This is a genomic window from Mycobacterium intermedium (genome assembly GCF_002086275.1).
GTDB classification, from domain to species: domain Bacteria; phylum Actinomycetota; class Actinomycetes; order Mycobacteriales; family Mycobacteriaceae; genus Mycobacterium; species Mycobacterium intermedium.
In genome coordinates, this window is record NZ_MVHT01000057.1 from 1 (window position 1) to 43,554 (window position 43,554).

The 43,554-nt window shown below is 64.2% G+C and carries 44 protein-coding genes; 24 read left to right on the forward strand and 20 right to left on the reverse strand.

The window, feature by feature from the left end; genetic code table 11:
- Positions 1 to 5: 5 nt before the first annotated feature.
- The 3 genes from BST27_RS33850 to BST27_RS19075 all read right to left on the reverse strand — a co-directional run bounded on the left by BST27_RS33850 (position 6) and on the right by BST27_RS19075 (position 4,491).
- Positions 6 to 344, reverse strand: coding sequence for a transposase (locus BST27_RS33850; protein ID WP_249025707.1), 339 nt, complete (start codon positions 342 to 344; stop codon positions 6 to 8).
- 463 nt (positions 345 to 807) lie between these two features.
- On the reverse strand, positions 808 to 2,514 hold the full coding sequence (locus BST27_RS19070; RefSeq protein WP_069421631.1) for a PPE family protein: 1,707 nt from the start codon (positions 2,512 to 2,514) through the stop codon (positions 808 to 810).
- Between the two features lie 303 nt (positions 2,515 to 2,817).
- Positions 2,818 to 4,491, reverse strand: coding sequence for a PPE family protein (locus BST27_RS19075; protein ID WP_069421637.1), 1,674 nt, complete (start codon positions 4,489 to 4,491; stop codon positions 2,818 to 2,820).
- A 170-nt stretch (positions 4,492 to 4,661) separates the two neighbouring features.
- Between BST27_RS19075 and kstR2 the strand changes: the two genes are divergently transcribed.
- Genes kstR2 through BST27_RS19090 form a run of 3 tightly spaced genes read left to right on the forward strand, consistent with a single transcriptional unit; the run spans position 4,662 to position 6,699 of the window.
- A complete protein-coding gene (gene kstR2, locus BST27_RS19080; RefSeq protein ID WP_139805242.1) occupies positions 4,662 to 5,264 on the forward strand; it encodes a TetR family transcriptional regulator KstR2 in 603 nt (200 codons plus the stop codon).
- A gap of 2 nt (positions 5,265 to 5,266) precedes the next feature.
- Complete coding sequence (fadA6, locus tag BST27_RS19085) at positions 5,267 to 6,427, forward strand: steroid 3-ketoacyl-CoA thiolase FadA6 (RefSeq protein ID WP_069421630.1); 1,161 nt, start codon at positions 5,267 to 5,269, stop codon at positions 6,425 to 6,427.
- 50 nt (positions 6,428 to 6,477) lie between these two features.
- Positions 6,478 to 6,699, forward strand: a complete 222-nt coding sequence (locus BST27_RS19090; protein ID WP_069421629.1) for an MbtH family protein — start codon at positions 6,478 to 6,480, stop codon at positions 6,697 to 6,699.
- On the opposite strand, the gene BST27_RS19095 is transcribed toward BST27_RS19090, so the two are convergent.
- A complete protein-coding gene (locus BST27_RS19095; protein WP_069421628.1) occupies positions 6,691 to 7,347 on the reverse strand; it encodes a TetR/AcrR family transcriptional regulator in 657 nt (218 codons plus the stop codon). The two genes, BST27_RS19090 and BST27_RS19095, sit on opposite strands and share 9 nt — an antisense overlap.
- Before the next feature lie 87 nt (positions 7,348 to 7,434).
- Between BST27_RS19095 and BST27_RS19100 the strand changes: the two genes are divergently transcribed.
- Positions 7,435 to 8,655 carry an oxygenase MpaB family protein gene (locus tag BST27_RS19100; RefSeq protein ID WP_069421627.1) on the forward strand — a complete coding sequence of 407 codons (1,221 nt, stop codon included), beginning with the start codon at positions 7,435 to 7,437 and terminating at the stop codon, positions 8,653 to 8,655.
- 36 nt (positions 8,656 to 8,691) lie between these two features.
- On the opposite strand, the gene BST27_RS19105 is transcribed toward BST27_RS19100, so the two are convergent.
- The 5 genes from BST27_RS19105 to echA20 form a co-directional block, all read right to left on the reverse strand.
- Complete coding sequence (locus tag BST27_RS19105; protein WP_069421626.1) at positions 8,692 to 10,710, reverse strand: fatty acid desaturase; 2,019 nt, start codon at positions 10,708 to 10,710, stop codon at positions 8,692 to 8,694.
- 124 nt (positions 10,711 to 10,834) lie between these two features.
- Complete coding sequence (gene ipdC / locus BST27_RS19110; RefSeq protein WP_069421625.1) at positions 10,835 to 11,902, reverse strand: (3aS,4S,5R,7aS)-5-hydroxy-7a-methyl-1-oxo-octahydro-1H-indene-4-carboxyl-CoA dehydrogenase; 1,068 nt, start codon at positions 11,900 to 11,902, stop codon at positions 10,835 to 10,837.
- Positions 11,899 to 12,642 (reverse strand): cholesterol ring-cleaving hydrolase subunit IpdB, encoded by a 744-nt coding sequence (gene ipdB / locus BST27_RS19115; protein WP_069421624.1) that lies wholly within the window; start codon positions 12,640 to 12,642, stop codon positions 11,899 to 11,901. Before ipdB ends, ipdC begins: the two co-directional genes overlap by 4 nt.
- Positions 12,639 to 13,523 (reverse strand): cholesterol ring-cleaving hydrolase subunit IpdA, encoded by an 885-nt coding sequence (gene ipdA / locus BST27_RS19120; RefSeq protein ID WP_069421623.1) that lies wholly within the window; start codon positions 13,521 to 13,523, stop codon positions 12,639 to 12,641. The genes ipdB and ipdA overlap by 4 nt, the downstream gene beginning before the upstream one ends.
- Entirely contained in the window at positions 13,520 to 14,278 is a 759-nt protein-coding gene (gene echA20 / locus BST27_RS19125) for a (7aS)-7a-methyl-1,5-dioxo-2,3,5,6,7,7a-hexahydro-1H-indene-carboxyl-CoA hydrolase (RefSeq protein WP_069421622.1), read from the reverse strand. Before echA20 ends, ipdA begins: the two co-directional genes overlap by 4 nt.
- A gap of 69 nt (positions 14,279 to 14,347) precedes the next feature.
- On the opposite strand from echA20, the gene BST27_RS19130 reads away from it, so the two are divergent.
- Positions 14,348 to 15,106: an SDR family oxidoreductase gene (locus BST27_RS19130; protein WP_069421635.1), complete on the forward strand. Its 759-nt coding sequence runs from the start codon at positions 14,348 to 14,350 to the stop codon at positions 15,104 to 15,106.
- Positions 15,107 to 15,130: 24 nt separating this feature from the next.
- Positions 15,131 to 16,042 (forward strand): SDR family oxidoreductase, encoded by a 912-nt coding sequence (locus tag BST27_RS19135; RefSeq protein ID WP_069421621.1) that lies wholly within the window; start codon positions 15,131 to 15,133, stop codon positions 16,040 to 16,042.
- A gap of 211 nt (positions 16,043 to 16,253) precedes the next feature.
- Here the strand turns inward: BST27_RS19135 and BST27_RS19140 are convergent, their stop codons facing one another.
- Genes BST27_RS19140 through BST27_RS19150 form a run of 3 tightly spaced genes read right to left on the reverse strand, consistent with a single transcriptional unit; the run spans position 16,254 to position 18,270 of the window.
- Positions 16,254 to 16,706 (reverse strand): nitroreductase family deazaflavin-dependent oxidoreductase, encoded by a 453-nt coding sequence (locus BST27_RS19140; protein ID WP_069421620.1) that lies wholly within the window; start codon positions 16,704 to 16,706, stop codon positions 16,254 to 16,256.
- 10 nt (positions 16,707 to 16,716) lie between these two features.
- Positions 16,717 to 17,103: a DUF8021 domain-containing protein gene (locus BST27_RS19145; RefSeq protein ID WP_069421619.1), complete on the reverse strand. Its 387-nt coding sequence runs from the start codon at positions 17,101 to 17,103 to the stop codon at positions 16,717 to 16,719.
- 3 nt (positions 17,104 to 17,106) lie between these two features.
- The gene (locus BST27_RS19150; protein ID WP_069421618.1) at positions 17,107 to 18,270 is read right to left on the reverse strand and encodes a steroid 3-ketoacyl-CoA thiolase; all 1,164 of its coding nucleotides are present in this window, start codon (positions 18,268 to 18,270) and stop codon (positions 17,107 to 17,109) included.
- Between the two features lie 169 nt (positions 18,271 to 18,439).
- Between BST27_RS19150 and BST27_RS19155 the strand changes: the two genes are divergently transcribed.
- From BST27_RS19155 to BST27_RS19190, 8 genes are all read left to right on the forward strand, one after another.
- Entirely contained in the window at positions 18,440 to 19,693 is a 1,254-nt protein-coding gene (locus tag BST27_RS19155) for a cytochrome P450 (protein WP_069421617.1), read from the forward strand.
- Complete coding sequence (locus BST27_RS19160) at positions 19,693 to 20,763, forward strand: acyl-CoA dehydrogenase family protein (protein WP_069421616.1); 1,071 nt, start codon at positions 19,693 to 19,695, stop codon at positions 20,761 to 20,763. Before BST27_RS19155 ends, BST27_RS19160 begins: the two co-directional genes overlap by 1 nt.
- Entirely contained in the window at positions 20,754 to 21,917 is a 1,164-nt protein-coding gene (fadE29, locus tag BST27_RS19165) for an acyl-CoA dehydrogenase FadE29 (protein ID WP_069421615.1), read from the forward strand. Before BST27_RS19160 ends, fadE29 begins: the two co-directional genes overlap by 10 nt.
- On the forward strand, positions 21,914 to 22,882 hold the full coding sequence (locus BST27_RS19170) for a bifunctional MaoC family dehydratase N-terminal/OB-fold nucleic acid binding domain-containing protein (RefSeq protein ID WP_139805243.1): 969 nt from the start codon (positions 21,914 to 21,916) through the stop codon (positions 22,880 to 22,882). The genes fadE29 and BST27_RS19170 overlap by 4 nt, the downstream gene beginning before the upstream one ends.
- Entirely contained in the window at positions 22,879 to 23,280 is a 402-nt protein-coding gene (locus BST27_RS19175; RefSeq protein WP_069421634.1) for a MaoC family dehydratase, read from the forward strand. Before BST27_RS19170 ends, BST27_RS19175 begins: the two co-directional genes overlap by 4 nt.
- Positions 23,280 to 24,449, forward strand: coding sequence for a lipid-transfer protein (locus BST27_RS19180; RefSeq protein WP_069421614.1), 1,170 nt, complete (start codon positions 23,280 to 23,282; stop codon positions 24,447 to 24,449). The genes BST27_RS19175 and BST27_RS19180 overlap by 1 nt, the downstream gene beginning before the upstream one ends.
- Before the next feature lie 142 nt (positions 24,450 to 24,591).
- Positions 24,592 to 25,437 carry a hypothetical protein gene (locus tag BST27_RS19185; RefSeq protein ID WP_069421613.1) on the forward strand — a complete coding sequence of 282 codons (846 nt, stop codon included), beginning with the start codon at positions 24,592 to 24,594 and terminating at the stop codon, positions 25,435 to 25,437.
- Position 25,438: 1 nt separating this feature from the next.
- Positions 25,439 to 25,732 (forward strand): hypothetical protein, encoded by a 294-nt coding sequence (locus tag BST27_RS19190; protein ID WP_069421612.1) that lies wholly within the window; start codon positions 25,439 to 25,441, stop codon positions 25,730 to 25,732.
- On the opposite strand, the gene BST27_RS19195 is transcribed toward BST27_RS19190, so the two are convergent.
- Together BST27_RS19195 and kstD are read right to left on the reverse strand one after the other, a co-directional pair.
- Positions 25,712 to 26,578 carry a MaoC family dehydratase gene (locus BST27_RS19195; RefSeq protein WP_069421611.1) on the reverse strand — a complete coding sequence of 289 codons (867 nt, stop codon included), beginning with the start codon at positions 26,576 to 26,578 and terminating at the stop codon, positions 25,712 to 25,714. The genes BST27_RS19190 and BST27_RS19195 overlap by 21 nt on opposite strands.
- Before the next feature lies 1 nt (position 26,579).
- Positions 26,580 to 28,271 carry a 3-oxosteroid 1-dehydrogenase gene (gene kstD, locus BST27_RS19200; RefSeq protein WP_069421632.1) on the reverse strand — a complete coding sequence of 564 codons (1,692 nt, stop codon included), beginning with the start codon at positions 28,269 to 28,271 and terminating at the stop codon, positions 26,580 to 26,582.
- 72 nt (positions 28,272 to 28,343) lie between these two features.
- Here kstD and BST27_RS19205 point away from each other — a divergent pair, with 72 nt between their 5' ends.
- From BST27_RS19205 to BST27_RS19235, 7 genes are all read left to right on the forward strand, one after another.
- Positions 28,344 to 29,129 carry a 2-keto-4-pentenoate hydratase gene (locus BST27_RS19205; protein ID WP_069421610.1) on the forward strand — a complete coding sequence of 262 codons (786 nt, stop codon included), beginning with the start codon at positions 28,344 to 28,346 and terminating at the stop codon, positions 29,127 to 29,129.
- 24 nt (positions 29,130 to 29,153) lie between these two features.
- Positions 29,154 to 30,068, forward strand: coding sequence for an acetaldehyde dehydrogenase (acetylating) (locus BST27_RS19210; RefSeq protein ID WP_069421609.1), 915 nt, complete (start codon positions 29,154 to 29,156; stop codon positions 30,066 to 30,068).
- Entirely contained in the window at positions 30,065 to 31,120 is a 1,056-nt protein-coding gene (gene dmpG, locus BST27_RS19215; protein ID WP_069421608.1) for a 4-hydroxy-2-oxovalerate aldolase, read from the forward strand. The genes BST27_RS19210 and dmpG overlap by 4 nt, the downstream gene beginning before the upstream one ends.
- 620 nt (positions 31,121 to 31,740) lie before the next feature.
- On the forward strand, positions 31,741 to 32,007 hold the full coding sequence (locus BST27_RS19220) for a hypothetical protein (RefSeq protein WP_069421607.1): 267 nt from the start codon (positions 31,741 to 31,743) through the stop codon (positions 32,005 to 32,007).
- A 98-nt stretch (positions 32,008 to 32,105) separates the two neighbouring features.
- On the forward strand, positions 32,106 to 33,245 hold the full coding sequence (locus tag BST27_RS19225; protein WP_069421606.1) for a hypothetical protein: 1,140 nt from the start codon (positions 32,106 to 32,108) through the stop codon (positions 33,243 to 33,245).
- Positions 33,242 to 34,024, forward strand: a complete 783-nt coding sequence (locus BST27_RS19230) for an SDR family oxidoreductase (RefSeq protein ID WP_069421605.1) — start codon at positions 33,242 to 33,244, stop codon at positions 34,022 to 34,024. The genes BST27_RS19225 and BST27_RS19230 overlap by 4 nt, the downstream gene beginning before the upstream one ends.
- Complete coding sequence (locus BST27_RS19235) at positions 34,024 to 35,178, forward strand: sulfotransferase family protein (protein ID WP_069421604.1); 1,155 nt, start codon at positions 34,024 to 34,026, stop codon at positions 35,176 to 35,178. Before BST27_RS19230 ends, BST27_RS19235 begins: the two co-directional genes overlap by 1 nt.
- On the opposite strand, the gene BST27_RS19240 is transcribed toward BST27_RS19235, so the two are convergent.
- Both BST27_RS19240 and BST27_RS19245 read right to left on the reverse strand, forming a co-directional pair.
- Positions 35,179 to 35,628, reverse strand: a complete 450-nt coding sequence (locus tag BST27_RS19240) for a hypothetical protein (protein ID WP_069421603.1) — start codon at positions 35,626 to 35,628, stop codon at positions 35,179 to 35,181.
- An 11-nt stretch (positions 35,629 to 35,639) separates the two neighbouring features.
- Positions 35,640 to 36,806, reverse strand: coding sequence for a 3-ketosteroid-9-alpha-monooxygenase, oxygenase component (locus BST27_RS19245; protein ID WP_069421602.1), 1,167 nt, complete (start codon positions 36,804 to 36,806; stop codon positions 35,640 to 35,642).
- A 125-nt stretch (positions 36,807 to 36,931) separates the two neighbouring features.
- Here BST27_RS19245 and BST27_RS19250 point away from each other — a divergent pair, with 125 nt between their 5' ends.
- The gene (locus BST27_RS19250) at positions 36,932 to 37,456 is read left to right on the forward strand and encodes a gamma carbonic anhydrase family protein (RefSeq protein WP_069421601.1); all 525 of its coding nucleotides are present in this window, start codon (positions 36,932 to 36,934) and stop codon (positions 37,454 to 37,456) included.
- A gap of 205 nt (positions 37,457 to 37,661) precedes the next feature.
- Here BST27_RS19250 and BST27_RS19255 read toward each other — a convergent pair whose 3' ends face one another.
- From BST27_RS19255 to BST27_RS19270, 4 genes are read right to left on the reverse strand one after another with little or no spacing between them, the layout of a single operon-like run.
- Positions 37,662 to 38,540 (reverse strand): TIGR03619 family F420-dependent LLM class oxidoreductase, encoded by an 879-nt coding sequence (locus BST27_RS19255; RefSeq protein ID WP_069421600.1) that lies wholly within the window; start codon positions 38,538 to 38,540, stop codon positions 37,662 to 37,664.
- Positions 38,541 to 38,545: 5 nt separating this feature from the next.
- On the reverse strand, positions 38,546 to 39,724 hold the full coding sequence (locus tag BST27_RS19260) for a thiolase domain-containing protein (protein ID WP_069421599.1): 1,179 nt from the start codon (positions 39,722 to 39,724) through the stop codon (positions 38,546 to 38,548).
- Positions 39,724 to 40,785 carry a thiolase domain-containing protein gene (locus BST27_RS19265; RefSeq protein ID WP_069421598.1) on the reverse strand — a complete coding sequence of 354 codons (1,062 nt, stop codon included), beginning with the start codon at positions 40,783 to 40,785 and terminating at the stop codon, positions 39,724 to 39,726. The genes BST27_RS19260 and BST27_RS19265 overlap by 1 nt, the downstream gene beginning before the upstream one ends.
- A 15-nt stretch (positions 40,786 to 40,800) precedes the next feature.
- Positions 40,801 to 41,805 (reverse strand): Zn-ribbon domain-containing OB-fold protein, encoded by a 1,005-nt coding sequence (locus BST27_RS19270; protein WP_069421597.1) that lies wholly within the window; start codon positions 41,803 to 41,805, stop codon positions 40,801 to 40,803.
- A 124-nt stretch (positions 41,806 to 41,929) separates the two neighbouring features.
- Here BST27_RS19270 and BST27_RS19275 point away from each other — a divergent pair, with 124 nt between their 5' ends.
- The gene (locus tag BST27_RS19275) at positions 41,930 to 42,961 is read left to right on the forward strand and encodes an LLM class F420-dependent oxidoreductase (protein WP_069421596.1); all 1,032 of its coding nucleotides are present in this window, start codon (positions 41,930 to 41,932) and stop codon (positions 42,959 to 42,961) included.
- Between the two features lie 55 nt (positions 42,962 to 43,016).
- Positions 43,017 to 43,554 (forward strand): acetoacetate decarboxylase family protein (locus BST27_RS19280; protein WP_083148592.1); only part of this gene is annotated, 538 nt, incomplete at its 3' end.

Sequence of the window (43,554 nt, forward strand, 5' to 3'; positions counted from 1 at the left end):
AAGAGTTAGCCAATCACCCGCTCAGGGGCGGGGACTTCTCCTGGCCAAAAACGGGGACTTCCAGATGGCCATTGACACGCGACCTCCCGCAACGCGTCCTTCTCCAGCTCAGCCTCGGCCAACAGCCTCTTCAACCGGGCGTTCTGCTCCCGCAACTCCCGCAGCTCTTTGGCGGCATCGGTGTCTATGCCGCCATAGGCGCGGCGCCAGTTGTACAGCGTGGCCGCCGAGACACCTAAATCGGCGGCGATCTCATCGCCAGTCTTGCCTTCAGCAGCCAACTCATCCGCGCGGCGCAACTTACGCACAATGTCCTCCGCGGAATGCCGCTTACGCCCAGCCATGTATTTCATCGTCCCTTCCAGCCCGACCTCGGGCCACAGGACTCTAAAACAAGCTGGACTCATTCACAGGGAACACGCCATGACCTCCCCAAACTTCGGCTCGAATCCAAGCGAGCGATGTTTGGGATGTTACGGCCACCACATGAAGACGTATGTGAATTATGTGAAAAGTTGGTGAGTGTCGTTGTTTGGGCGGATGACTGCGACTAGCGGAAGACTGCTTCAGCGGCTTCCGAAGACGATCGGCTCAACCACTTTGACCTCCGTTGATGTCAGTCGTTCGGATCAGCACGCCGTTACCGCCGCGAAGATGCGACTGCCCACGAGGCCACATGTAGCTCTTGCGGAAGTTCGTTGGCGGGAACTTCGACCCGAAACTCTCGCTGTCAGCGAACGCGACCGCCGCGTTGGTCAGCAGCCGTCAGCGCCCAGGGCCGTCGGCTGGAAATCCCGCATGCGGCTGTCACTTGGCCAGGCTCTTCAATATCGAAACGATGTTGAAGATGCCGGGTATCTGGCTGCCTGTGTTCAAGAGGCCGGAGATTTGGCCGGCCATCGCGACACCGCCGGGGCCCGTTGGTGCTCCGGTGTTAAAGAATCCGGATATCAGGCCATTTGTGCCGATCAAAGGGCTTGCGCCACTAGCGGTGTTGAAGAAGCCGGACATGAAGCCGTTGCCGGCGGCACCTGACGCCGTGTTGAAGAAGCCGGAGCTTCCTAAATTACCCGTATTTCCGTAGCCCGAATGTAGGTTGCCACTGTTCGTGGTGAAGCCGTTGCCCGTGTTTACGCTTCCGGAATTGAAGAATCCGGTGTTCCTGTCGCCGGAATTCCCGTCGAACGTGTTCCAACTGCCGGCGTTCTCCAGCCCTGTGTTGAAGGCGCCCGAGTTTCCGAATCCGGTGTTTACGCTGCCGGTGTTTCCGAAGCCGGTGTTGCCGCTTCCTGTGTTTCCGATACCGAAGTTCCCTTGAACGGCGTTCCCGATGCCGATGTTGCCGAAGCCGGAGTTGCCGATACCGATGCCTTGAATGTGGCCTGTGTTGTTGACGTTGATGTTGTGACCGGAGTTGAAGATGCCGACGTTGCCGTCCCCGGAGTTGAAGAAGCCGATGTTGCCGGTGCCCGAGTTGCCGAACCCGATGTTGCCGGAACCCGAGTTCAGACCGGTGAAAACGAACTCACCGTTCGCCGTGTTGTAGTAGGCGTTGCCGATGCCGACCAAATTGTTGCCGGTCAGGCCGAAACCGATGTTGTTATCGCCGGTGTTCCCGGCACCCCGGTTCCCGATGCCGCTGTTGCCGAACCCGATGTTGTTGCTGCCCTCATTCCCGAAACCGATATTGCCGGGGCCGTTGGCGGAGGTGTTGACGTTTCCAAAGCCTCTGTTGCCGTTGCCGGAGTTGCCGAATCCAATGTTGCCATTACCGGCGTTACCGCTGCCGATGTTGCCGTCGCCGGTATTGCCGCCGCCGAAGTTGCCGCTGCCTTTGTTGCCGTTGCCGATGTTGCCGGCGCCGTTGCCGCTGTTGTTGCCGTTGCCGATGTTGCCGCCGCCCTTGTTGCCGATGCCCAGGTTCGGGTCACCCGGGGCGGCGGGACCGACGCCTGCGGGGGCACCGAACAGTTGGCCGATGCCCGGCAGGTGCTGCAGCGTCTGCTGCCACGGTGCCAGCTGCGCGGCTACTGAGGAGACTGCGGAGTGATAGCCGGTCATCGCCGCCACGTCGGCGGCCCAGAACTCCTCGTAGGCGCCTTCGACCGCGGCGATAAAGGGGGCGTTGAAGCCGAAGAAGTTCGAGCGCACCAGCTGAACGAACGCATCGCGGTTCGCCGCGACGGCCAGCGGATGAACGACGGCGGACTTGGCTGCCTCGAAGGCACTGACTACCGCCTTGGCCTGTCCGGCCGCGCTTGCGGCGTGGGTTGAAGCTGCGTTCAAGAACGCCGAGTACGGCGAGGCGGCGGCCGCCATCGCGGTCGCGGACGGCCCCTGCCAGGCGCCGCTGACCAACTCGGACGTCACCACAGAGAAGGAGTTCGCGGCCGCGCTTAGCTCCTCGGCCAAACCGGACCAGGCCGCCGAGGCCTGCAGCATCGGGGCCGAGCCCGCGCCGAGGTACATCCGCAACGAGTTGATTTCGGGCGGCAAAACCAAGAAGTTGACCACTTTGACCTCCGGTGGATGTCCAGCGTTCCGGATTAGTACGCCGCGACAGGAGTGAAGATACGGCTACGGAGGGGACAACATGTGCGTTTTGCCTAAGATTCTCGACGAGAAAAAGTCGGGCCCTGAAAATTCGCTGCAATTGGGTGAACCGGGTGACCAGTTAGGCCGCTAACCGCCGACGCGTTGAGCTTCTGGCGCTTGGCGCGCGAGAAATTCCGCGAATATTTGACGGCCGCGTCAGCGGGTTCCGGATGCGCAGTGTTGGAAGTTACCGCCGCACGGGGCGGCGGTAACGTCACCTCGTCAGGTCAGGTCCCTCAGCAACTGAACAAGGCTGAGGACGCCGGCCATATGACTACCCCGGTTGAGGAAGCCAGAGATTTGGCCGGCAACCAAGTTGGTAACGACAGGCGCAGCGGTATTGAAGAAGCCCGAAACCTGGCCGTTAATGACACTCCCACCGCTTGCGCTGTTGAAGAAGCCAGACATCTGGCCGCTAGCAAACGAACCGGAAGCCGTGTTGTAGAAGCCCGAACTCGAAATGTTCCCGGTGTTGCCAAAGCCCGAGTGTTTGGCGTCGCTATTGGCGGTGGCCCCGAAGCCGGTGTTCGTGTTGCCGGAGTTGAAGAAGCCCGTGTTGAAGCTGCCCGAGTTGCCGTCGAACGTATTGGTACTGCCCGAGTTCTCCATACCGGTGTTGTAGGAGCCCGAATTTCCGAAGCCGGTGTTGGCGAAACTGGTGTTTCCGACACCGGTGTTCAACGTGCCTGTGTTGCCAAGGCCGAAGTTGCCTTGGCCGGTGTTGCCAATGCCGATGCTGCCAACGCCGGAGTTGCCAAAACCTATTCCTTGAAGTTTGCCAACATCGGCCTGGGTGATATTGGCGCCGGAATTGAAGATGCCGACGTTGCCGTCACCGGAGTTAAAGAAGCCGATGTTGTTGGTGCCCGAGTTGCCGAAGCCGATGTTGCCGCTGCCAGAGTTCAGGCCAGTGAAGACGAACTGGCCATTGGCGGTGTTGTAGTAGGCGTTGCCGATGCCGATCAGGTTGTCTCCGGTCAGGCCGAAGCCGATGTTGTTCTTGCCGGTGTTTCCGGCCCCCTGATTCCCGGTGCCGGTGTTGCCGAACCCGACGTTGTTGTTGCCATTGTTCCCGAAGCCGCTGTTCGCGTTTCCGGCGTTCCCGAAGCCTCTGTTGGCGTCTCCGGCGTTTCCAAAGCCGATGTTGCCGTGGCCCAGGTTCCCGCTGCCGATGTTGTTGTTGCCGGTGTTGCCGCCGCCGAAGTTGCCGCTACCGGTGTTGCCGTTGCCGATGTTGCCGGCGCCGTTCCCGCTGTTGTTGCCGTTGCCGATGTTGCCGCCGCCCTTGTTGCCGATGCCGAAGTTGGGATCGCCCGGGGCGGCCGGGCCGACTCCTGCTGGTGCGCCGAACAACTGGCCGATGCCCGGCAGGCCCTGCAGCGTCTGCTGCCACGGCGCCAGCTGGGCGGCCACCGCGGAGACCGCGGAGTGGTAGCCGGTCATCGCCGCCACGTCGGTGGCCCAGAATTCTTCGTAGGCGCTTTCCACGGCGGCGATGAAGGGTGCGTTGAAGCCGAAGAAGTTCGAACGCACCAGCTGAATGAATGCATCGCGGTTGGCGGCGACGGCCAGTGGGTGCACGATGGCGGCCTTGGCCGTCTCGAAAGCGCTCGCCACGGCCTCGGCCTGGGTGGCCGCGTCAGCGGCGTGGGCGGATGCTGCGTTCAAGAAGGCTGTGTACGGCGAGGCGGCGGCGGCCATCGCGGTCGCGGACGGGCCCTGCCAGGCGCCGTTGACCAACTCCGACGTCACAGACGAGAAGGAGTTCGCTGCGGTGCTGAGTTCCTCGGCCAAACCTGACCAGGCCGCCGACGCTTGGAGCATCGGGCCCGAGCCCGCGCCGAGGTACATCCGCAACGAGTTGATCTCGGGCGGCAAAAACGTGAAGTTGACCATTCTCACCTCCATTGACGTCCGTAATTCCGGAACAGCACGAATTGACAGCAGTGAAGATTAACGATCGCCACGCGACTACATGGGCGATTTGCGAAAGAGTCTCGGCGAGAAAAGTTCGCTCCGAGACACCGCCGTTGGCCGAGCAAGTGCTTGGTTGGTAGTCTGTCCGGGTGGACCGAGTGACCGGTCAGGCTAACAGCCGACGAGACGAGCTTCTGGCGCTCGCGGCGACGATGTTTGCCGAGCGCGGGTTACGCGCGACCACCGTGCGAGACATTGCCGACGGTGCCGGAATCCTCTCGGGCAGCCTGTACCACCACTTCGCCTCCAAGGAGGAGATGGTGGACGACCTGCTGCGCGGCTTCCTGGATTGGCTGTTCGAGCGCTACCAACAAATCATCGACAACGAGCCCAACCCCCTGGAACGCCTCAAAGGGTTGTTCATGACCTCGTTCGAGGCGATCGAGCACCGGCACGCCCAAGTCGTCATATATCAAGACGAGGCCCAGCGACTGTCGTCGCAACCCAGGTTCTCCTATCTCGAGGAACGCAACAAGCAGCAGCGAATGATGTGGGTCGACGTGCTCAATCAGGGCATCGAGGAGGGTTATTTCCGGGGCGACCTCGACGTCGATCTGGTTTACCGATTCATCCGCGACACCACATGGGTGTCGGTGCGCTGGTATCAACCCGGCGGGCCGCTCACCGCAGAGCAGGTAGGTCAGAAGTACCTCGCCATCGTGCTTGGCGGGATCAAGACAGAAGGAGTCTGAAAATGCCCGAGGCGTACGTCGTAGAGGCCGTACGGACCGCGGTCGGAAAGCGCAACGGCGCCCTGGCCGGGATACATCCCGTCGACCTGGGCGCACTGGGGTGGCGCGGCCTGTTCGACCGCGTCGATGTCGACCCCGCCGCCGTCGACGATGTGATCGCCGGTTGCGTGGACGCCATCGGCGGCCAGGCGGGCAACATCGCGCGGCTGTCATGGCTGGCCGCCGGCTTCCCCGAAGAGGTGCCCGGGGTCACCGTCGACCGGCAGTGCGGTTCCAGCCAGCAGGCCATTTCCTTTGGGGCCCAAGCGATCATGGCCGGCACGGCCGACCTCATCGTGGCCGGCGGCGTGCAGAACATGAGCCAGATCCCGATCTCGTCGGCGATGACCGTCGGCGAGCAGTTCGGGTTCACCACGCCGACAGCCGAATCCAAGCAATGGCTGCACCGCTACGGCGATCAGGAGATCTCTCAGTTCCGTGGCTCCGAGCTCATCGCCGAGAAGTGGAACCTGTCTCGGGAAGAGATGGAGCAGTTCGCGCTGACCAGTCACGAGCGCGCGTTCGCGGCGATTCGCGGCGGCCACTTCGACAACGAAATCATCACTGTGGAAACCGAATCCGGCCCGTTCCGGGTGGATGAGGGCCCGAGGGAGACGTCGCTGGAGAAGATGGCCGGCCTCAAGACGCTGGTCGAGGGCGGCCGGATAACGGCGGCGATGGCCAGTCAGATTTCCGACGGTGCCAGCGCTGTCCTGCTGGCCTCCGAGCAGGCCGTCAAGGATCATGGATTGACGCCACGGGCCCGCATTCATCACATCAGCGCCCGGGCCGCGGACCCGGTGTTCATGTTGACCGGCCCCATTCCGGCCACCCGATACGCGTTGGAAAAGACCGGCCTCTCCATCGACGACATCGACACCGTCGAGATCAACGAGGCGTTCGCGCCGGTAGTCCTCGCCTGGCTCAAGGAGATCAAGGCCGACCCGGCGAAGGTCAATCCAAATGGCGGAGCGATCGCACTCGGGCATCCGTTGGGCGCTACCGGTGCCAAGCTGTTCACCACCATGCTCAACGAGCTGGAACGAATCGGTGGTCGTTACGGACTGCAGACCATGTGCGAGGGTGGGGGCACGGCTAACGTCACCATCATCGAGCGGCTCTGATCTCGGCTGTCGCCCGTCGCTGGCGGCGTTGTGTGGAAAGCTGGGGGTCTATGAGCACCAATCCGTTTGACGACGAGAACGGGCGGTTCGTAGTTCTGGTCAACGACGAGGAACAGCACAGCCTGTGGCCAACCTTTGCCGAGGTCCCGGAGGGTTGGCGGGTCGTGTTCGGCGAAGACTCTCGACAGGCATGTCTGGACTACGTCGAACAGAATTGGCCGGACATCCGTCCGAAGAGCCTGCGTGACCGGCTCGCGGACGGGTCAGGATAACGAGCCCGACTTCTTATAGGAGTGCGCAATACCACCAACCGCCGCGACGCACAGGTTGGCGATCGCGGCGGCAAGTTCGGCAGGGGGTTCCTTGGGATCATCGAGCCAGTTTTCGATCAACTGATTTGCCCCACCCACGATGAACTGTGCGACGCGTTTCCACTCTTGGCGATTCGGTGTGTCGGGGCCCAGAACGTCCGGGGTGTACTGGACGACTGCATCGGCGATCATGTCGAGAATGCGCGTGCGGTGTTCGGCGAGGCCGGCGACGCTGCTCACGTCCTGGGTGGCGATGCGGTGAATGTGGGGGTCGGCCGCGAGGATTTCCAGGAACGCTTGGATGGCCGAACGGAGCTTGTCCTTCAGGGTGCCTGGGTCGCCGATGCCAGCTAGAACAATTGCCTGCAGCAACTCGTCGCGAACGTCGTCCGAAACGGCGAACAGCAGCGCTTCACGGTTCGGGAATTGCTCGTAGAAGTAGCGGGGGGTCAGGCCGGCTGCTGCGCACACGCCGCGTATCGTCACGTCGGAGACTCCTGACTCGCCCCAGATGCGCCGACCCGCGGCGAGCAGCTTGCGGCGGCGTTCGGCGATGCGGTCGGCTGCGCTCACGCCGCCGTAACCGCGTACCACCTCCGCTCGCTTCATTGACAGTCAGGGTACCCCAAGCATACTTTCTGACTACAAGTGTTATCCAAAGTTAATTTCGAGAATTTTTCCGCGAGAGGAGCGTGGGTGAACCAGCCGATTCCGGCGCGCCATCCTGATCGTCCGCGCAAGGTTCCTCCCGCTATCCGCCTGTTGGCGCTGGTGCTCGGCCTGCGTGGACCCAATGACGGGGAAATGCAGCGGTTCGGCGAGAGCTTAACCGTGGGCGACGAGCCGATGGACCGTCTGGTCGAGTGGATGTCGGCCGTCGGAATGGAACATACGCGCCCGTTGTTCGAGCGCGCCTTGCGTGACGGCATCGCCAATGTTCCCGCGGCTCCCGAACCCTTGAGCGAATTCTTCGTCGAGGTTGAGAAGGTTCCGGACTGGGTCGACTGGGAAATCCTGCGCCGGGGCCAAACGGCGCTACGTAGTGGCGGAGCCGACGGCATGTACGTTGCACGCGACGTGTCACTTCTTGGCGGGTATCAATTCGCGGCTTTCAACCAGACGCTGCTTCGGACGGGGGCACTGGAGAAGGGGTCGAACAGGCGGTTTGCCGAGACGATGCAGTGGGCGATGGACGTCATCTCCGAAGACGGCCTGGCCCCGCAAGGAGTGGGCTACCGGTCCACGCTCCGCGTCCGTTTTATTCACGCGTTGGTCCGACGGCACGTGGCGGCGATGCCGGACTGGCGCGCCGACCAATGGGGCCTGCCGATCAACCAGACGGACATGGCGGCCACGCTCGTCGGCGCACTCATTGCCCCACCCGTTGGCGGCATCGGTATGGGAATACTGCTTACGCCAAGGGAATTCGATGCAATCGCGCACGTGACCCGGTACGCGGGCTGGCTGATGGGTGTTGAGGAAGAGTGGTTACCGCAGAGTTTTCGAGACGGCGTCCGCATCCTGTATCACACGCTGAGCGCGATCTCGACGCCCGACGAAACCACCAAACAATTGGCGGTGCCAATGGCTGCGGACCCGCTGAGTTGGAACTACGAACACTTGCCCAGCCTGCGCCGTCGCCTCGCTTGGCTCCAACACTTGTCTGTCACCAGCGGTTTTCTCGGACGTGGGGGCATGGCCACGCTCGGTCTGCCGACCTACATCCCACCCGTGTATCCGGTGTTGCGGTTCCCGTTCAACGTCGCCCGCAGCCTCGTCGACCTGAGCTTGCCGGGCGGGCGCGGTCGCGCCGCAGCGCGCGGCGAGCGTGAGCATAAAGCGTTGATGCAGACCATGATTGGCGACGGTGGAGCCACGGTCGGTGAGGCCGCGACGCACGTGGATGGAGTCGCCTGAAGGCTGACGGGTGTTCCCGCCAACCTCCGCGGCGCGCTACGCGTCGTAGTCGACAGAGACGAACGGTGTCGTCGGATGTGATTGGCAGGTAAGGATGTAACCCGCATCCAACTCGGACCGGCCCAACGCGAAGTTGTGGTCCATCTCCACTTCGCCTTCGATCAGTTTGGCACGGCAGGTGCCGCACGCGCCGCCCATGCACGCATACGGCGCATCGCTGCGGCGTTGCAGCGCGCCTTCCAGAATGGAGTCTCCGGGGGTTAGATCGAAGGTCTCCTGTTTCCCGGACAGCGTGAAGGTGACGGTCGCCGTGTCGTACGACTGCTGGGTAGTCGGCGCATCCGCGTACCCGAAGAAGAGCTCGACGTGAATGTGCTCGGGGGCCACGTCATGCTTGACCAACACATCCCGCAGGTTCGAAATCATCTCGAGCGGACCGCAGAGGAACCACTCGTCAACATCGGCCGGGCGCAAGCGATCCGCCAGCCAGGTGCTGAGCTTGTCCCGGTCGATGCGCCCACGCAGCTCCGGAATGTGCATCGACTCGTTGGACAGCACATGCAAGATCTCGAGCCGGTCCGCATACCGAGACTCCAGCCGGTCGAGCTCGGCGCGGAACATCGTCGACTCCCAAGTCCGGTTGCCGTAGATCAGGGTGAACCGGCTTTCGGTCTCGACCTCGAGCGTCGTCGCGATGATGGACAACACCGGCGTGATCCCGCTGCCGGCGACCAGGCCGACGTAGTGCTTGCGGTTCAGCGGATCCAGCGGGGTGCCGAATCGGCCCGTCGGCGTCATCAGCTCCAGCACGTCACCGGCCTTGAGATCATTGGCCACGAACGTCGAAAACGCCCCGCCGGGAATGTGTTTGACGGCAATCCGCAGTTGGGCCCGGGTGGCAGGAGCGCAGATCGAATAGTTGCGCCGAACGTTCTGGCCGCCAAGGTCGGTGCGCACGGTTACGTGCTGCCCCGGCTCGAAGCGGAACGCGTCCTGTAGTGCTTCGGGCACCGCGAACGTGACCAGCGTGCTGTCGGCGGTGATGGGATCGACCGACGCGACCGGGATGCGGTGCAACACCGCATGTGTTGAGCTCGAGCGGGATGGCATCCGCACCGGCAGTAGCTTCGCGAGCCGGCCGTTCAGCTCCTTCCACTCGCGGTATTCGTCCGGATTCAGTTGCTGCCCAAAGACCGTGCCGATGGCGGCATTGCGCTCGAGGTAGGCCTCCTCGTTGCGCCGCCACGTCCGCAGATACCGGTAGAACGGCACCGACGGGTGCAGGTGGTGCACCAGGTGATAGTTCTGCGACAAAAGCACCGGGGTGAACAGCCACTCCGCGCCGACGCGGTTGCGGGTTGCGCGGTAGCGGTTGGAACGCTGAGTGTCCTCCAGCCCATGGTGGGGCAGCCAGTCGAACCACCACGCCAAGATGGTGACGCCGATGCGTTGCGGAATCAGGAAGACGACCGCCAGCGTCCAGAAGTTGCCGGTGACGATCGCGGTGATGAGCCCTGCGATGCTCAGGGTCATCATCACCAACGTCTCGGCGACCTCGGCGACCGGGCGGCTGCGGGCACGCGGCAGGTAGTAACGCAGGTAGAAGTACTCCACCGCCGGCCAGCGAAACGGCAGCTGCCACCACTTGCCATGCGACGCGAAGGTGTCGGGGTCCTGTTCGTCGTCGTTGGAGTGCCGATGGTGCTGAATGTGTATGTACCCGAATGACGGGAAGGCGACCACGGGCCCGACGAACAGCCATGCCAGCCGGCCAAGAAGTCCATTGACCCAGCGCGTTGAGCTGATCGAGTAGTGCGAGGCGTCGTGCACGACGGTGAACATGACGAAAGTGACCGCCGCGTTGACCGGGATCGTGACCCAAGCGGGCGACCAGCCGTTGATGTACCCGGTCGTGGATACGACGAATGCCGTGAGGCCAGCGAGGTAGATCCCGACGGTGGGCAAAGCGAGCTTGGGTACCCACTCACCGGGGTCCGGCAGAGCATGGGGTGCGGCCGACTCAGGAGCCGCGTGCTGCTTCTCAACGGTCGTCATAGCGCGTAGCCTAGCCCATGCACCCGACGAGCTCAGAGTGTAAAGTTTTTGGACTTTTCGCTGGTTACGGGCGTTTTGCCGGTCTACCTGGGCCGTCGGGAACAGTCCCGCAGATTTGCTACCGCTATTCGATGAACGCGGACGCTTGCTGCAGATGCTCGATCGCTTCCCGAACGATCGACTCGATCAATTCCGCGCAGGACGGCAGGTCGTCGAGAATCCCGGCGACCTGGCCCGAGGCCAGCACCCCGGCCTCGGTGTTGCCCTCGACCAACCCGGCCTTGAGCAACATCGGGGTATTCGCCGCCATCACCACTTGCGACCAGGTCAACTCCTTGCCGTGGCGCATGGCCAGGCCGTCTTGAATCATCGACCGCCAGGTCATCCCCGACATCTGCTTGAACTTGGCGGCATTGCGCACCGCAGCGGTAAATCCCCGAGCCCGCGAACCACTTTCCAGTTTCTCCACCAGTCCGGTACGCAGCACCCGGTGCGGCATGCCGTCGACGCGGGTGGTGACGACGGTGCCGTCGAGCGCAGCCTCCAAGTAACGCCGTTTGACGGCGTCGGGCACGGTGGAGTCCGAGGTGAGTAGGAACCGGGTGCCCATGGCGACACCCGCGGCGCCGTAGGACAGCGCTGCGGCCAGTCCGCGCCCGTCGAAGAAACCGCCGGCGGCGATCACCGGGATACCGGTGCCCTTCACCGCGTCGAGCACCGACGGCAGTAGCAGGGTGGTGGCGACGGGTCCGGTGTGGCCGCCGCCTTCGCCGCCCTGCACGATCATCGCGTCGGCGCCCCAGCTCGCGACCTTGCGCGCATGCTTGGCCGCACCGATCGACGGAATCACCACGGCGCCAGCCTCTTTCAGCCGGGCGATCAGCTCCTGCTTGGGTGCCAACGCGAAGGAAGCCACCTTGACGCCCTCGCGGATCATGAGCTCGACGCGGTCACCGGCGTCGGCGGCGTCCGCCCTGATGTTGACGCCGAACGGCTTGTCGGTGTTTGCCTTGACCTTCTTGATCGCCGTCGCCAATTCGTCCAGCGTCATTGTCGCCGAGGCGAGGATGCCGAGTCCGCCCGCATTGGCCGTCGCCGACACCAGTCGCGCGCCGGCCACCCAACCCATCCCCGTTTGCACCACGGGGTGTTCGATCCCGACGAGTTCGGTCAGCGGCGTGCGCAGTCTCACGACCGTATCTCTCTGTCGCGCAGCGCCTTCGGGTCGATCACCTCGCGAATCAAACGAAGTTCTTCGTCTGTCGGCTGCCGTGATTCCGCGGCCTCGTCGAGTCCGTGCACCTCAAACGATGTGGCCTCACGCACCTCGTCGGGCGTTACCCCGGGGTGCAAGGACAGGGCGCGCATGGTGTGCTCCGGACCGCCGAAGTCGAACACACCGAGGTTGGACACCACCCGGTAGACGTTGACGAACCGGAACGCCGGATTGTCCTTGTCCACCTTGTCGTAGCCGATGCCCGAGACTATGTCGACGGCGTCGGTGAAAACCCGCTTGGAGTGGTTACCCACCCAGTAGCTGGTCGCGTGGTTGATGGTGTTGCCCGGCGAACCCCGCACGCCGAACATCTGCCGGGTGGGCTTCTGCAGTTGCCCGAACGCCGAAATGTTCTGATTGCCGTAGCGGTCAACCTGATTCGCGCCCATCACGACATGGCGCCGGCCCCAGGCCAATGTTTCGAAAACCCGGCCGAACGGCATCCAGCCCTCGATGGCTCCCGGCTTGCCCAGCGCTGGGGTGTCGGCCAGCAGTTGCGCCTCTCCGTCGGTCAGCAGGATGTCGGGTGAGAAGGTGAGGCGCGCCAGGCGCGCTCCGACGGAGGCCATGTTCGTCATCGGGCTGATCATGATTTCACCTGCGTCCCGGAACAATTCGGCACAGGCGACCGCGCATACTTCCGCTCGGGTGCTCACTTGGCTGCCTCCTCACCGAATGCGCGCACGGCCTTCTGGTAGTCCTCTTCACTGCCGGACAGGTAGGTCTGAACGAACTGCTGCCAGCCCTCTTCGGAACCGGCGGCCTCGGCGTAGTGCCGCTGGAACTTTTCGTCGCGCCCGTAATCGGGTGCGGCGGTGGTGAAGTGCGCCCCACCTGGCGCCTCCACCACGGCGTCGACCATCATGCGGTTGACCAAAAGTGCCTGTGGAGGTACGGCTTTGATCAGGTCCTCGGTCGGAACAATCCGCTCCACGGAGAGGAACCGCTTTTCGGCGGCCATCAGGAACAGGTCGTCGAAGTAGGGGTCGATGCCGGTGTAGGCCGCGTTGCCTTTGGCGTCGCCGATATTGAGGTGGGCAAAGGCCGCGTCCAGGCGCAGCGCCGGCATCGCGATCAGCTTTTCGTACCCGCCGCCGGGCGCGGGGTAGGGGCTGGTCACGGTCTGCAGCTCGCCCTCCCAGAAGTCGACCACCGAACTTCCCAGTCCGGCCCGGATGGGCAGGAACGGAAGTCTTTGTGCGGCAGCCTGTAAGCCGCAGCGCAGCATGCCCTCGTCCATCTCGCGGGCCTCAATCGCGCCGCTGGTACGGGCTTTGGCGAACCATGGGTCGTAGAACGGCGGTGAATCCAGCGAAACGAACCCGTAGTAAACGCGTTTCACCTTGCCGGCCGAACACAGCAGTCCGAGGTCGGGACCGCCGTAGGTGACTACCGTCAGGTCTTTGATATCGGTGCGCAGGATGGCGCGCACGAAAGCCATCGGCTTGCGTCGCGACCCCCAGCCGGCGATGCCGATGGTCATCCCGCTTTCCAACTGGGCTACGGCCTCGTCCAGGGTGGTGACCTTGTTCGTCATTCCTTCTTGCCCTTCGACGTGCCGGCGAACGCGTCGCGGTGCTCGTCGGCGACACCGGCGAGGTTGAGCTCGAACGTGAAGCCTTGTTCCATCCGGTAACTCGAGTTCACTCGTTGAACGTCAATGAAGTTCAGCGCTTCCTTGGCCGCGCGGATGACCCGGGTGTCCTTCGCGGCGATGTCACGGGCAACCCTCAGCGCCGCCTCGTCCAACTGGTCGCGGGGGACCACCTCGTGCACCGAGCCGAAGTGGTGCAGGGTGGCCGCGTCCACCGTGGCTGCGGTGAAGAACAACCGCCGCATCATGTGCTGTGGCACCAGCCGGGACAGGTGGGTGGCGGCACCTAGTGCGCCGCGTTCTACTTCCGGCAATCCGAAGGTGGCGTCGTCGGAAGCGACGATGACGTCCGAGTTGCCCACTAGGCCGATGCCGCCGCCGACGCAAAAGCCGTTCACCGCGGCAACCACCGGCACCGCGCACTCATAGACCGCACGGAATGCGTGGAAGCAGCCACGGTTGGCGTCGATCAGGGCGGTGAATCCCTCGGTCCGCTGCATCTCCTTGATGTCCACACCGGCGTTGAAGCCGCGGCCTTCCGCGCGCAAGATCACCACATGGGTATCGGGATTGGCGCCGGCGGCCGTAATGGCGTCGCCTAGCTCGAACCATCCCCGCGAGGGAATGGCGTTGACGGGCGGATAGTCGACCGTGACGGCGACTATGCCTGGTTCCACGGTTGCGGATGTGATGGTCATGGCACTTCCTGGTGGGGGTCCAAGTTACCTAAGCAAGCACTTGCTTGGTACGCTAGCACAGTGGACGGCATCAATTTCGGTCTGGCTGGGCGAGTGGTGCTGGTGACGGGGGGCGTTCGCGGCGTCGGCGCAGGTATCAGCTCGGTGTTCGCCGAGCAGGGCGCGACGGTCGTGACGTGCGCCAGACGTGCTGTCGAAGGCCTGCCCTATGAATTCCATTCCTGCGACGTTCGCGACGAGGAGGCCGTCAAGGCCCTGATCGACACGATCGTGGACCGGCACGGCCGGCTCGACGTCGTCGTCAACAACGCCGGCGGTTCGCCGTATGTGTTGACCGCGGAGTCCACCCCGAAGTTCAACCGCAAGATCATCGAACTGAATCTGATTGGCGGTCTGTTTGTTTCGCAGTACGCCAACGACAAGATGCAAGCTCAGCCCGAGGGTGGTTCGATCGTCAACATCTGCAGCCTCAGCGGTAGGCGACCGTCGCCGGGCACCGCCGCGTACGGCGCGGCGAAGGCCGGGCTGGAGAGCCTGACGCAGACGTTTGCCGTCGAGTGGGGCCCGAAAGTCAGGGTGAACGCGTGTGTGGTCGGCATGGTGGAAACCGAACAGGCGGACCTGTTTTACGGTGACGCCGAGTCGATCGCCGCGATATCCAAGAACGTGCCGTTGGGCCGGCTAGCCAAGCCCGACGACGTTGGTTGGGCCGCAGCGTTTTTGGCTTCGGACGCGGCCTCGTACATCAGTGGTGCCACATTGGAGGTGCATGGCGGCGGTGAGCCGCCGCACTACTTGTCCACCACGAATGCCAGTGCGGTCAAGTAGACGGAAACAGTAAGGGGACAAACGATGGGAGTGGTTGACGGCCGGGTGGTCATCGTCACTGGGGCGGGTGGCGGTATCGGTCGCGCGCATGCGCTCGCCTTCGCGGCAGAGGGCGCGCGTGTGGTGGTCAACGACATCGGTGTAGGCCTGGACGGCTCACCCGCAAGCGGTGGCAGCGCGGCACAAAGCGTCGTCGACGAAATCATCGCCGCCGGTGGGGAAGCCGTCGCCAACGGATCCAACGTCGCCGACTGGAACCAGGCGGCGGAACTGGTTCAAACCGCCATCGACACCTTCGGTGGCCTGGACATCCTGGTCAACAATGCCGGAATCGTGCGTGACCGGATGATCGCCAACACCAGCGAGGAAGAGTTTGACGCCGTCATCGCCGTGCACCTCAAGGGTCACTTCGCCACAATGCGGCACGCGGCGTCCTATTGGCGCGGCCTTTCCAAAGCCGGTCAGGCGGTGGACGCGCGGATCATCAACACCAGTTCCGGTGCCGGGCTGCAGGGCAGCGTCGGGCAGGGCAACTACAGCGCGGCCAAGGCCGGAATTGCGGCGCTGACGCTCGTTGCGGCCGCCGAACTGGGCCGTTACGGCATAACCGTCAACGCCATTGCGCCGTCGGCCCGCACCCGCATGACCGAGACTGTCTTCGCCGAGATGATGGCAACGCAGGACCAGGATTTCGATGCAATGGCGCCAGAGAACATCTCGCCGTTGGTGGTGTGGCTGGGCAGCGTCGAGTCGCGCGACATCACCGGGCAGGTGTTCGAGGTCGAGGGCGGCAAGATCCGGGTCGCCGAGGGATGGGCGCACGGTCCGCAGATCGACAAGGGCGCTAAGTGGGACCCCGCCGAGTTGGGCCCGGTGGTAGCGGACTTGCTGGCCAAGGCGCGCACGCCGGTCCCCGTCTACGGTGCTGGTGCCTAGAGTATGTGACGGCGGCCTAGTCGCGGTCTCCCGGGGCGGCTCCACCGCGCTGGGCCACCATTGGGAACTGCGGGCCGACGGGGAGATCGATCGCGAAAAGCGTCCGCGCTAAGGATGATTGGAAGGCGTTGAGACCGCGTCCTGGGCGAGGAAGTGCGAGTAGACGCCGCCTAAAGTGCAGAGTCAGCGGGCGAAGCGGCGCACGTGATGGCTACGGGTCGCAGACTACGAGCGGGATTACGCGATCGGTCCACGTCTGGTAGTCGTCGAGCGGCGGATACAAGGCCGCCAGCTGCGACCAGTATCGTTCGCGCTCTTCGTCAGTGGCTTCGCGGGCCTGCAGCTGCAGCACCTCTTTGCCGATCTGCACCTGCACCTTCGGGTTGGCCTTCAGGTTGAGGTACCACAACGGATGCTTGTTGGAACCGCCCCGCGACGCGGGCACCACCACGCGGTCGCCGTCGCGCACATAGATCAACGGGGTCACCCGGGGTTCACCGGTCTTACGACCAATGGTGGTCAGCAGCGCGACCGGGGCCTTCTGAATTGTGCCGCCGAGCCTTCCGTTGCTGAGCCGGTACAGCCGGGCGTTGAAGCGCGACATCCACTTGATGAAGAAGTCGGCGAACGGCGAATTCAAGAACCGTGGTGCTGTTTTCGGCATGGCGGTAATCCTAGTTACGAAGGAACGGCTTGAAGTGAGCCCGGATGTGCTGAATCTCAGCTTTGCCGCTGGGGCTGTCGGCAGGGATCACGAAGGTCTCGCTGACCCGCGCGGCGATCCGCCGGCCGGCGAACGCTGCCTTGGTCAGCACGTCGTAGCCGGCATGCACCTCGTCGCCGTCGATGCGGTAATCCGGTGGCGTGGCGTCGGCGATAATTCGGTACTGAAGCCCGCGATTGAGGCTGCGCCGCAACTGATCTCCGGAGAAGCCGTTCTTCAGGCCCAGCTCGATGCGGGTGCAGCCGGCCGCGAACGGGACCGCTGCCGCGTCATGGGTCACCAACGCATCGATGTATGCCTGCGCGGCCTCAACCCGGCTCTCGTCGGAGACACGCACTGACTAGATGCGTTCGATGATGGTGCCCGTCGACAGGGCGCCACCGGCGCACATGGTGATCAGCGCGGTGCTCTGGTCGGTGCGCTCCAGTTCGTGCAGCGCGGTGGTGATCAGCCGGCTGCCGGTGGAGCCCACCGGGTGTCCCAGCGCGATGGCCCCGCCGTTGACGTTGACCCGGTCCATGTCGGGTTCGTGGACCCGGGCCCAGGACAGCACGACGGAGGCGAAGGCCTCGTTGATCTCGACGATGTCGATGTCGCCGATCTTCATGCCGGCCTTCTCCAGCACCTTCGCCGTCGACTGCACCGGCCCGTCGAGGTGGTAGTACGGCTCGGCGCCGACGAGAGCGTGGCTGACGATCCGGGCGCGCGGGCGCAGGCCGAGTGCTTTGGCCTTGTCTTCGTCCATCCACAACACCGCGGCCGCGCCGTCGGAAATCTGCGACGACGTGCCCGCCGTGTGAATGCCGCCTTCGATCACCGGCTTGAGCTGGCTCAGACCCTCGAGGGTGGTCTCGCGCAGGCCCTGGTCGCGGGTGACGGGGGCACGCTCGTCGGTCGGCTGCTTGTTCTCGTCCAGCACCGGGGCCTCGATTGGCGAGATCTCCCGGTCGAAGCGGCCCTCGGCCCACGCCTGCTTGGCCTTGCGCTGCGAGTCGAACCCGAACTGGTCGATGTCCTCGCGCGAGATGCCGCGGCGCTTGGCGATCCGCTCGGCGGCGGTGAACTGGTCGGGCAGGTCGATGTCCCACGAAGCGGGTCGCAGGATGCTGCGGTCGGGACCGGCGTTAGCGCCCAGGCCCACCCGGCTCATGGCCTCAATCCCACAGGCGATGCCGATGTCGATCACGCCGGCCGCGATCAGCCCGGCTACCAGGCCGTTGGCCTGCTGACTGCTGCCGCACTGGCAATCCACGGTCGTAGCGCCGACGTGTTCGGGCAGCCCGGCCACGAGCCAGCTCACCCGGGTGATGTTGTTGGACTGCTCGCCGAACTGCGTAACGCAGCCACCGACGACCTGTTCGACGTCGCCGGCGTCAATACCGGCCTTCTCCACCAGCGCCTTCTGAGTCGCCCCGAGAAGTTCGGTGGCGTGCAGTCCTGATAGCCATCCCCCGCGCTTGCCGATCGGGCTGCGAGTGGCTTCGACGATTACCGGGTTACCCATGTGGCAAGGCTAGAACACGTTTCATTAATATGACAAGCAAGGATGCTCGGATGCCTTTTGCCTACGGTTAAGGCATGTTTTACTGGCATCAGAAGAACACTAGGACAGCTAGTGCTTACAACCCGAGTTGTAGCCGTCGGTCAGCGAAGACTGTAGAAGGAGAACTGCCGTGCCCAGCCCCAATCTTCCCCCCGGGTTCGATTTCACCGACCCCGACATCTATGTAAGCCGGGTGCCGGTCGAAGAGTTTGCGGAGTTGCGGGCGAAGGCCCCGGTCTGGTGGACCGAGCAGGCTCCTGGCAATGGCGGCGGCTTCCACGACGGCGGGTACTGGGCGGTCACCAAGCTGAACGACGTCAAGGAGGTGTCGCGGCGCAGCGACATCTTCTCCAGCTACGAAAACGGCGTCATCCCCCGGTTCAACAACGACATCGCGCGCGAGGACATCGAGGTGCAGCGGTTCGTCATGCTGAACATGGACGCGCCGCACCACACCCGGCTGCGCAAGATCATCTCCCGCGGGTTCACTCCGCGTGCCGTCGGGCGGCTCAAGGATGAACTGAACGCGCGCGCGCAGAAGATCGCCCAGGCGGCGGCCGCCGCGGGTTCCGGTGACTTCGTCGAGCAGGTGGCCTGTGAGCTGCCGCTGCAGGCAATCGCCGATCTGCTCGGAGTGCCCCAGGAGGACCGCGGCAAGATCTTCGACTGGTCCAACGAAATGACCGGTACCGAAGACCCCGAATTCGCCCACGTCGACCCGAAGATGTCGTCGGCGCAGCTGATCGGCTACGCGATGCAGATGGCCGAGGAGAGGGGCAGGAACCCGGGCGAAGACATCGTCACCCAGCTGATCCAAGCCGACATCGACGGCGAGAAGCTCTCCGACGACGAGTTCGGCTTCTTCGTCGTGATGCTCGCGGTGGCCGGCAACGAGACCACCCGGAACTCCATCACGCACGGCATGATCGCGTTCTCGGAGAACCCCGACCAGTGGGAGCTGTACAAGAGGGAGCGCCCGGAGACCGCGGCCGACGAGATCGTTCGCTGGGCCACCCCGGTGACCGTCTTCCAGCGCACCGCACTGGAGGACTACGAGCTGAACGGGGCGAAGATCAAGAAGGGCGACCGGGTGCTGATGTTCTACCGGTCGGCCAACTTCGACGAAGAGGTCTTCGAGGACCCGTACAAGTTCAACATCCTGCGTAACCCCAACCCGCACGTCGGCTTTGGCGGGACGGGTGCGCACTACTGCATCGGCGCCAACCTGGCGCGCATGACGATCAACCTGATCTTCAACGCGATCGCGGACAACATGCCCGACCTGAAGCCGATCGGGACGCCCGAACGGTTGCGGTCGGGGTGGCTCAACGGCATCAAGCACTGGCAGGTCGACTACACCGGTAAGTGCCCGGTGGATCACTGATGGATTTCGATCTCAGCGCGGAACAGCAGGCCGTCGCCGACGTCGTCACGTCCGTCCTCGATCGTGAGATCTCTTGGGAGGCAATCGTTCAGGGTGGCGTGACGGCGCTGGCGGTGCCGGAGCGTCTCGGTGGTGACGGATTGGGCCTGGCCGAGGTTGCGACGGCCCTGACCGAGGTGGGTCGCCACGGCGCCGTCACACCGGCATTGGCCACCCTGGGTTTCGGATTGGTGCCGTTGCTGGACGCGGCTTCCGACGAACAGCAGGACCGTTTCCTGTCCGGCGTTTCCAAGGGTGCGGTGCTGACGGCGGCGCTCAACGAACCCGGCGCGGCGTTGCCGGACCGGCCGTCGGTGGCCTTTTCGGACGGTCGGCTGTCGGGCACCAAAGTAGGTGTCGCATATGCGGAGTCGGCGGATTGGATCGTGGTGACCGCCGATAGCGCGGTGGTCGTGGTGTCGCCGAAGGCCGATGGTGTGCGCTTGGTTCGCACACCGACGTCCAATGGGTCCGACGAGTACACGGTGACTTTCGAGAATGTCGCGGTCGCCGACTCGGATGTGTTGGCCGGGTTGTCGGCCGCGCGGGTAAACCAATTGGCATTGGCGGCGATTGGCGCCTACGCCGACGGGTTGGTGGCGGGTGCGCTGCGGCTGACCGCCGATTATGTGGCCAACCGCAAGCAGTTCGGCAAGCCGTTGTCGACGTTCCAGACGGTGGCGGCGCAACTCGCTGAGGTCTACATCGCCTCGCGCACCATCGATTTGGTGTCCAAGGCCGTGGTATGGAAGCTGGCCGAGGGGCTGGATGCTCACGCAGATCTGGATGTCCTCGGATATTGGTTGGCGTCGCAGGCGCCGCCGGTCATGCAGATCTGCCACCACCTGCACGGTGGCATGGGCATGGATGTCACGTACCCGATGCACCGCTATTACTCCACGATCAAGGACCTGACCCGGTTGCTGGGTGGGGCCTCTCATCGACTCGATCTCGTGGGGATCGCAAGCGCGGCGCAGCCGGGCGCAGCGGGTCGCCACGCACACAGCCCAGTGGGAGCGCAATGTACATAGACCTCACTCCCGAGCAACGGAAGTTGCAGTTGGAGCTACGGGAATACTTCTCCAATCTGATTTCGTCCGACGAGGCGAAAGCGATGGAGCAGGACCGTCACAACGAGGCCTACCGCGCGGTGATCCGCCGGATGGGCAAGGACGGCAAGCTTGGCGTGGGATGGCCAAAGGAGTTCGGCGGCTTGGGCTATGGGCCGATCGAGCAGTCCATCTTCGTCAACGAGGCGCATCGCGCCGATGTGCCGCTGCCCGCGGTGACGCTGCAGACGGTCGGTCCCACGCTGCAGCAGTTCGGCAGCGAGATGCAGAAGAAGAAGTTCCTGCCGGCAATCTTGGCCGGTGAGGTGCACTTCGCGATCGGGTACACCGAACCGGACGCGGGCACCGACCTGGCGTCGCTGCGGACGACGGCGGTGCGTCAGGGGGACGAGTACATCGTCAACGGCCAGAAGATCTTCACCACCGGCGCACACGACGCCGACTACATTTGGCTGGCCTGCCGCACCGACCCGGAAGCCGCTAAGCACAAAGGCATTTCGATCCTGATCGTCGACACCAAGGACCCGGGCTACTCCTGGACGCCGATCATCTTGTCCGACGGCGCGCACCACACCAATGCCACGTACTACAACGACGTGCGGGTGCCGGTCGACATGCTGGTCGGTGAAGAGAACGGTGGATGGCGCTTGATCACCACTCAGCTCAACAACGAGCGGGTGATGCTCGGTCCGGCCGGCCGCACCGCCGGCATCTACGACCGGCTGCACGACTGGGCGTCCACGCCCGGCAGTGACGGCGTCAGACCGATCGATCATCAGGACGTCAAGCGGGCGCTCGGCGAGATCTATTCGCTGTGGCGGATCAACGAATTGCTCAACTGGCAGGTCGCCGCGGCTGGCGAGGACATCAACGTGGCCGATGCCGCGTCGACGAAAGTCTTTGGCACCGAGCGTATTCAGTACATCGGGCGCCTCGCGGAGGAGATCGTCGGTAGGTATGGGAACCCGGCCGATCCGAAGACCGCCGAGTTGTTGAGTTGGTTGGACGTACAGACCAAGCGCAACCTGGTGATCACCTTCGGCGGCGGCGTCAACGAAGTCATGCGAGAGATGATCGCCGCCGCCGGCCTCAGGGTGCCGAGGGTGCCGCGATGACCGAAATCAGCGATATCCAGGAGACGGCCGCCCAGATCAAGGCCAGAGGTCGCAGCAAGCCGCGGCTTGCGCGGGATCCGGTGAACCAGCCGATGATCAACAACTGGGTGGAAGCCCTCGGCGACAACAACCCCATCTATGTGGATGAAGCCGCGGCCCGTGCCGTGGGGCATCCTGGCGTTGTCGCTCCGCCGGCGATGATCCAGGTATGGACGATGACGGGACTACACGGTTCTCGTGCGGACGACGATCCGTTGCCGCCGATCGTCCAAATGTTTGACGATGCCGGGTATATCGGGGTGGTGGCCACCAACTGCGAGCAGACGTATCACCGCTACTTGAGGCCCGGCGAGCAAGTCACCATCAGCGCGGAACTCGGCGATGTCGTCGGCCCCAAGCAAACCGCCCTCGGTGAAGGCTGGTTCATCAACCAGCACATCGTGTGGCAGGTGGGTGACGAGGACGTAGCCGAGATGAACTGGCGCATCCTCAAATTCAGGCCCGCCGAGTCTTCTTCGGCTGCTCCGGCTTCGACCGTGCCGGATGACTTGGACGCCGACGCAATGATGCGTCCCTCGTCGTCGAAGGACACCGCCTTCTTCTGGGAGGGGGTGAAGGCGCACGAGCTGCGGATCCAGAAGCTGGCCGACGGAAGTTTGCGCCACCCGCCGGTGCCGGCGGTGTGGCAGGACCCCGCGGCGCCCATCGACTACGTGGTGTCCAGCGGTCGAGGCACGGTGTTCAGCTTCGTCGTACACCACGCGCCGAAAGTGCCTGGCCGCACGTTGCCGTTCGTCATCGCGCTGGTCGAGCTCGAGGAGGGCGTGCGCATGCTGGGTGAGTTGCGCGGTGTCGACCCTGGGACGGTGGAGATCGGAATGGCCGTTCGCGCAACGTATATCGACTTTCCGGCTGGCGATAGCGGGCCGGAGTGGACTCTCTATGCGTGGGAGCCGGAGGCATGAGCGCGCCTGTTGTAGAAGTGGGTACCAAGCTGCCCGAGCTGAAGCTGGAAGGGACCCCGACCTTCATCATCTCGACAGCCCTGGCTACCAGAGACTTTCAGGATGCGCACCACGATCGCGATCTGGCGCAGGCCAAAGGGTCGAAGGACATCTTCGTCAACATCCTCACCGACACCGGGTTGGTGCAGCGCTACATCACAGACTGGGCCGGGCCGTCGGCGCTGATCAAGTCGATCGGGTTACGACTCGGTGTGCCTTGGTACGCCTATGACACGGTGACGTTCTCGGGTGAAGTGACCGCGGTGGAGGACGGGTTGATCACGGTGAAGGTGGTGGGCGCCAACAGCCTTGGCAACCATGTCATTGCGACCGCCACGTTGACGATTGGGGATGCGTAGTGTCGTCGGGTTTATCTGGTCGAGCGGCCATCGTCGGCATTGGCGCCACTGACTTTTCGAAGAACTCCGGGCGTTCCGAATTGCGGCTGGCAGCCGAGGCGGTGCTGGATGCGTTGGACGACGCCGGTTTGACCCCGGCAGACGTCGACGGGCTGACCACCTTCACGATGGACACCAACACCGAAATCGCGGTCGCGCGCGCAACGGGAATCGGTGAGCTGAAATTCTTTTCGAAGATCCACTACGGCGGCGGAGCGGCGTGCGCCACTGTGCAGCATGCGGCGATGGCCGTGGCCACCGGTGTCGCCGACGTGGTGGTGGCCTACCGCGCGTTTAACGAGCGCTCCGGCATGCGGTTCGGCCAGGTGCAGACGCGGCTGACGGAGAACGCCGATTCGACCGGCGTGGACAACTCTTTCTCCTACCCGCACGGGCTTTCGACGCCGGCCGCACAGGTCGCGATGATTGCTCGTCGGTACATGCACCTTTCGGGTGCGACCAGCCGGGACTTCGGCGCGGTGTCCGTGGCCGACCGCAAACACGCCGCCAAGAACCCGAAGGCTTACTTCTATGAGAAACCGATAACCATTGAGGACCACCAGAATTCGCGGTGGATCGCCGAGCCGTTGCGGCTGCTGGACTGCTGCCAGGAGACCGACGGTGCGGTGGCAATCGTGGTGACGTCGGTCGAGCGGGCGCGGGATCTCAAGCACCGGCCCGCGGTGATCGAGGGCGCTTCGCAGGGGTCGAGTCCTGACCAGTACACGATGGTGAGCTACTACCGACCGGAGTTGGACGGCTTGCCCGAAATGGGGTTGGTGGGCAAGCAGCTTTGGGCGCAGTCGGGTTTGTCCCCGGCTGATATCCAGACTGCCGTCCTGTATGACCACTTCACGCCGTTCACGCTGATTCAGTTGGAGGAGTTGGGATTCTGCGGTCGCGGTGAGGCGAAGGACTTCATAGCTGACGGTGCGATCGAGATTGGTGGGCGGTTGCCGATCAATACCCATGGTGGACAACTCGGTGAGGCCTACATCCACGGGATGAACGGGATCGCCGAGGGCGTAAGGCAATTGCGGGGGACTTCGGTGAACCAGGTGCCCGACGTCGAGCATGTGTTGGTGACGGCTGGCACTGGCGTGCCCACGTCGGGGTTGATACTGGGCTAACGCGCTGCACCGCGCCAGCTGTGGGCGCCGAGCGTCACGCTGGCGTGGCAGTGGGTGCCGAGCGTCACGCTGGGGCGACGGCTGTGGACAGCTGGCTCACGGTGACGTGACGGGCGGCCTTGCTCCGTGCGACGCTGCCGGCGTGGGGCAGCCATTTATCGGCAGTGAGGCCGTCGCCAGCGGGCAACTGGTCAAGAGTGCACTTCGCACGCAGTATAAAAACCTGCTCCGTGACGTGTATGTGGGCCGGAATATCGAGCTGACGCCCGAGGTACTTGGCGCAGCGGCATGGCTGTGGTCCAGACGGCGGGGCGTCGTTGCGGGTCTGACCGCCAGTGCGATGCACGGCGCGCAGTGGGTCGAATCCAGCGCGCCGTTGGAAATTCTGCACACTAACCGAAACCCGTTGCCAGGAATAAAAGTACACAGTGATCGCATCGAAGACGACGAGATCATTTGGCTAGACGGCATACCGGTGACGACTCTGGCCCGCACCACGCTTGATTTGGGTTGCTGGTATCCAACCGACGACGCAGTGGCAAGGATCGATGCCCTGCTGGCAGCCACCGATTTGAAGCCTGCCGACGTGGTGGCACTCGCTCAGCGCTATCCCGGCCGGCGCGGTATTCGGAATGCGGGGATTGCAATCGATCTTGCTGACGGTGGATCCCAGTCACCAAAAGAGACTTGGCTCCGATTGCTGCTGATTCGCGCTGGCTTCCCGCGTCCGAAAACGCAGATTCCCGTCTGTAACGACTTTGGCGAGCCCTTTGCGTATCTCGACATGGGTTGGGAAGACTTGAAAGTCAGCGCCGAATACGACGGTGAACACCATCGGACCGATAGGCGGCGACACTCCTGGGACATTCGTCGACAGGAAAAGGTCGAAGGTCGGGGCTGGATAAACATCCGAGTTGTCGCGGGGGAGCGGCCGGCAGACATCATCCAGCGTGTTGCGGCCGCCCGTGCCCGTCGAGCGTTGCGCTAGCTTGACGTTGGGCGTCGGCGGTCACGCTGGTGTGACGTTCGGCGGAGGTGATGCGGTCGCCCGGTTGCCCGTGCCCGTCGAGCGTTGCGCTAGCTTGACGTTGGGCATCGGCGGCCACGCTGGCGTGACGCTCGGCGGAGGTGATGCGGTCGCTGGGCCGGGCCGGCTGCCCGTGCTCGTCGAGCGTTGCGCTAGCTTGACGTTGGGCGTCGGCGGCCACGCTGGCGTGACGCTCGGCGGAGGTGATGCGGTCGGCTGGCTCGGCGAAAAGGGACTACGCCGAAACCGGGACTAACTCGACCCCGCTGAGCACCGTCGCGTTATCGCGCGCGGGCGCGATAACGGTGGCCAGAAACCGGCCGTCGTCCTTCCAGATGTTGACCGTGAGCGTCTCGCCGGGGAAGGCCACACCGGCAAACCGTGCACCGTAGGCCGCCACGGCCCCGGCGTCGCCGTCCAGCAGCGTATCCGTGATGGCCTTACACGTCATGCCGTAGGTGCACAGACCATGCAGGATGGGCCTGGGAAAGCCAGCGGCAGCAGCGAACTCGGGATCCGAGTGCAGCGGGTTGCGGTCACCGCAGAGCCGGTACAGCAATGCCTGTTGTGGCAGGATCGGGATCGCCACCTCAAGATCCGGCGCCCGGTCTGGGGCTTCGACGGACCCAGACGGGCCGCGCTCACCACCGAATCCGCCCTCGCCGCGCGCGAATATCGAGCGCTTCTGCTTCCACAGCAGCGTGCCGTCGGGTGCGGTGACCGTCGTCTCGCTCCAGATCACCGCGGCCTTGCCCTTGTCCCAGATGTCAGTGAACCGGGTAACAGAGCTGGCCGAGCCCGAAGGAGGCAGCGGCGCAGGCACTTCCACACGCTCGCTGGCGTGCAGCACCTTGCCCAGCTCGATGTCGATGCCGGGAAACTTGACGACTGGCGGCTTGGTCAGATGGAAGGTGGCTGCGACGTTGCCGAACGTCGGCAGCACCTGTGGCGTGTCGTCGATGAGGTAACGCAGTTCGCGGGGATCCACCGGATCCGCCCCAGCGCCCAGACCCAGGTGATAAAGCTGCACATCGGTGCTGGACCAAGAGAATTCGACCGGATCCAGCTCAGCGGCCAGCGCGACTTCTACATCGATTGGCATGTCAGCCAACACCCTCCTGTTCAGCTAGATGCAGCGCAGCTAAATACCCGAATGTCATCGCCGGCCCGATGGTGCCGCCGGGGCCGGGATAGGTGTGTCCCATCACCGGTGCGCTCACATTGCCTGCAGCGTAAAGGCCTTCGATGATGCTGCCGTCGTCGCGTAGGGCACGCCCGTGCACATCGGTGCGGATGCCGCCCTTGGTCCCCAGGTCGCCCGGCACCAACTTGGCTGCGAAGTAAGGGGGGTGCTTGATTTCGCCGAGGTTGGGGTTGGGCTTGTTGGTGGGGTCGCCGTAGTACTTGTCGTAGGCACTTTCGCCGCGGTGGTAGTCCTCGTCCACACCCGACCTTGCGAAGCTGTTGAAACGCTCGACGGTCGCGGCAAATTCGGTGGCCGGCAGTCCGGCCTTCGCCGCCAACTCCTCGAGCGTGTCGGCCTGAACGATGACGCCGGATTCCAACCACTTGCGCGGAATGCGTTGTCCGGGCTGCAATCCCGCAAAAATGTAGCGGTCTCGGTACTGCTGGTCGAAAACCAGCCAGGCCGGAATGTTCTCGCCCGGCCCAGGTCCTTGGCCGTATTGCCCGCCGTACATGTGGTGACACGCTTCGACGTAGGGCATCGATTCGTTCATGAACCGCTTGCCGGACATGTTGACGATGATCGATCCGGGCGAATTGCGCTCGGACAGCGCGAACCACGGCGCATTCACCAGCGGCACCGTCGGGCCCCACCAGGCGTCTTCCATCAGATCCAAGGCAGCGCCTAGCTTTTCGCCGGCGATGATGCCGTCACCGGTATTGGCCTTGGCGCCGACCGTCCATTCCGTGGTGATGGGTGCGCGTTGGTACTTGATTCGCATCTGCTCGTTGTGCTCGAAGCCCCCGGAGGCGAGGATGACGCCGCGCCGTGCGCGGATCAACCGTGGCTCGGCGGATTCCGCTTCCCGGGTATCGCGCACGTAAATCCCGCGCACCACACCGTCCTCGACATACAGGTCGGTGAGCGCGGTGTTGAGCAGGACCGGAACACCGGCCTTTTGCAACCCGATTCGCAGCGGACCGATAAGGGCTCGGCCCATGCCGACGAGATTCTTGCCGGTCGATTTCGCCCACATCGTGCGGACGCCGACCTTCAGGCTGCGCAGCACACCGCGCGGGTGTCGCTTGAGTTGATTCAGTCGCACGTAATCCTGTTGCATCACGACGACATTGAGCGGCACCTTGCCGTATGGCGGCTCCAGGCCGGCCTCGTCGGGTCCGAGTTTGCGGGCGTTGAACGGCTTGGGCTCGATGGAGCGGCCCTCGGCGCGACCGCCCGGCGCCTCGGGGTAGTAGTCGGAGTAGCGCGGAACCCAACACATTTTCAGCGGCGTGTGCTTGAGCACGAACGAAAGCATCTCGGGGCCACGTTCGAGGTAGGTGTCGATACGTTCCGGTTCGACGATGTCGCCGATGATGCCGTGCAGATAGGTGCGGGCCGCCTCGGGAGTGTCACGCACCCCCGCACGCTTGAGGACTTCGTTGTTGGGAATCCAGACCCCACCGCCTGAACGTGCAGTGGAACCGCCGTAGTGCGGAGCCTTCTCGACGACTACTGTCGAAAGACCTCGGTGCGCGGCGGTAAGGGCGGCTACCATGCCGGCGCCGCCGCTTCCGACCACGACGACGTCGTAGTCCTGTGCTGTCATGTAGAACACGTTATAGAATTGCCCGGGCCAGGCGCTACTTACCCGGTCAAAACGACGAAGGGACTTCGGTAAATGCTGACTGCTGAGACCCGTGAACGCTTGGCAGCCGACTTGGCGCAAGCCGAGCAGAGCCGTGAGCCCATCAGCCAGTTGACGGCCGCGAACCCGGACATCGACGTCGTCGACGCCTACGAAATCCAGCTGATCAACATCCGGCGGCGGGTGGCCGAGGGCGCGCGCGTGGTGGGGCACAAGGTGGGGCTTTCGTCGCCGGTCATGCAGCAGATGATGGGCGTCAACGAGCCGGACTACGGGCATTTGCTCGACGACATGCAGGTCTTTGAAGACGCCCCGGTCAAGACCGGCAAGTACCTTTACCCCCGCGTCGAGGTCGAGGTGGGTTTCATCCTGTCCGCCGACCTGCCGGGCGCCGGATGTACCGAAGAAGACGTACTGGCCGCTACCGAGGCCCTGGTTCCTTCCATCGAGCTCATCGACACCAGGATCAAAGACTGGCAAATCAAGATTTGCGACACCATCGCCGACAACGCGTCGGCGGGCGGTTTCGTGCTGGGCCAGGCACGGGTGAAGCCGGGTGACGTCGACATTCAGGGCATCGACGCGGTCCTGACGCGCAACGGCGAGGAGATTGCCCGAGGCCGCAGTGACGCGGTGTTGGGTAATCCGGCGACCGCCGTGGCCTGGTTGGCGCGCAAGGTGGAGAGTTTCGGGGTCCGGCTCAAGGCCGGCGACGTGGTGTTGCCGGGGTCATGCACCTTCGCTGTGGATGCGAACCCCGGCGACGAGTTCGTCGCCGATTTCACTGGGCTAGGTGCCGTCCGTCTGACGTTCGAATAGCCTTCAAATAAGGGAGTAGTGAAAATGCCGTCGAAGGCGAGTGTGGCCATCGTCGGGTCGGGAAACATCAGCACCGACCTGCTGTACAAGCTGTTGCGGTCCGACTGGCTGGAACCGCGCTGGATGGTGGGCATCGACCCAAACAGCGAAGGCTTGGCGCGGGCCCGCAAGCTGGGCCTGGAGACCAGCCACAAAGGCGTCGACTGGCTGCTCGAGCAGCCGGAGAAACCCGACTTGGTGTTCGAGGCGACCAGCGCCTACGTCCACAAGGAAGCGGCGCCGAAGTACGAGGCCGCCGGGATCCGGGCCATCGACCTGACGCCGGCCGCGGTGGGTCCCGCCGTGATTCCGCCGGCCAACTTGCGCGAGCACCTCGACGCCCCGAACGTCAACATGATCACCTGCGGGGGACAGGCCACCATCCCGATCGTTTACGCGGTGTCGCGGGTGGTGAGCGTTCCCTACGCGGAGATCGTGGCGTCGGTGGCATCAGTCTCGGCGGGGCCGGGAACCAGGGCCAATATCGACGAGTTCACCAAGACCACCTCGCGTGGTGTCGAGACCATCGGCGGGGCGGAGCGGGGCAAGGCGATCATCATCCTGAACCCGGCTGACCCGCCGATGATCATGCGCGACACGATCTTCTGCGCGATTCCGGAGGACGCGGATCGGGACGCAATCGCGAAATCCATTCACGACGTCGTGGCCGAGGTGCAGAGCTACGTGCCCGGCTACCGATTGCTCAACGAGCCCCAGTTCGACGAGCCGTCGTTGAACTCCGGGGGACGGGCCGTGGTCACCACATTCGTCGAGGTCGAAGGCGCCGGCGATTACCTGCCGCCGTACGCGGGCAACCTCGACATCATGACGGCCGCGGCGACGAAGGTCGGCGAAGAGATCGCCAAAGAAACGTTGTCAGTGGCGGGAGGCGCACGATGACTGGCCACATTTTCGAAGGAGCGTGGGACGTTCGGATCACCGACACGTCGCTGCGCGATGGTTCGCACCACAAGCGGCACCAATTCACCAAGGACGAAGTTCGCGCGATCGTGAGCGCCCTGGACGCCGCCGGCGTTCCGGTCATCGAGGTGACTCACGGTGACGGACTCGGCGGCTCGTCGTTCAACTACGGCTTTTCCAAGACGCCCGAGCAGGAACTGATCAAACTGGCTGCGGAGACGGCGAAGGACGCCAAGATCGCGTTCTTGATGCTGCCGGGTGTGGGAACCAAGGAAGACATCAAAGAGGCGCAAGACAACGGTGGTTCGATCTGCCGGATCGCCACCCATTGCACCGAGGCCGACGTCTCCATTCAGCATTTCGGGCTGGCCCGCGATCTGGGACTGGAAACCGTCGGGTTCTTGATGATGGCCCACACGATTCCGCCGGAGAAGCTGGCCGCGCAGGCCCGCATCATGGCCGACGCCGGATGCCAATGTGTCTACGTCGTCGACTCCGCCGGCGCGCTGGTGCTCGACGGGGTGGCCGACCGGGTGTCGGCGCTGGTTGCCGAGTTGGGGTCCGACGCTCAGGTCGGTTTCCACGGGCACGAAAACCTGGGCCTGGGCGTGGCCAACTCGGTGGAGGCCGTGCGTGCCGGAGCAAAGCAGATCGACGGCAGTGTGCGCCGATTCGGCGCGGGCGCTGGTAACGCACCGGTCGAGGCCCTGATCGGGGTGTTCGACAAGATCGGGGTGAAGACCGGTATCGACTTCTTCGACATTGCCGACGCCGCCGAGGACGTGGTGCGTCCAGCGATGCCGGCCGAATGCCTGCTCGACCGCAACGCGCTGATCATGGGGTACTCCGGGGTCTATTCCAGCTTCCTCAAGCACGCCGTTCGCCAGTCCGAGCGGTACGGCGTGCCGGCACACCAATTGCTGCACCGTGCCGGTCAGCGCAAGCTCATCGGCGGGCAGGAAGACCAGCTGATCGACATCGCCTTGGAAATCAAACGCGAGCAGGAGAGCGGAGCCGCGGCTACCCGCTGACACCTGGAGCCCGCTGCGTCCGGCGCAACAATTTCTACGAATTTTGTCAAATGCCAGTGAGATCGTCGCTGGTGTTCTAGCGTGACACGTGGGGATCGGGCTCCGAGGGGGACACAATCCGATGGCGTATTCGGTTATGCCGTTGGGGGTTTGAGTCTTCATCAGAGTTTCGGTGCGGGGGTCAGCACCGCATGGCAAGTCGTGGGGGGCACGTCGGGGTCGGCGGGTCAGGCGTGGGAAGGTGCGGCGGCGGCGGCGTGGGGGGCCGCCGCCGCATCTTTTTGCGCAGGCGTCGGAATGGCGTCGGAATGCGCCCTGTCTCCGGAATGCGCCAAACGTCGAGTGTGGGGCGGATGGCCCTGGATTGGCGTCGGCGGGTGCACAGGCCACACATTCGGTGGGCGGGGTCGCTAAGAGGGCGCACCGAGTGTGTGCCTTATTGCCCGGGAAGTCGGTGGGTCGGGGCGAAAGGCCACACATTCGGTGGGCGGGGTCGCTAAGTGGGCCGAGCGTATCGGCCCCTATGGCGCCCAATTAGCGCCACTGCCGCGTCGCCTTTCTCCCGCGTAGCCTCGATATGGCGGGCTGGTGTGGGCCAACCGTAGAGAAGGAGCAATCAGATGACCGTCATCAAGGGCGTGCTAGCCGGTGGGCTGCTGAGCGTCGTCGCCTCGGCATTGATTGCGGTACCGGTCGCCAACGCGTGCGAAACAACCGTGGGCCAAACGGCGTCCGAACAGATCCAGAACTACTTGGACCGGCATCCCGACGTGAAGGCCACGCTTCAGGACCAGGCTGGGTCGGGCACCGATTTGATCGACTATCTCAACCGCCACCCGCACCAGCGCCAGCTCCTGATCACGCTGGCCAACGAATGCACCTCCTAGTAAGACTGGTGAGGATGCTTCGTCCTTAGCCGGTGCTGGCGACACGCGAGAATGTTCGCGGTTGACTCAAAATAGAAACACGTTCTAGCGTCGAGTGCGTGGCCGCCAGTTCTGTCTCAGACCCGTTCACCGCAGCGATCGCCGAAGCAGAGAGATTGGTGGCCGCCGCGCCGTTCATCGAAACCGAAGCCGATCTGCTCGAGGGTCTGCAATACCTGGCCGGCTGCATCGCGGCCTGTACCCATCTGGCCTTCGACTACGACCGTGACCACCCGTTCCTGCAGTCGGGCACCGGGCCATTTACCAAGATGGGTTTGGACAACCCTGACACCCTCTACTTCGGCACCCGGGTGCACGCCGACCACGACTACGTCGTCAGCGGCCGCCGCGGCACAACGACCGACCTGAGCTTCCAGCTGCTCGGCGGTGAGTACACCGACGACAATGTGCCCGTCAGCCAAGCCGCCTTCGACGACCGGGAACTCGAGATCGCGCCCGACGGCACCTTTGAGTGGCGGGTCCGGCCGACCAGCAACGGGCAATTGGTCATTCGCGAGGTGTATGGCGACTGGTCTGCGCAACGTGGCACGCTGGCCATCGCCAGGCTGGACACCGCGGGCACCGCGCCGCCGCCGTTGACCCGCCAGACCATCGAAAAGCGTTACGCCACAGCGGGAAAGCAGCTGATCCAGCGGGTCAAAACGTGGCTGCAGTTCCCCCAGTGGTTCTACCTCGACCTGCCGGTCAACACCATGGTCCCGCCGCGGCTGACTCCGGGCGGCCTGGCCACCCAGTATTCGTCGGTGGGGCATTTCGAATTGCAGCCGGATCAGGCGCTGGTGATTACCATCCCGGTGAGTGACGCGCCGTACCTTGGCTTCCAGCTGGGCAGCCTGTGGTACATCTCGCTGGACTACATCAACCACCAGACGTCGCTGAACAACACTCAGGCGCAGGCAGATCCGGACGGCAAGGTGCGCATTGTGGTCAGTGATCAGAATCCCGGCGTCACAAACTGGGTGGAGACGCTGGGTCATCGGCGCGGCTTCCTGCAGTTCCGCTGGCAACGCGTATCCCGGCAACTCACTGACGCAGACGGACCTACCGTCGAACTGGTGGACGTCGACGCCGTACCCGCAGCGCTGCCGTTCTTCGAGCACAACAAGATTTCCGAGGACGATTGGCGTGCGCGAATCGCTCTGCGGCAGCAACAAATTCAGGCGAGGATGCTGGGATGACCAATCTGCTGGACGGCAAGGTAGTAGTGATCAGTGGGGTCGGTCCCGGTCTGGGCACGACCCTGGCACGCCGATGCGCGAACGAGGGCGCGGACCTGGTGCTCGCCGCCCGAAGTGCGGACCGGCTGGATGACGTTGCCAAGCAGATCATCGACCTGGGCCGCAAGGCTGTTGCGGTGCCCACCGACATCACCGACGACAACCAGGTCAGCAACCTCGTCGACGCCACCCTGGAGGCCTTCGGCAAGGTGGATGTGCTGGTGAACAATGCGTTTCGGGTGCCATCGATGAAACCGTTGGCCGGCACCAGCTTTCAGCACATCCGGGACGCGATCGAACTCAGCGCGCTAGGGGCGCTGCGGCTCATTCAGGGCTTCACGCCGGCGCTGGCCGAATCGAAGGGCTCGGTGGTCAACGTCAACTCGATGGTGATCCGCCATTCGCAGCCCAAGTACGGGGCGTACAAGATGGCCAAGTCCGCCTTGTTGTCCATGTCCCAGTCGCTGGCCAGCGAGCTCGGCGACCGCGGAATTCGGGTCAATTCCGTTGCGCCCGGCTATATCTGGGGGGACACGCTGCAGAGTTACTTCAACCACCAGGCGGGCAAGTACGGCACCACCGCTGAGCAGATCTATCAGGCGACGGCGGCGAACTCCGACCTCAAGCGGCTGCCCACCGAGGACGAGGTGGCGTCGGCAATCTTGTTCATGGCAAGCGATTTGTCCAGCGGCATCACGGGCCAGACGCTGGACGTCAACTGTGGGGAGTATCACAACTGATGGCAGATGTAGCCGGCCGGACCGACATTGGCACCGTCGAGGACCTGCACGCGTCGGCCACCAAACTGACCGGGCTGGACGACTTCGGCTCCGACGACGACAACTACCGCGAAGCGCTGGGGGTGCTGCTCGACTCCTACCGGCGCGAGGCGGGCCTGACGGTGTTGGGCAGCAAGATGAATCGGTTCTTCCTGCGGGGTGCCCTGGTGGCCCGCTTGCTGTCCGAAGCGGCGTGGAAGCAATACCCGGAATATGCGGACATCGCCATCGAGCGGCCGATCTTCGTTACCGGCTTGCCGCGCACCGGGACCACCGCGTTACACCGGCTGCTGGGCGCCGACCCCGCGCACCAGGGCCTGCACCTGTGGCTGGCCGAGTTTCCGCAGCCGCGACCGCCCCGCGACACCTGGGACTCAAATCCCTGGTATAGCCAACTAAACGAGCAATTCAACCGCCACCACGCAGAGAACCCGGACTACACCGGGCTGCACTTCATGGCCGCCTATGAGTTGGAGGAGTGCTGGCAGCTGCTGCGGCAGTCGCTGCATTCGGTGTCCTACGAGACGCTCGCGCACATACCCAGTTACGCCCAATGGTTGTCGCGGCAGGACTGGACTCCGTCTTATCAGCGGCACCGCCGCAATCTGCAGCTGATCGGGCTGAACGACGCCGACAAGCGTTGGGTGCTAAAGAATCCGAGCCACCTGTTTGCGCTGGACGCATTGCTGGCGACCTATCCCGACGCACTCGTGATTCAGACTCACCGGCCGGTGGAGACGATCATGGCGTCGATGTGCTCGTTGGCGCAGCACACCGCACTGGAATGGTCGACGACGTTCCAGGGCGCCCAAATCGGGGCTGACCAAATGGAAACCTGGTCGCGCGGGCTGGAACGCTTCAACGCCGTGCGGGCCAAGAGCAACCCGGCGCAGTTCTACGACGTCGACTATCAGGACCTGATCGCCGACCCGTTGGGCACGGTGGCCGAGGTGTATCGGTACTTCGGCCTGACGCTGACCGACGAGGCGCGAAAAGCGATGGAAGACAGCCACGCCGAAAGCCAGACCGGTCCGCGCGCACCCAAGCACAAGTACTCGCTGGCCGACTACGGGCTCACCGCCGAAGAGGTGAAGGAGCGGTTCGCCGGTCTGTGATCAGTCGGGTCCCGGGTAGTCGAGGTAACCTTCGGCCACCGCGTGTTCGATGCTGTCCGACAGGCGCGGGCAGGCCTTGATGCGCGCCGGATCCCCGCCCGCGGCGCGGATCTCGGCGAAATGGGCGCAGCGTTGCGACGAGTCGGTATTCCATTGCACCGCAGTGTGACCCGGCCCTAGCCGCCTCACGTTGACGGTCACGTGGCAGAACCGGCAGTCCACCGGCTTCAGACCTGAGGTCAGGTAGCGTTCGCGGTCGGCACGGCTGGCCTCGGCGACAGCCGCGGCGCGTTGCGGATCGTTGCTGAAATCCCTTGACTTCGCCCAGGATCTGGAACCGCCGGTGCTCGGGGTCCGGTCGTGATCATGATCGTGATGATCCCCGTGCAGCGCCAACATCGACCGGGCTAGCCGGTCGACGTCGGGGACAGTCGGCCGATCGTCAGACATGCTGATCGGCGTTACTGCGCGGGCACTTCGTCCGAGACCGACTGTTGCGCATCCCTTGCCTTCAGATTCTCGGCGACCTCTTTGTTCCAGAACTCGTTGGCCCGGGTGGTGTCCACCTCAATCTCGAAGCGCTCTACCATTTCCGGCTGGATGTCGGCTACGTCGACATAGAACTGCTGATACCAGCGACGCAGCTGATAAACGGCGCCGTCTTCCTCGACCAACAGGGGATTCTCGATCCGGGTCTTGTGCTTCCAGATCTCGACGTCTTGCAGGAAGCCCTTGCTGACCCCGTCGGTGAAGACGCGGGAGAGCTTGTCGGTCATCTCCTCGCTCATGCCCTTCGGCTTTTCGACGATGACGCCCCACTGCAGCACGAAGGAGTTTTGCGTGACCGGGTAGTGGCAGTTGATCAGGATCGACTCGGCCTTGTAGTCGCCGTACTTGTTGTGCAGCCAGTTGATCATGAACGACGGGCCGAAGTAGGACGCCTCGGAGTCCAGGTGCGCCTCACCGTAGGAGGTGCCCAAGTCGTCGACGTCCGGCCGGCCCACGTTGTGCAGGTACTGGGACGCGATGTGCCCCTCGAAGACGTTCTTGAAGTACGTCGGCAACCCGAAATGGATGTAGAAGAAGTGCGCCATGTCGGTGACGTTGTCGATGATGTCGCGGCAGTTGGACCCCTCGATGAGGATGCTGTTCCACCGCCAATCGGTCCACTCGTCGGAGTGGGCCTCGGGAATGTCGGGGATCCGCACTTTGGGGTCCGGGGGATTGCCCTCGTGGTCATGCCAGACGAACAACAGCCCGCCGCGCACGTCGGTCGTCCACGACCGAGTGCGTGCGGTCTTGGGTGTGCGCTTGGCGTACGGCACCAGCTTGCAGCGCCCGTCGCCGCCCCAGCGCCAGTCGTGGAACGGGCAAGCGACCTCGTCGCCCTTGAGGGTGCCTTCGGACAGGTCGCCGCCCATGTGACGGCAGTAAGCGTCGAGGACCTTGAGCTCGCCCTGCGAGTCCGCGAACACCACCAACTTGGTGCCGAACGCGTTTATCGCGTGTGGCTTGCCGTCGCGGAAGTCCTTGGCGACGCCCAGGCAATGCCAGCCTCGGGCATACCTGGTCGGTAAGGCGCCGGGATCGATTTCCCGGACACCGACGCCCTTTGTGTCGGTACTCACCCTGTCTCCTCCAGATCGCGGGGCTACTAACTAGAACACGTTACAGTTTTGCGGCTGGGGAGCGCAACGACCGCGGTCCGGCCAGGTTAACTACCAGCGTATACGCATTGCGGTATATGTAATTGATGCCGCTGTTTTCCTTCGAGGGTCGTTCACCAAAGGTCGATCCCACCGCTTTCGTGGCCCCTACCGCCACGCTGATTGGCGATGTCACCGTCGAGGCAGGTGCGTCGGTTTGGTACAACGCCGTGCTGCGGGGCGACTACGCGCCGGTGGTGGTGCGCGAAGGCGCGAACGTGCAGGACGGCTCGGTGTTGCATGCCCCACCCGGCATCCCGGTCGATATCGGTCCGGGGGCGACGGTGGCGCACCTGTGCGTCATTCACGGGGCGCACGTGGGCCCTGAGGCGTTGATCGCCAACCACGCCACGGTTCTGGACGGCGCGGTGATCGGCGCGCGATGCATGGTCGCAGCGGGCGCGTTGGTGGTGGCCGGCACGCAGATACCTGCCGGCATGCTGGTGGTCGGTGCGCCCGCCAAGGTGAAGGGTCCGATCGAGGGAACCGGCGCGGAGATGTGGGTCAACGTCAACCCACAGGCCTACCGTGACTTGGCTCAACGGCATCTGACCGGGGTGGAGCTGGTCTAGGTTCGGGGGCCGCGCGGCGGCCGGGACGGGCCGCTATGTGCCCGCCTTCCAGCGGCAACTCGGGTACCTGCACTGATGCGCTGAAACCATCCCCGCGTGCGAGCCCCTGGAAACGCCGCTGACGTACGCAGCTGCCGCTGTCGCGCAGAGGTGGGCAGCACGACACCCGCCTTCCCGGCGAGGTCACTGTGGCTGGTGTGACGACTTAGTCTTGCCACCCGGAGTGAATGTAGGTGTCGGCGAAGCGCTGCAACGAGTCCTTCTTCTTGTCTAGCGGCGCGTCGAAGCTCAAGCCGTCGAAGACCCACGGAATGGTGATGTAGTCGGTGACACCAATCTCGGCAAGCTCGCGATGACCGTCCACTCCGAACTTGTCCAAGCAGACGGCCTGGTACTCGAACGGGTCATCCGCACGGCCGTTCTCGGCAAGGAGTGCCTTGAGCTTTCGGATGGTCTCGTCCAGTTGCGCGTGTGTCATCATCGCGCTGGTCCAGCCGTCGCCGACGCGGGCGGCGCGCTTGAGGGCCACGTCGGTGTGTCCGCCGACGTAGAACGGCACCGGTTCGCTGGGGGCAGGGCTCATCTGCAGGCGGTCGAAATCGTAGAACTCGCCGTGGAATTCGACCATGCCGCCGGCCAGCACCAACTTGATCACTTCGATCATCTCGTCGACACGCTTGCCGCGGCGCGCGTAAGGCACCCCGCACCACTCGAATTCTTCTGGTGCCCAACCGATTCCGACACCGAAGCCGAAACGGTTGTTAGTCAGGTTGGCCACCGAGCCGACCTGGCGGGCCAGCAGCAGCGGATTGCGCGAGCCGAGCTTCAGCACGTTGGTGTAGAACCGCAGCTTGGAGGTGACGGCGCCCATCGATCCCGCCAGGATCAGCGGATCGACCCACGGGCTGTTTTCGTCAAACATCCGCTTGCCGTCGGCCGTGTAGGGATAGTCGACGGACTGCTTTTCGAAATAGAAGATCGAGTCAGGCAGCGCGATGGAATCGAACCCGACTTCCTCTGCAATCTTCGCTAATTCGAGCAGCTGGTCGATCGGGCTGAACGCGATGGAAAGCGTGTACTTCATCCGCGTCATGGCTTGTCAGACCCGACCACCCACATGGAGAAGTACTGCGCCCCACCGCCGTAGGCGTGCCCCAGAGCCTTTCGCGCATTCGGGACCTGGTGGTCGCCGGCCTTGCCCATCACCTGAATCGCCGCCTCGGCGAAGCGGATCAGACCCGAGGCGCCGATCGGGTTGGAGGACAACACACCCCCGGAGGGATTGACCGGTAGCCGTCCGCCGATCGCGGTCTCACCCGCCTCGGTCAGCTTCCAGCCCTCGCCCTCGGCGGCAAAGCCGAGGCTCTCCAACCACATCGGCTCGAACCAGGAGAACGGCACGTAGATCTCGGCGGCGTCGATCTCGTCGATCGGGCTGGTGATGCCGGCGGCCTTCCACAGCGCGGCGGCCGCGTCGCGGCTGGCCTGCGGGTTGACCTGGTCACGACCGGCGAACTGCAGCGGCTCGGTTCTCAGCGCGGTGGCGTGAATCCAGGCCACCGGATGTCCTTCGGTCACACGGGAATCGGCGATCTGCTCGTTCCCGATCACCACCGCGCAGGCACCGTCGGACGACGGGCACGTCTCGTCGAAGCGGATGGGGTCCCACAGCATGGGGGAGGACATCACCTTCTCGACGGTGATGTCGGGCTGGTGCAGGTGCGCCAACGGGTTTCGGGCGCCGTTGCGTCGGTCCTTGGTCGCGACTATCGCACCGATGTTGAGAGGGGCGCCGGAGCGACGGATGTAGGACCGGACATGGGGGGCGAAATACCCGCCCGCGCCGGCTCCCACCGGCTTGATGAACGGAATCGGAATCGACAACGCCCACATGGCGTTTGATTCCGACTGCTTCTCCCACGCCACCGCCAGCACCCGACGGTACTTACCGGACTGCACCAGGCTGGCCGCGACCACGGCGGTGGACCCGCCGACCGAACCCGCGGTGTGTACCCGGATCAACGGTTTACCGGTCGCGCCCACGGCGTCGGCCATGAACAGTTCGGGCATCATGACGCCCTCAAAGAAGTCGGGAGCCTTGCCCACGACAATCGCGTCGATGTCGTCGAACGTCGACCCGGAATCGGCCAGCGCCCGGTCGATCGCCTCGCGCACCAGGCCGTTCATCGAAACGTCCTTGCGCTTGGCGACGTACTTGGTCTGTCCGGTGCCCAGCACCGCGGCGAGGTTCGCCCCTGCGCCTGCCATCAGTTCTTCCCTTCCAGGACCGCGACCAGATTCTGTTGCAGTGCCGGCCCGCTCGTGGCGTGTGCGAGCACCCGCCCCGCCGAGCCGTTCCAGATGTGTTGTGCGGCAAACCCGATACGTTCCAACCCGGCGGAGAACATCGGGTTGGCGGCCAGTGCGCCGCCGGAGGGGTTCACCTTGGTCGAGTCGGACAGCCCGATCGCCTCGGCCAGGATCAGATGCTGGTGGGTGAACGGGGCGTGGATCTCGGCGACGTCGATGGCGGCGTCACCGCCGGTGGCCGCCTCGGCCGACGCCGTCGTGGACGGCGACACAGTCAGGTCGCGCGCGCCCAGCACCGGAGTTTCGATGCGATGGTCAAACCCCGTTATCCACGCAGGGTTTTCACGAAGCTCACGGGCACGGTCATCGGCAGCCAGCACGATGGCGGCGGCGCCGTCGGTGATGGGTGCGATGTCATGCCGTCGCAGCGGATCGTTGAAGAACGGTCGGGAGAGCAGTTCGTCGATGTTCTTGGCCGGCTGCACGGAATCGTTGCGCTCCGCCCGGGTGAACGAGTCGAGCGCCACCTGGGCCATCTGCTCGGCCGTCCACTTGCCGGAGTCCAGGCCGATCCGGGCCTGCAGGCCCGCCAGCGACACCGAATCCGGCCACAGCGGCGCGACGGTGTACGGGTCGGTCTGCCGGGACAGGATCTGTCGCAGGTTCCCCGCCGAAGATTTGCCGAAGCCGTACACCAGCGCGGTGTCGACCTCGCCGGTGAGGATCTTGATGTAGGCCTCGAAAAGCGCCCACGCCGCGTCCATTTCGACGTGCGATTCGTTGATCGGCGGCACGGCGCCGATCGAGTCGATCGCGGAGATGAAGGAAAACGCCCGTCCGGCAAGGTAATCGGAGGAGCCCGAGCACCAGAAGCCGATGTCGGACTTGGTGATGCCCAGGTCTTGGTACAGCTGGGCGAAGCACGGCATCAACATCTCGACGCCGTTGGTGGTGCCGTCGGTACGGCGAACGTGCGGGGCGTGGGCGAAGCCGACGACCGCCACATTGCGATCACTCATAGGTAGGTCAGCCCTTTACAGGTGGTGTTTGTAGGTGTCGTAGTCAGCGTCGGGTTCGCCGGTAGGCCGGAAGTATTCGATGTTGTCGATGCCGTATCCCCACTCCTCGCGTGGTTTCCAGACCGCCTCGACCCGCATGCCCATCCGGACCTCGTGTGCGTCGATGTCGGCAACCAGGTGCAGGAACGGGATGTCCGCGCCGTCGAGCAGCACGTAGGCCGCCACGTAGGGCGGTTTGATGCGCTGGCCCTGGAACGGGATGTTGATGATCGCGAACGTCGTCACCGTGCCCTTGTCCGGCAACTCGACGAATTCCGTCGTCGGCACGCCGGTGGCCGGGTCGGCTCCGTGCGGCGGGAAGTAGACCTTAGCTTCCTGGCCGCCATCGCTCCTGGTCCTGGCGCCCAGCAGCTTGCCCTGAGCAATGGCCCGCAGGTACGCGCTCTCCTCGTGCGAGGCGGTGTGCTGGATGGTCAGCGATATCGGCGTGACGATCATCGTCACCGGCTCGCCGTCCGTGGCCGGCGGTTCGACCTTCTCTTCCTCCTCGCCGAGCTTGAAGTAGGCGATGTCGGTGATGGCGCCGACGGTCTCGTCGGCCCAGTGCACGTGCACCCGGGCGCCGGTGCTGATGGCGTCGGGTTCCCCAGCATCCACGGCGTGGATCAGCGGCGTGTCGGCACCGTCCAGCTTGATCAGCGCCCAGGCGAACGGCCTGTCGAGGGGCTGGCCCTCGAGGGGTTCGGGTTGCCACGTCCAGGACACGACGGTCCCGACGCTGGCCACCGGTACCATTTCGCTCAATGGTTCGTAGGTGACCGGGTCGTATTCGGCCGGCGGCACGAGCACCCGCCCGTCCGATCCGCGAACCCCCAACACGCGGCGCTCACGCAGGGCGGTGAAGAACTTGCCCAGGGTGGGACCCACCGAACGGGTGTAGTCGAAGGACAACGTCAAAGGCGCGGAGAGAGGCGGCTCGGAATGATCGATCAAGTTCAGGCCGCTTTCAGTGGCTGTCACGCCTTCGAGTAGAACAGGTTCTAAGAATCGTTTCAACTAGGGATGATCGCAAGCGCGGCGAAGCCGGGCGCGGCGGGTCATCACAATTGAAGTGGGTCCTTTTCCCAGGCATAGGAGGCTGGCAATGAAGCTAGGACTACAGCTCGGATACTGGGGTGCTCAGCCGCCGGAGAATACGGCGGAGTTCGTCGCCGCGGCCGAGGACGCCGGCTTCGACGCCGTCTTCACCGCGGAGGCGTGGGGTTCGGACGCCTACACGCCGCTGGCCTGGTGGGGATCGTCGACCTCGCGCGTCCGATTGGGTACCTCGGTGGTGCAGCTGTCGGCGCGGACGCCGACGGCCTGCGCGATGGCCGCGCTGACGTTGGACCACTTGTCCGGTGGACGGCACATTCTTGGGCTGGGCGTGTCCGGGCCGCAGGTGGTCGAAGGCTGGTACGGCCAGAAGTTCCCCAAGCCGCTGGCCCGCACCCGCGAGTACATCGACATCATCCGTCAGGTGTGGGCCCGAGAAGCGCCGGTCACCAGCGACGGACCGCACTACCCGTTGCCGCTGAAGGGCGAGGGCACAACGGGTTTGGGCAAGCCGTTGAAGCCCATCACCCACCCGCTGCGCGCCGACATCCCGATCATGCTCGGCGCCGAGGGCCCCAAGAACGTGGCGCTGGCCGCCGAGATCTGCGACGGCTGGCTGCCCATCTTCTATTCGCCGCGGATGGCGGACATGTACAACGAGTGGCTCGATGAGGGGTTCGCGCGGCCCGGCGCGCGCCGCACCCGCGAGGACTTCGAGATCTGCGCAACCGCGCAGATCGTCGTCACCGACGACCGCGCGGCCGCATTCACCGCGATCAAGCCATTCCTTGCGCTCTACATGGGCGGCATGGGTGCCGAGGACACCAACTTCCACGCCGACGTCTACCGCCGGATGGGTTACGCGGAAGTGGTCGACGAGGTCACCAGGCTGTTCCGGTCGCAACAGAAGGACAAGGCCGCCGAGGTCATCCCGGACGAACTCGTCGACGACGCCATGATCGTCGGTGACCTGGACTACGTGCGTAAGCAGATCAAGGTCTGGGAAGCCTCCGGTGTCACGATGATGGTGGTGGCGGCTCGGAGCATTGAGCAGGTACGCGACCTCGCAAAACTGGTCTAGCGCGCGTTCCGCGCCCTCCCTTGCCACGGACTAGAACGCGTTCTAGATTGGCCGAATGACGCCCTCGCAACACACCATCGCGGGCACGGTGCTCACTATGCCCGTGCAGATCCGCAAGGCGCAGCAGCACATGGCGATGTTCTCGGTGGACGCCGACGCCGCCCAGCACATGATCGACTACAGCGGCTTGCGGGTCTGCCGGGTCACGCCCGGGCGTGCGATTGTGGTGCTGATGCTGATGCACTACCTCGACGGCGACCTAGGCCAGTACTACGAGTTCGGGACCAGCGTGATGGTCAACCCGCCCGGGGCTCCTCGTGGATCGAAAGCGTCCGGTTTGCGGGCGTTGCGGGAGGCCGGTGCCTTCATTCACCACCTGCCGGTCGACCAGGAGTTCACGTTGGAAGCGGGAACCAAGATCTGGGGTTACCCGAAGGTGCTGGGCGACTTCACCATCCGCGACGGGCGCCAGTTCGGTTTCGACCTGAGCATCGACGGGCAGTTCGTGGTGGGCATGGAATTCCAGCCCGGACTGCCGTTCCGGATAACTCCGCGCACGCAAGCGCAGCGGTCGTACTCGCACCGCGACGGCA

What these genes read in the sequence shown, in the direction of transcription:
- BST27_RS19095 (WP_069421628.1), bottom strand. Translation starts at nt 7,347, where the DNA reads ATGAAGCGAGCGGAGGTGGTACGCGGTTACGGCGGCGTGAGCGCAGCC.
- BST27_RS19160 (WP_069421616.1), top strand. Translation starts at nt 19,693, where the DNA reads ATGGATTTCGATCTCAGCGCGGAACAGCAGGCCGTCGCCGACGTCGTC.
- BST27_RS19265 (WP_069421598.1), bottom strand. Translation starts at nt 40,785, where the DNA reads ATGAGTGATCGCAATGTGGCGGTCGTCGGCTTCGCCCACGCCCCGCAC.
- BST27_RS19250 (WP_069421601.1), top strand. Translation starts at nt 36,932, where the DNA reads ATGCCGCTGTTTTCCTTCGAGGGTCGTTCACCAAAGGTCGATCCCACC.
- BST27_RS19175 (WP_069421634.1), top strand. Translation starts at nt 22,879, where the DNA reads ATGAGCGCGCCTGTTGTAGAAGTGGGTACCAAGCTGCCCGAGCTGAAG.
- BST27_RS19260 (WP_069421599.1), bottom strand. Translation starts at nt 39,724, where the DNA reads ATGGCAGGCGCAGGGGCGAACCTCGCCGCGGTGCTGGGCACCGGACAG.
- echA20 (WP_069421622.1), bottom strand. Translation starts at nt 14,278, where the DNA reads ATGACCATCACATCCGCAACCGTGGAACCAGGCATAGTCGCCGTCACG.
- BST27_RS19105 (WP_069421626.1), bottom strand. Translation starts at nt 10,710, where the DNA reads ATGACGACCGTTGAGAAGCAGCACGCGGCTCCTGAGTCGGCCGCACCC.
- BST27_RS19240 (WP_069421603.1), bottom strand. Translation starts at nt 35,628, where the DNA reads ATGTCTGACGATCGGCCGACTGTCCCCGACGTCGACCGGCTAGCCCGG.
- BST27_RS19205 (WP_069421610.1), top strand. Translation starts at nt 28,344, where the DNA reads ATGCTGACTGCTGAGACCCGTGAACGCTTGGCAGCCGACTTGGCGCAA.
- BST27_RS19235 (WP_069421604.1), top strand. Translation starts at nt 34,024, where the DNA reads ATGGCAGATGTAGCCGGCCGGACCGACATTGGCACCGTCGAGGACCTG.
- BST27_RS19220 (WP_069421607.1), top strand. Translation starts at nt 31,741, where the DNA reads ATGACCGTCATCAAGGGCGTGCTAGCCGGTGGGCTGCTGAGCGTCGTC.
- BST27_RS19170 (WP_139805243.1), top strand. Translation starts at nt 21,914, where the DNA reads ATGACCGAAATCAGCGATATCCAGGAGACGGCCGCCCAGATCAAGGCC.
- BST27_RS19195 (WP_069421611.1), bottom strand. Translation starts at nt 26,578, where the DNA reads ATGCCAATCGATGTAGAAGTCGCGCTGGCCGCTGAGCTGGATCCGGTC.
- fadA6 (WP_069421630.1), top strand. Translation starts at nt 5,267, where the DNA reads ATGCCCGAGGCGTACGTCGTAGAGGCCGTACGGACCGCGGTCGGAAAG.
- dmpG (WP_069421608.1), top strand. Translation starts at nt 30,065, where the DNA reads ATGACTGGCCACATTTTCGAAGGAGCGTGGGACGTTCGGATCACCGAC.
- BST27_RS19075 (WP_069421637.1), bottom strand. Translation starts at nt 4,491, where the DNA reads ATGGTCAACTTCACGTTTTTGCCGCCCGAGATCAACTCGTTGCGGATG.
- BST27_RS19275 (WP_069421596.1), top strand. Translation starts at nt 41,930, where the DNA reads ATGAAGCTAGGACTACAGCTCGGATACTGGGGTGCTCAGCCGCCGGAG.
- BST27_RS19230 (WP_069421605.1), top strand. Translation starts at nt 33,242, where the DNA reads ATGACCAATCTGCTGGACGGCAAGGTAGTAGTGATCAGTGGGGTCGGT.
- fadE29 (WP_069421615.1), top strand. Translation starts at nt 20,754, where the DNA reads ATGTACATAGACCTCACTCCCGAGCAACGGAAGTTGCAGTTGGAGCTA.
- BST27_RS19255 (WP_069421600.1), bottom strand. Translation starts at nt 38,540, where the DNA reads ATGAAGTACACGCTTTCCATCGCGTTCAGCCCGATCGACCAGCTGCTC.
- BST27_RS19090 (WP_069421629.1), top strand. Translation starts at nt 6,478, where the DNA reads ATGAGCACCAATCCGTTTGACGACGAGAACGGGCGGTTCGTAGTTCTG.
- BST27_RS19150 (WP_069421618.1), bottom strand. Translation starts at nt 18,270, where the DNA reads ATGGGTAACCCGGTAATCGTCGAAGCCACTCGCAGCCCGATCGGCAAG.
- ipdA (WP_069421623.1), bottom strand. Translation starts at nt 13,523, where the DNA reads ATGACGAACAAGGTCACCACCCTGGACGAGGCCGTAGCCCAGTTGGAA.
- BST27_RS19135 (WP_069421621.1), top strand. Translation starts at nt 15,131, where the DNA reads ATGGGAGTGGTTGACGGCCGGGTGGTCATCGTCACTGGGGCGGGTGGC.
- kstD (WP_069421632.1), bottom strand. Translation starts at nt 28,271, where the DNA reads ATGACAGCACAGGACTACGACGTCGTCGTGGTCGGAAGCGGCGGCGCC.
- BST27_RS33850 (WP_249025707.1), bottom strand. Translation starts at nt 344, where the DNA reads ATGGCTGGGCGTAAGCGGCATTCCGCGGAGGACATTGTGCGTAAGTTG.
- BST27_RS19210 (WP_069421609.1), top strand. Translation starts at nt 29,154, where the DNA reads ATGCCGTCGAAGGCGAGTGTGGCCATCGTCGGGTCGGGAAACATCAGC.
- BST27_RS19140 (WP_069421620.1), bottom strand. Translation starts at nt 16,706, where the DNA reads ATGCCGAAAACAGCACCACGGTTCTTGAATTCGCCGTTCGCCGACTTC.